This window comes from Bacillus timonensis (assembly GCF_000285535.1).
In the GTDB taxonomy this organism is placed as follows: Bacteria; Bacillota; Bacilli; order Bacillales; family Bacillaceae_L; genus Ferdinandcohnia; species Ferdinandcohnia timonensis.
Window position 1 is genome coordinate 266870 of record NZ_HE610989.1, and the last position, 46090, is coordinate 312959.

At 38.2% G+C, this 46090-nt stretch carries 39 protein-coding genes, 2 pseudogenes and 1 other annotated feature (1 of these 42 only partly in view); of the genes and pseudogenes, 9 read left to right on the plus strand and 32 right to left on the minus strand.

Annotation, left to right across the window (positions count from 1 at the left end; genetic code table 11):
- Together BTHG_RS21645 and BTHG_RS21650 are read right to left on the minus strand one after the other, a co-directional pair.
- Positions 1-89, minus strand: the start of a protein-coding gene (locus BTHG_RS21645; protein ID WP_010284458.1) for a YolD-like family protein. It extends 244 nt beyond the left edge of the window; the window shows 89 of its 333 coding nt (coding positions 1-89); the start codon lies at positions 87-89; its stop codon lies off the left edge, out of view.
- Between the two features lie 310 nt (positions 90-399).
- Complete coding sequence (locus BTHG_RS21650; protein ID WP_010284460.1) at positions 400-1662, minus strand: Y-family DNA polymerase; 1263 nt, start codon at positions 1660-1662, stop codon at positions 400-402.
- Between the two features lie 155 nt (positions 1663-1817).
- On the opposite strand from BTHG_RS21650, the gene BTHG_RS21655 reads away from it, so the two are divergent.
- Entirely contained in the window at positions 1818-2012 is a 195-nt protein-coding gene (locus tag BTHG_RS21655; protein WP_010284464.1) for a YqzH family protein, read from the plus strand.
- Positions 2013-2068: 56 nt separating this feature from the next.
- On the opposite strand, the gene BTHG_RS21660 is transcribed toward BTHG_RS21655, so the two are convergent.
- The 5 genes from BTHG_RS21660 to BTHG_RS21680 form a co-directional block, all read right to left on the minus strand.
- The gene (locus tag BTHG_RS21660) at positions 2069-2848 is read right to left on the minus strand and encodes a MerR family transcriptional regulator (protein WP_010284473.1); all 780 of its coding nucleotides are present in this window, start codon (positions 2846-2848) and stop codon (positions 2069-2071) included.
- Between the two features lie 161 nt (positions 2849-3009).
- Positions 3010-3510: a GNAT family N-acetyltransferase gene (locus BTHG_RS21665; protein ID WP_010284474.1), complete on the minus strand. Its 501-nt coding sequence runs from the start codon at positions 3508-3510 to the stop codon at positions 3010-3012.
- A gap of 13 nt (positions 3511-3523) precedes the next feature.
- Positions 3524-4564 carry a glutathione S-transferase family protein gene (locus BTHG_RS21670; RefSeq protein ID WP_010284475.1) on the minus strand — a complete coding sequence of 347 codons (1041 nt, stop codon included), beginning with the start codon at positions 4562-4564 and terminating at the stop codon, positions 3524-3526.
- Between the two features lie 368 nt (positions 4565-4932).
- Positions 4933-5727 carry an SDR family NAD(P)-dependent oxidoreductase gene (locus tag BTHG_RS21675; RefSeq protein WP_010284477.1) on the minus strand — a complete coding sequence of 265 codons (795 nt, stop codon included), beginning with the start codon at positions 5725-5727 and terminating at the stop codon, positions 4933-4935.
- 26 nt (positions 5728-5753) lie between these two features.
- Positions 5754-6719 carry an MBL fold metallo-hydrolase gene (locus BTHG_RS21680; protein ID WP_010284479.1) on the minus strand — a complete coding sequence of 322 codons (966 nt, stop codon included), beginning with the start codon at positions 6717-6719 and terminating at the stop codon, positions 5754-5756.
- Between the two features lie 181 nt (positions 6720-6900).
- Positions 6901-7128 (plus strand) — a binding site (T-box leader).
- Between the two features lie 46 nt (positions 7129-7174).
- Between BTHG_RS21680 and proI the strand changes: the two genes are divergently transcribed.
- The 5 genes from proI to namA all read left to right on the plus strand — a co-directional run bounded on the left by proI (position 7175) and on the right by namA (position 12564).
- A complete protein-coding gene (gene proI / locus BTHG_RS21685; RefSeq protein WP_010284480.1) occupies positions 7175-8020 on the plus strand; it encodes a pyrroline-5-carboxylate reductase ProI in 846 nt (281 codons plus the stop codon).
- A gap of 142 nt (positions 8021-8162) precedes the next feature.
- Positions 8163-9350 (plus strand): MFS transporter, encoded by a 1188-nt coding sequence (locus tag BTHG_RS21690; RefSeq protein ID WP_010284483.1) that lies wholly within the window; start codon positions 8163-8165, stop codon positions 9348-9350.
- A gap of 103 nt (positions 9351-9453) precedes the next feature.
- On the plus strand, positions 9454-10593 hold the full coding sequence (locus BTHG_RS21695) for a CAP domain-containing protein (protein WP_010284487.1): 1140 nt from the start codon (positions 9454-9456) through the stop codon (positions 10591-10593).
- 57 nt (positions 10594-10650) lie between these two features.
- Positions 10651-11463, plus strand: a complete 813-nt coding sequence (locus tag BTHG_RS21700) for a hypothetical protein (protein ID WP_010284490.1) — start codon at positions 10651-10653, stop codon at positions 11461-11463.
- An 81-nt stretch (positions 11464-11544) separates the two neighbouring features.
- On the plus strand, positions 11545-12564 hold the full coding sequence (gene namA / locus BTHG_RS21705) for an NADPH dehydrogenase NamA (protein WP_010284491.1): 1020 nt from the start codon (positions 11545-11547) through the stop codon (positions 12562-12564).
- A gap of 51 nt (positions 12565-12615) precedes the next feature.
- On the opposite strand, the pseudogene BTHG_RS25595 reads toward namA, so the two are convergent.
- From BTHG_RS25595 to rnz, 3 genes and pseudogenes are all read right to left on the minus strand, one after another.
- Positions 12616-15818: pseudogene (locus tag BTHG_RS25595) on the minus strand (SNF2 helicase associated domain-containing protein).
- A 28-nt stretch (positions 15819-15846) separates the two neighbouring features.
- Positions 15847-16596, minus strand: coding sequence for an oxygen-insensitive NADPH nitroreductase (nfsA, locus tag BTHG_RS21715; protein WP_010284494.1), 750 nt, complete (start codon positions 16594-16596; stop codon positions 15847-15849).
- A gap of 38 nt (positions 16597-16634) precedes the next feature.
- The gene (rnz, locus tag BTHG_RS21720; protein ID WP_010284502.1) at positions 16635-17558 is read right to left on the minus strand and encodes a ribonuclease Z; all 924 of its coding nucleotides are present in this window, start codon (positions 17556-17558) and stop codon (positions 16635-16637) included.
- 247 nt (positions 17559-17805) lie between these two features.
- Here rnz and zwf point away from each other — a divergent pair, with 247 nt between their 5' ends.
- On the plus strand, positions 17806-19293 hold the full coding sequence (zwf, locus tag BTHG_RS21725) for a glucose-6-phosphate dehydrogenase (RefSeq protein WP_010284509.1): 1488 nt from the start codon (positions 17806-17808) through the stop codon (positions 19291-19293).
- Between the two features lie 58 nt (positions 19294-19351).
- On the opposite strand, the gene BTHG_RS21730 is transcribed toward zwf, so the two are convergent.
- The 5 genes and pseudogenes from BTHG_RS21730 to mce all read right to left on the minus strand — a co-directional run bounded on the left by BTHG_RS21730 (position 19352) and on the right by mce (position 24418).
- Entirely contained in the window at positions 19352-20605 is a 1254-nt protein-coding gene (locus BTHG_RS21730) for a DNA polymerase IV (protein WP_010284512.1), read from the minus strand.
- Between the two features lie 61 nt (positions 20606-20666).
- Positions 20667-21128, minus strand: coding sequence for a chemotaxis protein CheW (locus BTHG_RS21735; RefSeq protein WP_010284515.1), 462 nt, complete (start codon positions 21126-21128; stop codon positions 20667-20669).
- 126 nt (positions 21129-21254) lie between these two features.
- On the minus strand, positions 21255-22373 hold the full coding sequence (locus BTHG_RS21740; RefSeq protein ID WP_010284517.1) for a tripeptidase T: 1119 nt from the start codon (positions 22371-22373) through the stop codon (positions 21255-21257).
- 76 nt (positions 22374-22449) lie between these two features.
- Positions 22450-23999: pseudogene (locus BTHG_RS25600) on the minus strand (acyl-CoA carboxylase subunit beta).
- Positions 23999-24418 (minus strand): methylmalonyl-CoA epimerase, encoded by a 420-nt coding sequence (mce, locus tag BTHG_RS21750; RefSeq protein WP_010284518.1) that lies wholly within the window; start codon positions 24416-24418, stop codon positions 23999-24001. Before mce ends, BTHG_RS25600 begins: the two are co-directional and overlap by 1 nt.
- A 299-nt stretch (positions 24419-24717) precedes the next feature.
- On the opposite strand from mce, the gene prli42 reads away from it, so the two are divergent.
- The gene (prli42, locus tag BTHG_RS27740) at positions 24718-24810 is read left to right on the plus strand and encodes a stressosome-associated protein Prli42 (protein WP_157256244.1); all 93 of its coding nucleotides are present in this window, start codon (positions 24718-24720) and stop codon (positions 24808-24810) included.
- An 80-nt stretch (positions 24811-24890) separates the two neighbouring features.
- Here prli42 and BTHG_RS21755 read toward each other — a convergent pair whose 3' ends face one another.
- The 15 genes from BTHG_RS21755 to BTHG_RS25605 form a co-directional block, all read right to left on the minus strand.
- Positions 24891-25625, minus strand: a complete 735-nt coding sequence (locus tag BTHG_RS21755) for an amino acid ABC transporter ATP-binding protein (protein ID WP_010284521.1) — start codon at positions 25623-25625, stop codon at positions 24891-24893.
- The gene (locus BTHG_RS21760; RefSeq protein ID WP_010284522.1) at positions 25618-26277 is read right to left on the minus strand and encodes an amino acid ABC transporter permease; all 660 of its coding nucleotides are present in this window, start codon (positions 26275-26277) and stop codon (positions 25618-25620) included. Before BTHG_RS21760 ends, BTHG_RS21755 begins: the two co-directional genes overlap by 8 nt.
- A 45-nt stretch (positions 26278-26322) precedes the next feature.
- Positions 26323-27108: a basic amino acid ABC transporter substrate-binding protein gene (locus tag BTHG_RS21765; RefSeq protein WP_010284523.1), complete on the minus strand. Its 786-nt coding sequence runs from the start codon at positions 27106-27108 to the stop codon at positions 26323-26325.
- Between the two features lie 361 nt (positions 27109-27469).
- The gene (locus BTHG_RS21770) at positions 27470-27907 is read right to left on the minus strand and encodes a BrxA/BrxB family bacilliredoxin (RefSeq protein WP_010284524.1); all 438 of its coding nucleotides are present in this window, start codon (positions 27905-27907) and stop codon (positions 27470-27472) included.
- Between the two features lie 195 nt (positions 27908-28102).
- Positions 28103-29203 carry a methylmalonyl Co-A mutase-associated GTPase MeaB gene (gene meaB, locus BTHG_RS21775; protein ID WP_010284525.1) on the minus strand — a complete coding sequence of 367 codons (1101 nt, stop codon included), beginning with the start codon at positions 29201-29203 and terminating at the stop codon, positions 28103-28105.
- Entirely contained in the window at positions 29196-31394 is a 2199-nt protein-coding gene (scpA, locus tag BTHG_RS21780) for a methylmalonyl-CoA mutase (protein WP_010284527.1), read from the minus strand. The genes meaB and scpA overlap by 8 nt, the downstream gene beginning before the upstream one ends.
- Positions 31387-33300: a methylmalonyl-CoA mutase family protein gene (locus tag BTHG_RS21785; RefSeq protein WP_010284528.1), complete on the minus strand. Its 1914-nt coding sequence runs from the start codon at positions 33298-33300 to the stop codon at positions 31387-31389. Before BTHG_RS21785 ends, scpA begins: the two co-directional genes overlap by 8 nt.
- Before the next feature lie 132 nt (positions 33301-33432).
- Positions 33433-34719, minus strand: a complete 1287-nt coding sequence (locus BTHG_RS21790) for a dihydrolipoamide acetyltransferase family protein (protein ID WP_010284530.1) — start codon at positions 34717-34719, stop codon at positions 33433-33435.
- A 50-nt stretch (positions 34720-34769) separates the two neighbouring features.
- Positions 34770-35753, minus strand: a complete 984-nt coding sequence (locus BTHG_RS21795) for an alpha-ketoacid dehydrogenase subunit beta (RefSeq protein ID WP_010284532.1) — start codon at positions 35751-35753, stop codon at positions 34770-34772.
- 12 nt (positions 35754-35765) lie between these two features.
- Entirely contained in the window at positions 35766-36761 is a 996-nt protein-coding gene (locus tag BTHG_RS21800) for a thiamine pyrophosphate-dependent dehydrogenase E1 component subunit alpha (RefSeq protein ID WP_010284533.1), read from the minus strand.
- Between the two features lie 84 nt (positions 36762-36845).
- On the minus strand, positions 36846-38267 hold the full coding sequence (gene lpdA / locus BTHG_RS21805) for a dihydrolipoyl dehydrogenase (protein WP_010284535.1): 1422 nt from the start codon (positions 38265-38267) through the stop codon (positions 36846-36848).
- 33 nt (positions 38268-38300) lie between these two features.
- On the minus strand, positions 38301-39410 hold the full coding sequence (gene buk, locus BTHG_RS21810) for a butyrate kinase (RefSeq protein ID WP_010284536.1): 1110 nt from the start codon (positions 39408-39410) through the stop codon (positions 38301-38303).
- Positions 39411-39654: 244 nt separating this feature from the next.
- Complete coding sequence (bcd, locus tag BTHG_RS21815; RefSeq protein WP_010284537.1) at positions 39655-40752, minus strand: branched-chain amino acid dehydrogenase; 1098 nt, start codon at positions 40750-40752, stop codon at positions 39655-39657.
- A gap of 33 nt (positions 40753-40785) precedes the next feature.
- Entirely contained in the window at positions 40786-41691 is a 906-nt protein-coding gene (gene yqiS, locus BTHG_RS21820) for a phosphate butyryltransferase (RefSeq protein ID WP_010284538.1), read from the minus strand.
- 162 nt (positions 41692-41853) lie between these two features.
- The gene (locus BTHG_RS25605; protein WP_010284539.1) at positions 41854-43575 is read right to left on the minus strand and encodes a sigma-54 interaction domain-containing protein; all 1722 of its coding nucleotides are present in this window, start codon (positions 43573-43575) and stop codon (positions 41854-41856) included.
- A 174-nt stretch (positions 43576-43749) separates the two neighbouring features.
- On the opposite strand from BTHG_RS25605, the gene BTHG_RS21835 reads away from it, so the two are divergent.
- Complete coding sequence (locus BTHG_RS21835; RefSeq protein WP_010284540.1) at positions 43750-44013, plus strand: DUF2627 domain-containing protein; 264 nt, start codon at positions 43750-43752, stop codon at positions 44011-44013.
- A 17-nt stretch (positions 44014-44030) separates the two neighbouring features.
- On the opposite strand, the gene BTHG_RS21840 is transcribed toward BTHG_RS21835, so the two are convergent.
- Positions 44031-44759 (minus strand): glycerophosphodiester phosphodiesterase, encoded by a 729-nt coding sequence (locus tag BTHG_RS21840; protein WP_010284541.1) that lies wholly within the window; start codon positions 44757-44759, stop codon positions 44031-44033.
- Positions 44760-44943: 184 nt separating this feature from the next.
- Complete coding sequence (gene spo0A / locus BTHG_RS21845) at positions 44944-45738, minus strand: sporulation transcription factor Spo0A (protein WP_010284542.1); 795 nt, start codon at positions 45736-45738, stop codon at positions 44944-44946.
- Between the last annotated feature and the right edge of the window lie 352 nt (positions 45739-46090).

A 46090-nucleotide genomic window follows, 5' to 3' on the forward strand; every position in this document is an offset into this window, starting at 1 on the left:
GTATCTTCTTCCGCCCAATCTCTTAGTAATTTCACATGCTCTGGTAGCATCATTGCTGTCCATTTTATTGCTCCGCGATCCCGTATCATTCCTTATCACCTTCTTTCTTACGTCTAGCTCCAGCACCTAGCCCCTCGTGGTCGCTCCTGCAGCAGCGACACTAAGGAATGCTACGAGAGCATAACCCTCGAAAAAATGAGTTTTGCTTATTTTTGAGCCTCCTCGTAGGGGTTCGAGCGCTTGTCGGACTTGCACAGGACAAGAAAGGCTTCGGGAGCATATACATCGCACGAAGAAAATGCAAAGCATTTTCGAGGAAGTGCTGACATCGACGTTCGCCACAGGACGTGGCAGTAGTTAGTCGATGTTCTTCTTTCAAGGTGCTTGCGCTTTTAATTTCTATTCCGCCTTATGTCCGCCGACAAGCTTGCTGCGATGTCTTGATGTTCCAGCATTTGTATAGGAAACGGCACGCAGGATTGCATCTGAACCATATTTTCCTCGGATACCGTCCATCACATAACCAAGCTTATGTTGCTTGACTCGGTTAAGATAAAACAAATCCAACTGCATTTGCGTATCATCCTCAATATTGGACAGCGCAATTGAGATTTTACGGACTGTCCTTTTCGCATAAAATTTCTCAAATAACTCAAGACATACACGATACATTTCCATTGTGATATTTGTTGGCGTTTCAATCGTTTTTGAACGGTAAAAACCTCCCCCAAACTCATCTTGGCTGTAATGAATTCCAAGGCTAATCGTTCTCCCTGCTTTTTTATGCCGCCGTGCACGCCTCGCTACCTCTTCACACATTTCAAGAATGACGTGCTTCACTTCTTCCGGGTCTGGGTAGTCACGCAAAAGAATTTGGCTTTTCCCAAAGCTAATCTGACCTTGCATAATTGGGGCACCAACTTCTGATAAATCAACACCCCAAGCATGATAATAAAGCTGATTTCCCATAACTCCGAATTTTTTCTCAAGTAGTTCAAGTGGAAAGTGGGCAAGCTGTCCAACAGTTGTAATTCCCATTCCATTTAACGTTCGCTCTACCCTTCTCCCGATTCCCCACATTTCCCGTAGTGGTGAAACAGACCATAGCTTTTCAGGGATATCGTCATAAGTCCATTCTGCAATTCCCCTTTTCTTTGCATCCAAATCTAAGCAAAGTTTGGCCATCAACATATTGGGGCCAATGCCAATAGCACAAGTTAAACCATATTCAGCTTCAATCTCCTGCTTGATTTTACGCGCAATTGTCGTTGCATCTCCCCATAATTTTTCAGTCCCATCAATCTTTATAAAGCTTTCATCCACGCTATATACATGTATTGCACTTTTTGGTACATAACGATTAAAAAGTCTCGTAATTTCCGTTGAAATTCGTAAATAGGTTGCCATTTTCGGATTCACAATTTGAATTCTCGGATCCTTGGGGATTTCAAAGAGTCTTGACCCTGTTTTTATCCCAAATTCCTGCTTTAGCTTTGGTGAAGCCGCGAGCACGACACTTCCTTGACGCTCCGTATCTCCAACAACCGCTAAATAACACTCAAGTGGATCAAGACCTAATAATACTGCAGCACAGCTTGCATAGAAGCTTTTTATATCCACGCACAAAATCTTTTGAACGGGTAACTGACTGTAATCCACCATCTAACATCATCTCCAAAAGAATGTATGTTCGTATTATATTCTTAATGATAAGAGAATATACGTTCGATTTCAATGGAAATTTAAAGGAGAATTTCAAATGGTCTTTCCTCATGAGGCGTACTATAATGAGGATAGTTAAAGAATGAGGTGTAATTATGGAGGATGCATTCATCCGTAAATTGATTCGAAATAATTTATATCAATACGGGCATGAAAGGGATTCTATTCCTTTGTCAGAAGAAGATTATAAGGTATTAGTTAAAAAAATAAAAAAGCAAAAAGAACTCGAACGTGACACAGATCTCCACGATATCATTAATGATATCGTTTATGAATACTTAACAACATAAAAATGTAAAAACTGCCTACGAAGATGGCCATAGGCAGTAAAAAAATCACTTAGAGGTCAAATGTCCTCCATATGTTGAGACATATAATATTCCATGGCCTCATTGAGCCATTTTTCCTCTTCAACAGTGTAGGGGGAAGGAGCCATTTTCTGAAGCTCAGCAAGAATCGTATCCTCATCAATTTCGGGAAGATTTGATTCTGCTAAAGCGCGCATTGTTTCCTCGCCAATAAACGAAAAGGAAGCCTTCATGTACTTGTCTACCATAGCCTGAACTTCTAAATCATGAGCGGGCTTTCCATATAAACGTTTTACCTCTTTGGATAATTGAACAAACTCTTTGTCTATGGCCAACTTTGCTTCATCCGATTTATCATAAAGATGCTCAACTATATCTGGTTTTGTATGTTGGTCTAGCCAAAGACGTTGTTCTTTTTCTGTTTGGATACTATTGATAAGGCTCATTAGAACAATACTATCCACCTCACCCTCTTCCTCGATCAGAGTAATTGTCCGATTAATCGCAGTTAGTGCAGATTCAATTTGTTCTTTTTTCTCTTCAAAGGCTTTTTTCTGAAGTTGCAAAGACTCATTAAAGCTAGGATTAAAGCTAGACTCCTCGATTATTTCTCCAATTTGCTCTAGATTATAGCCCAAAAATTTAAAGCTAACGATTTTTTGCAAAGTAAGTAAATCTTGGTTCGAGTATTGACGATAACCGGATGTGGGGTGCTTATCAGGTGTAAGTAGTCCAATTTCATCATAGTAGTGTAGGGTTCTGATTGAGATGCCTGTTCTTTCGGAGAATTCCCCAATAGAATAAAAATCATTTTTCATATCACGACTCTCCTTTTTTCTAAAATGTTTTTTCACAACCTAATTTTACATCCTCACGTAACGGTAGGTTCAAGCAGATTTCGTAAGTACTTTACAATACATCTACCCATTTCTATAAAAGAAAAACCAAAACGCTTTAAAAGCGAATTGGTTTTTTCTAATTATATTGATAAACGAAATGCCAAAACTTTTATCCCATCATTTGCGGGCTCAAAATCATATTGTGGTAAACGCTCAAAACCGTGTTTTGTATAAAGCTTAATAGCCTGTTCCATGAACTCACCAGTATGTAGTCCGATATACCGATGATTTTTTGCTTTGGAACGATTGATGCATTCAGTAATCAAAGCTGAAGCAACACCCTTTCCACGAACCCCAGGATCAACTGCTAGCATTCGGATTTCGGGATAGTCCAGTTCATCTAACTGGCCTTCATATGCGTCTGTTTTAGCTGGAAACAAGACGACACTTGCTACAATTTTTTCATCAAGTTCACACACAATGAGGTCAACACCGGTCTGGCAATCAGCCTCAGAAGAAATGGCCTTCTTAAGAGCTCGCCAATGATCAGTTGGAATTACCCTTGAATGCTCAAGGTAAGCATTCACTCGTTGATCACGAATAAATTCTAATTCATCCTTTTTCGCATCACGAATTATCATGTTCTGTTTGCACCTACCCTTGAATTAAGAACTTTTCTTTTTTATTGCTCAATTCTTCACGGTTATGGGTGGATAACCAAACAGACTCTTCTGGCCCTTTAGGAAGAATATTCACCTCTCCTTTTGCAGGGTCAATCGTGATGGATAGGTGATAATGTCGCTTAATTGCATCAAAATCGGTCGTTTCACCGAAACCTGGAGTTTGGTACAAGTCACGTGCATACCCCCATAGATTTTTAAACTCACGGATTAAATTTCGGTTTGTGCGAAAGGCAGAATAATAAGCAGCGTCAAAGCGGACCAACGTCGTATATAATCGAACGTCAGAATCCGTAATAAAATCACCAAATAAGAAACGATGCTCGGACAAACGCTCCTCTAACTCATCTAATCTAGCAAACAATCGATCATAAGCTTGTTCGTAAGCCTCCTGAGAACGAGCGAATCCACATTTATACACGCCATTGTTTACATCATGGAAAATAACATCATTCAAAGCGTCAATTTCCTCGCGCAAATCACTTGGGTATAAATCTGGAGCACTTTCCTTATGGAAAGGAGCCCAAATTGTTTCAAAATAGTTGGTTAGCTTAAAATAGTCATTGTTAACAGCATTTTTGGTTTCAAGATCAACCATGACCGGTACAGTTGGTCTACCTGTATAATCAGGGTCCGCATTCAAATAGACCTCACTCACATACTGAACATCTAAGACGGGGTCAACTCCTTTTTCATCTAAGGAAAATTCCCAATCCACACGCGGAATTCTAGGTCTTAGGGGACTAACTGTTCCTAAGCTTATCGCATTCTCTAACCCAAGTACTTTTCGAACGATAACAGATCGATGTGCCCATGGACAGGCAGCCGACCATAGTAAGCGGTAGCGCCCAGACTCAACGGGCAGTTCACCAGGCTGGTTTCCAAAAGGTGTCGTAAAGCGATTAGTTTGGCGATTAAACGAGCCATCTGCTTTTATTTCTACTGGTTTTTTTGATGAATCATCATTCGATTTAACGGGAATCTTACGGCTTAATGTTTGATCATTTTGTGTCATATAATCTTCTCCCTCGTGTTTTTTAATCAATGCATAGTAATTCAATGTGTTTAATGTTATTTACTCATTATCTACATCATGCGTCAAGAAATAAATTCCTATAAAGTAAAACAATTCAAACCGTGAAATTGTTATTACATGGTTTAATAAAAATATAAGCTTTCACCGAGAGAAATAGCATTTAATCTTTTTAGAAATGGATGATGAATGAACGGAAGGGACTCTTTTTATTTGAGTGGTGTCATTTATCGTTTTGCGGTGTGGTGATATATCGATTAGCTCGGTTGCAACATCTATATGACGTTACAAATAGCTTCAAATCCTTGTAAACAAAAAAATACCCCTTACAAAAAGGAGTATGGTTACTACTATTTTTTAAAAAACGCCTTGCCCCCTACTTTTTCAACAAGTCGAGGAAACAGCATATAAAACATACTGCCCGCATTCATCCAGCCCGGTAAGTTAATTTCGCGTTTTGGAGTTAACATGGCATTAACAATTTTGCTGGCAACAGCATCTGGATCGAGCATGAAACGATTTACATTTTTCGCATATGTACCAGATTCATCTGCAATATCGAAAAAGCGTGTTCGGATTGGTCCTGGATTTACAGCCGTTACATGGATATTTGAGCTCGAAAGCTCCATTCGCAAGCTATTGGTAAACCCGAGAACTGCATGTTTTGTAGCCGAATAAACACTTGATTTTGGTGTCGCGATTTTTCCAGCCTGTGACGCAATATTAATAATATGGCCTGAATTTTGCTTTATCATGGTAGGTAAAACCATTTTTGTACAAGATATGAGACCGAAAACATTCACCTCAAACATTGCCTTCATCTGCTCTATCTCGGCATCCACAACATTTGCGAACACACCAAATCCAGCATTATTAACAAGAACGTCAACGGTTTTTACATTTCGTAAAATGTCCTCGAACACTTCTTTTACATTGTCCGTATCGCGAACATCTAGCTTATAAAACAAGCAGTTTATATTGTATTTTTCTTGAATGTTCTGTGCTATTTCTTCCAACTTTTCATAGCTTCGGGCTAATAGAATGGGAGATGCCCCTTGTTCTGCAACTAGATAGGCAATTTTTTCACCAATTCCACTTGAAGCCCCCGTAATAACAATCGTTTTTCCTTTAAGTCTTGAACTCATATGACCTTTTTCACCTCAGGGAATTTTTAGTTTGCATGATAGATATGTTGCCCATTCACTACTTCTATCTTAATTTCCCCTATTTCCTCTAGGAAGTCAAGCTGTCCAACAGTTTCAGACACGGTAAAGAGAGGTTGCTTCAAGTACACTTTAGGGAACAATTTCGTACATACTTCAAAAGCAGTCATAGGATTTTCCTTGATCATTTGCAAAACATAATAGGCACGCTCTTTTTGCGATACAAATCTTTCTTTTATTAACTCATGTGGGTTGAGAATATCATCTCCATGCCCTGTTACAACCTTGGAAATATCTAATGTTAGAAGCCTTTTTAAAGAATTGTTATACTGAATTAAAGGCCTTGGTCTCGCTATTTCACCAAATTGTGGTGGTTCAAGCAATGGATTTGGTGATATTTTTGCTAAAAGGGTGTCCCCTGCAATTAGCATTCCATCTTCTTCCCGATAGAGCACAATATGACTTTGTGCATGTCCAGGTGTCTCTAATACCTTAAAGCCCGGCATTCCGTCGATGAAATCTCCATCCTGAACCATTGTTGTTAACGACCTACGGCAAGAATATTCAAGCTCTTCATCCATATCAATTAATGCTACAAATGCTGGATCAAGTCCTAGTTGGATAAAGAGCTCCTTATAAAATGGCTCATTATCTTCAAAAAATTGTTTATCCTGACTAATCCATGGCTGGTTTTTTGGGTGACCGATAATAGGGATTTCCTTACTAAAATAATCAAGAAGTCCAACATGGTCTGGGTGATGGTGGGTAATCAAAATTTGTTCGATATCAGATGGTTTATAACCTAACACAGCAAGTTGCTCATTAAAGGAATGCCATGCTTCCTCCGTTTTTGCACCAGCATCAATCAATGTTAAGGAATCCCCCTTAACGATATATACATTCACATCCCCAACAGCAAAAGGTGTTGGCAAGGTGATTTTAAAAACATCCTTCGTGGTCGTAAGTTTACTCATAAAAAATCTCCTTTGTCCTATTTCCATTAAGTTTATCCATTTTCAGTTTACCTTTTCACCCTCGTTTTGTCATTATATTCGAATAATTTATCTCTTATGGAAAAATAATTGGGCTTATTTTAATAAAACAATTCCTTGACATCCCGTTTAAATCAGTGCATAATGACTATCAATATAATTCGTAAAGGCAATGATTAGGACCAGTAAGTCATGCAATGGCGAAAAGAGAGTGAGATCCATCGGCTGAAAGATCTCATAGCCCACTTCTTGATTGAACCTACCTATGAGCTGTTAGGAAAACCTAACCGTCCACCCACGATACGGGTTCGAGTGGAACATCGAAAATTTGTTATTTTGAAGATGTTAAGTAAGGTGGTACCGCGGATAGTAGACCTATTCCGTCCTTTTTTAAGGATGGAATAGGTCTTTTGATTTTTATTAACGGAGGGATAGTTATGGAAATAAAACAAAATATCGTGTTTGTTGGAGCCGGCTCAATGGCGGAGGCAATGATTTCTGGAATGCTACAAAAGGAGCTTTTTTTGCCCAGACAAATTTCTGTAATGAATCACTCCAATCAGGAACGATTAAAAAATCTAAATAAATCCTATGGAGTAACTACTACTCAAAACAAACAGGAGGCAATTAAAAATGCCGGAATCATTATCCTTGCGATAAAACCAAAAGACGTTGCAGAAGCAGTTTTAGCAATTAAAAACGAAGTGAATGAAAACCAATTGATAATTTCAGTTTTAGCTGGAGTAGCGACAACAACCATTACCGACTTACTAAACAAAGAAGTTCCAATTGTGCGTGCTATGCCGAACACATCGGCAACTATTGGAAAATCAGCCACAGCGCTTGCCGTTGGAATGTACGCAAACGAAAACCATCTTATGATTGCACGTCAATTATTTGAAACAATTGGAATCGTCACAACCGTTGCTGAAAAAGACCTTCATGCAGTAACAGGTCTTTCAGGAAGTGGTCCTGCATATGTATATTATTTAGTTGAAGCGATGGAAAAGGCAGCAGATGATATTGGTCTAGAAAAAGAAATTGCCAAAGAATTAATCCTTCAAACGATTATTGGTGCAGCAGAAATGCTAAAAAGTTCACCGAAACAACCAGCTACATTACGAAAAGAAGTAACAAGTCCAGGTGGTACGACCGAGGCAGGAATAAAAGTGTTAGAGCAATTTAACTACCAACAAGCCATTGTATCCTGTATCAAACGTGCTACCATTCGCTCCGCCGAACTTGGGGAAGCAATGCTTCAAACCGTTTCGGAAGGAAAGTAACGTCGATTTTTATCAAAACATGTGGAATCTTACCGCATCCAAAAAAGTGGTGTACATAGGTATGATTCCACTTCTTTTTTTGGTAAAATCTAAGTGAGAATATTATTTAGATAACCGAAATATTTCATAATGGGGAGGTTCTATGAGCACACCGCTTATTAAAGAAACACCACCACAATTATGTACGACCAAGGAAAAAATTTGGACCCGCGATTTTACCCTAATTTGCATTTCAAACTTTTTCATTTTTCTCGGCTTTCAAATGACATTGCCCACGATTCCACTTTTTGTTGAACATCTTGGAGGAAATGATCAACTCATTGGATTAGTCGTAGGAATTTTCACTTTTTCCGCACTACTCATCAGACCATTCGCCGGCCATCAATTAGAAAAAAAAGGACGACGCTTCGTTTATTTACTCGGCCTTGCCATCTTCGTATTATCTGTTGGTTCCTATGGATTCATCTCAAGCATATTCTTTTTATTTATGTTTCGAATGATTCAAGGAATCGGCTGGGGCTTTTCAACTACGGCCTCGGGAACCATCGCAACAGACTTAATCCCTGCCAAGAGACGTGGTGAAGGAATGGGCTATTTTGGTCTATTTGGTAATATCGCCCTTGCTTTTGGACCCTCTTTAGGTCTTACACTTGCTGGTACAATATCGTTTACAAAGCTCTTTTCTATTTGTGCCATTCTCGGTTTAGTAGCACTCATTCTATCATCTAGAATCCATTACAAAAAGCAAGAACCAGTACAAGAAAACCCTAGAAAATGGGATTTTTATGAAAAGACAGCCCTCCCTCCTTCCATTCTATTATTCTTTATCACAGTTACATTTGGAGGAATTGCAGCTTTTTTACCTTTATATACTGTTCAAAAGGGTATCCAAGGAATTGAATGGTACTTTCTTTTATTTGCAGTCGCCTTAATGATTACCCGTACATTTGCCGGCCGAATTTATGATACAAAGGGCCATCGAGCAATATTCGCACCTGGAGCTTTTTCAATTGTTGTAGCTATGATTCTATTAGCATGGTTACCTAATAGTCTTGTGCTTTACATAGCAGCTTTTCTTTATGGACTTGGTTTCGGTGCCCTACAGCCTGCTTTACAGGCATGGGCTGTGCAAACGGCTCCCGCACATCGAAGAGGGATGGCAAATGCAACCTTCTTTTCTTCTTTTGATTTAGGCGTTGGGATAGGTGCGATAACTTTTGGTCAAATTGCTCACCTTTTAGGGTATCATTCAATCTACATTGCCTCAGCCTTCTCTGTACTCATTTCCATTTTGCTTTATTTTACATGGATTGGAAAAAACAAAACCTAGAAATAAGGGGGACCAGTCCCCCCTTTTCGTATTTCGACTTAAAATCCCTTATCGATTCGAAGAAATTTGGATAGAATGTATTACAAGGAAGGGGGTATATGTTATGAGGAGATTCCTTCTATTTATTTCATTTCTATTTTTCTTATACGCTGGTTGGACAGTTTTAGATAAACTTGCAGCCAAAACTGATAATCAATCAGTTTTAAATACTATCACATCTGAATTCGAAAAAGTTTCCGATTCTAAAGAACTTGCAACTATAAAAGATAAATTAAATGAAGGCATACAATATATCACGACTTTGCTACAAACGTTAGAGGATACAGCTCCGGAAAATTCGATAATTGACCAAAAAAGTAGTAAAAAACCAGAATTACATGTACCGAGTGAACAGGCCTTCTCCATTCACAATATTGAGCTTGGGGAAAGCAAACAAAAGGTTGAAACAAAGCTAGGCTCTCCAAAAAGGGCATCATTAAACGAATATGGAACGGACTGGTATACGTATCATGAAAACTATCACAACTTTGTAATGGTCGCTTATGACTCCGAAAATAAAGTTGTCGGCTTGTATACAAACCAGGATCTTATTTCCTCAACAGTAGGAGTCAAACGTGGGACACCAAAACAAGATGCACTTAATCTACTTGGTGAACCCATGACACGAATCCAAAAAGGTTTTGTTTACTATGAATTTCAACAGGATCGGGATTATGATGTTTTCCACATAGATAATACGTATGTCACCCTTTTTTATGATAAACATCAAAATAACACAGTAACTTCCATTCAAATTGTTTCAGAAGCACTTGAACAAAACAGGGCCGATTTTTACACGGATGCAAGTGACCAGTTGAAGGAAGGTTTTGAATATCAGTTATTTGATTTAACAAATGCTTCCAGAGTTAATCATGGATTAGGTGTTCTTAGTTGGGATAATCATGTAAAGGAAACAGCTCGAAAGCATAGTTTGGACATGGCGGAAAACGATTATTTTAGTCATACTAATTTACAAGGGTTGTCCCCATTTGACCGGATGCTTGAAGATGAAATTTTATTTACCATTGCTGGAGAAAATCTAGCATATGGACAATTTAGCAGTATTTTTGCTCACGAAGGCTTGATGAACTCAATGGGGCATCGGGAAAACATATTAAAAAAAGAATATAAATATTTAGGTGTTGGGGTTGCCTTCAATACGGAGTCTCACCCCTATTACACGGAAAACTTTTATACAAAATAATTCCATTTCACCTATATACCTCACAATTTTTGGTTAACCTACCAAAGAGGTGATTTTGTGAAACTGGTACGATTTTTATTATTGTTAGGCCTTCTCATCGGTTTTCACAGTGTAACGCTTGCCGGGCAAACCGATGTTGAGTATGGCCCCTTTACAATTGTACAAAAGGAGTATGTAGATTTAGACGGTGATGGAAAAAAGGACATCATTGAATTATATGCGCGAAAAAATCAATATAACCTCGCGAATGAATGGACTTTAAAAATAAACGGGGAACAAGTAGGAACCTATCATAATAAACAGGATCTATATCAACTTGCAGACATGCAGTTTGCAGATATCCTCCAAAACGGAAAACAGGATATTCTCCTTTATTTTCGCTCTGTCGGGAGTGGTGGCATTACTGGGTTAAATGTACTAAGCTATACCGGTAAAAAAGTTGAGGAAATCTTTACAGACCCAAATTCATCAGGTTGGTTTGATGAAGCAAAAAAGCGTTTTTCAATGAAATACATTGGCGATTATCAAGTTGAATTTATTGATAAACAAACAGCAATGGAAGCGATTATTCCATTATCAGAGGAACGTTACAGCGATTTTCCAGATAAAGAAGAATTGCAAAAACGACTCCAAGAAATCGAGACATGGATTGATCCAGCATCCGGATACCGTTTCGATAAATTAACAAAAATGAAACCCCAAGAAATCGTAGCAATTCAAGCTATTTCCGGAATTGCCCATTATGATGTGATAGCCTATTTCGAAACAAGATATGTTTTTGATAAACAAATGCAAAAATACGTACCGTCAAAAGTAGCTCTCATCAGTACAGAAACGGGTAAAAAGTTAGCTGAAAAACAAATTAATTAATACCAAGCGTCGACGAATGAGTCGATGCTTTTTGTATGATATAATATCTAGACAATCGAAATACATAGGAGGTACAATTTCATGGGATCAGCTTTATTTTCGCCATTTACAATTAAAAATGTTACCTTAAAAAATAGAATTGTCATGTCACCAATGTGTATGTATTCCAGTCATAATGAGGATGGCATGCTTCAGGATTGGCATTATACCCACTATGTTAGCCGCGCTGTTGGTCAAGTGGGGCTCATCATGGTAGAAGCAACCGCTGTAACTCCACAAGGGAGAATATCTCCACAGGATTTAGGAATTTGGAGTGATGAGCATGTGCCTGGTTTTAAAAAGCTTGTTGACATGATAAAAGCTCATGGAGCCAAAACATCTATCCAAATAGCCCATGCAGGTCGAAAAGCAGAAGTTGAAGGAGATATTGTGGCCCCTTCAGCGCTTGCATTTAACGAAAGATATAAAACACCAAAAGAACTAACTGTTAGTGAGATTAAAGAAATTATTGAGGCATTCAAGGCTGGAGCAAGACGTGCAAAAGTTGCTGGCTTTGATATTATTGAAATCCACGGTGCACACGGATACTTAATTAATGAGTTCTTATCTCCACTTTCCAATAAACGTGAGGATGAATATGGAGGAAGTGCAGAAAATCGTTACCGGTTCCTTTACGAAGTGATTGAAGCAGTAAAAGAAGAATGGGACGGCCCATTATTTGTTCGAGTTTCAGCCAATGATTATACGGAAGGCGGTTTAACCCCTGCTGATTATGTAGAATATGCAAAACGTATGAAAGAGCAAGGTGTAGACTTAATCGATGTTAGCTCTGGAGCAGTTGTACCGGCTAAAATTGATGCATACCCAGGCTATCAGGTTGGATTTGCGGACAAAATTCGCAATGAAGCAAATATCCCAACCGGCGCTGTTGGATTACTTACAAAAGCAGTTCAAGCTGAAGAAATTTTAAAAAACAACCGTGCTGATTTAATATTCATCGCCCGTGAACTATTACGCGATCCATATTGGCCAAGAACAGCAGCAAAAGAACTGGGCGTTTCCATAGAAAGCCCAAAACAATACGAACGCGGTTGGCTTTAATTTTCATATATTTAACATCAAAGGCACTTTCCACGTGGAAAGTGCCTTTGTTTATATCATGAGAAGATCACGGATATCCTCTTCGGTAAGCATTGTTTTTTCCTCAGAATCAATAATATCTTCTATGAGGTTCCGTTTCTTTTCTTGTAGTTCATTCATTTTTTCTTCAATAGTGCCGCGGGAGAAGAGTTTAATCACTTGAACAACCTTTTTCTGACCGATTCGATGCGCTCGGTCTGCAGCCTGTTCCTCAACCGCCGGATTCCACCAGAGATCATATAGAATAACGGTATCAGCACCTGTCAAATTTAGGCCTGTCCCTCCAGCTTTTAAGGAAATTAAAAACAGCTCCCTCTCTCCAGCATTATAACGTTGACATAATTCCACTCTCTCGCTTGCTGGTGTTTGACCGTCTAGGTAAAAAAAGGTATGCCCTCTATTAGAAAGTTCCCTTCCAATCAATTCAAGCATTTTCGTAAATTGCGAGAAAATCAAAACTCTCCTACCAGACAATCTGGATTCTTCTATGATGTGCAGAAGTTGCTCAAATTTCGCAGAACTTCCCTTATAACCATCTACAAACAAGGCAGGATGACAACAAATTTGCCTTAAACGTGTCAATCCGGCAAGAATTCGTATTCGATTTTTTCTGATGGTATCCTTATCAAGATGCTTTAATGTATCATGGCGGAGTTTTGCTAAATAAGCAGCATAAAGCTTCTTTTGTTCAGGTAGTAACTCTGATGACTCAAGTATCTCGATTTTCTCAGGTAGCTCCGCAAGAACGTCTTCTTTTACGCGACGAAGCAAAAATGGACGAACCCTTCTCGCGATGTCTTTCCTTGAAAGATGGCTATATTCCTTTAAGCCCTTAAAAAGTTGTGGAAAGACGACATGATAAATGGACCAGAGCTCCTCAATTGAATTTTCAACCGGGGTTCCTGTTAAACCAAAACGATGATCAGCTTTTATTTTTTTAACAGCTCTGGCTGTTTGGGTAACGGGATTTTTAAATGCTTGTGCCTCATCGAAGAAGACGGTATGAAATGTTTTTTCTTCATACCATTTAATATCACGTCTTACTAACGGATAGGAAGTAATAAGAACATCCATGTCTTTGCTCTCTTTTTGGAGCTCTTTCCGTTCAGATTTATTGCCATCAATCACAATTGCTTGAAGCTCAGGAGCAAATTTCAATATTTCATGTAACCAGTTATATGTTAACGAAGATGGGCAGACGATAAGAACAGGAAGCTTTTTTTCTCGAATATTGGAAAGCTCAGAAACAATAAAAGCAATGCTTTGGACGGTTTTTCCTAGCCCCATATCATCAGCAAGAACGCCACCAAATCCGTAGCTTGCAAGAGTCTTCATCCATTTAAAGCCATGTTTTTGATATTCTCGTAAAATTAATTCAAAATGCTCTGGAATTTCAGTACTCAAGTTACTAGGATTTCGAATTGAGTCAAGAAATTGGCGGAACGATGCCTCAGCTTTATATATCTGACTATCTTCAATTGAATCTAAAACGGGAAGCGCCTCAATCAACGGCATATTTAAAGTCGTTTCAAAATCATCATCTTGAATGGGAGCAGCTTTTAAAAACCGCTGAATTTCTTCCATTTCCCTCGTTTCGAGAGAAAGGAGGGAATCATTTTTCAAACGGTAATATTTTCGTCTTTCTTCAAGTGCAGATAAAATTTCGCGAATCTCTGTGTCCGCAATTCCCTTCATTTCAAATTTAAATTCTAACCAATTGGTACGTTCTTTTTTTATTTTAACTCTAATTTTCGGATAATCATTTTTCCGAGTGATGCGATTTCGAATAGCTGTTGTAGCATAAATCTGACAAAGTGGTTGTAGTTCCGGGACTTTATGATGCAAAAACTCATATTCGAGCTCCTCATTATGCATATAATATCCGCCCTCTGTCTTAGAAAAACCACTTTCATCCATGATTCGTAAAATTTCATCTTCTTTTTCGATATCTCTAACTACCATTGGTCCTGTTGGAGGATCGCGATTCTCTAATGGTTGAATGATGATATTTTCATAGTGAAATTCAATTCCTGCTAACAGCTTATGTCTCAGGCGATCCAAATAAAGTTTTGCAACAAGAGGTGTTTTCATAAACTCTCTTGATATCGTCTGAGACATATGAACAACGCCAATCTTTTTCAGGCTGGGCACAATTTTTTTTAGAAAAAAATGAGACTGCTCTTTTGGAATTGGAATATAATCTGCACCAGGACTAGCAAGCATTTGCTTTAGTTCTAATAATCGATTACAATCCTCTTCTTCCAATTGAAAAAGGCGTCCTCCACTTAACACAGTATGATAGGGTTTTAAAATGATCGTTTTCGTAAAGCCTTGAATCACTAAATGATAGTCACTCTCTTCTCCCTCTTCAAAAGAAAAATGCAGGGGCGGTGGTTCTCCAACAATCTCGAGTCCTTTATAAATATGACCGTTACTTTCTAGAAAAACGGTTTGGCATTTTGAAAATTGAGGAACAAGCCCTCCCCAGGAAGACGGTGGAATCAGCAGTAGCTCACGGGAATTTTTAAAATCCGAATATGTAGGAATCATATTCAGAAAAACCTTTTCATCTTGAATGACTTTATTCAATTGGTGGAGAAGGATATCCACTTCCTGTAAAAAACAGTGAAGTTTTGGGTCATAGGTAAATTGTGAAGAAACCTTACTTTGCTTCCCACGTTTTATATCCACAAGAAAGGCTCGAATATCCTGTAATTGATACTGTTCAATTTCTATTTCCACGCCAAATAACGTCTGCTCATTTGAAACCTTAACAGGCTTACAAGTAAACTGGACCTCAAGTACTTCCCTTTTTTCAAAATGCAGTTGATGACCACTTGAACGTATCGGACGTTCGGAAAAAAGCGTCAAGAAATCATTTGTTAATCTTCCACTATTGGAGTTTTTCGTTTCATAGAAATCAGCTGGTACCTGCTTTTGCTGTTCATGTATCGCAATTAAAACTGCCGCTATATGCTGGCAATCCTTATCGAAATTTGCAAGTGTCGGACAAGTACATGTAGCCTCGATCTTTCCGTTGGTTTTTTTTCAATACGAACGTAAAAATCTTCTCCACCCTTAACTGTAGCCACACATTTGTCAGGTCCAAAGTCTGTAAATGTCACCTTATTTGTCCGATAAAAAGCGTCCCCTCTTTTGAAGGAGACGGTACCACACATGTCTTTAATCATTTTATGATTAATTTTAATATCCATGGGTTTCGCTCCTTCGTCTCATAGGGTGTTATTCTTGATTAAATCCTTGTTTTTTCACAAATTCCTTCATATACATTCGTTTTGGATTTTCTAGCATATTTGCCATCTGACCCGTCCATGTATCTGTGCGTTTTCCTTTTGTACGTTGAGTGTAATATTCAGAAATGGTTTCATTGTAAGTTGCTAACCCTTGTTTAAATAAGCCCTCATCTTGTTGATATCCCTCTTCATGATAAATATGTTCAAATGGCAGACGTGGTTTTTTATCAGGCGTTTGTGACGGGTAGCCTACAGCAATTCCGAAAAGTGGAATTACAAATTTAGGAATATTTAAAATTTCACAAACCTCATCTAGGTTATTGCGCAAGCCACCAATATAGCAAGCACCTAATCCCAACGATTCTGCAGCAAGTACAGCATTTTGAGCAGCTAAGGCAGCGTCAATAGTTGCAACCATAAACTTCTCCGTACTCTTCAAAGAGGTTGATAGGTCTTTCTCTTCTAATTGGCTAATCACATTGTGACGATGTAAATCACCGCAAAAAATAAAGAAATGTCCATTTTCTGCGACATAGGTTTGATTGCCAGCAATCTCAGAAAGTTTTTGTTTTTTCACTGGATCCTTAATGCCAATAATGGAATAAGCCTGAATAAAGCTGGAAGTTGAAGCTGCTTGGGCACATTCCACAATTGTACGGATTTGTTCATCTGTTAATAATTTCTCTTCAAATTTACGAATCGAACGATGATTCATGATTGTTTCAATTACTGAATTCATTGCTATGTATCCTCCAATCTAGTTGACTTTTTACGGTATCACTTTGACTTTATTTCAAACCTAAAGAAATCATTTGCTATATATGTATGTTTAAACATCTGCTGAGCCTCTTCAAGGAGCTCCCGACTATCATCTCCTTGATACCTCGAACTAATATGTGTCAAAATTAAATTTTTCACACTAGCCAATTTTGCTACTTCAGCTGCTTGTGTCGTTGTCGAATGAAAATAATCATGAGCCAAATCTGCTTCTTTTGAACGAAAGGTTGCTTCATGAATTAACAAATCCGCATCTTTTGCAAGTTCAATACTTTCTTTTACATAACGAGTGTCACCTAAAATTGTAGCAATACGTCCTTTTTTAGGAGCACCAATATATTCTTTACCATTTAAGTGACGACCATCCTCAAGGACGACGGTCTGACCTTCTTTAATTTTTTGATAGATGGGGCCAGGCTTGATACCTTCTTTAGATAATTTATCAACCAATAAAGTTCCAGGCAGATCTTTTTCAACAATACGATACCCAAACGATTGAATCCCATGATCAAGTTCCTTTGCAATAACGCAAAATTGATCATCCTCAAAAATCACTCCCTCTTCGATTTCAACCACTTCAAGCGGATATCGAATATGAGTCGTACTTACCGTTAATGAAGTTTCAATAAATGCTTTGATACCCTTAGGACCATAGACAGTCAATAAGGATTTGCCCCCCTGAAATGAGCGACTTCCTAAAAAGCCCGGTAAACCAAAGATATGGTCCCCGTGTAAATGGGTAATAAAGACTTTTTCTATTTTTCCGGGCTTAATCGATGTATATAGAATTTGATGTTGTGTTGCCTCTCCGCAATCAAACAACCACGAGGCTCTACGTTCATCAAGCAATTGTAAGGCAATTGAAGTGACATTCCGTTCTTTTGCAGGCACCCCTGCACCGGTTCCTAAAAATACGACTTCCACTTGAGAAATCCTCCAATTTTTTCGATGAAATTTTTTAGATTTGTTCTTTACCTACTATATCATATTCACCCATTTGTTCACTAGACAAGCACACTCGTTACTTCAAATCGTTTTTCGAATATCTATCCCTGGGTTAAGGAATACTTTAAAAAGGTATTAAAAAATTCAAACGAATTAGTTGATTTACTAAACAAAAAAGTATAAATTTAATAGATATTACTAATGCGTGAAAAAGTGAGGTATTAAAATGACAAATACAGCACCAAAATCAATCGTAATTATTTTTGGAGCCACGGGCGATTTGGCAAATCGAAAGCTTTATCCTTCTATTTATAATCTTTATACAAAAGGTAAACTTTCAGAAGATTTTGCCGTTATTGGGGTTGCAAGACGTCCATTAAAAAACGAAGAATTCCAACAAAACGTTAGAAATTCTGTAGCAGGAAGATTTGAAGAACAACGAGAGGATATCGAGAAGTTCTCAAAACATTTTTACTACCATCCATTTAATGTGAACGACACAGCTTCTTATAGAGAATTAAAAGTTCTTGCAGAGGAATTAGATTCTACATACAACACTGGCGGAAATAGAATTTTTTATTTAGCTATGGCTCCGGAGTTTTTCGGAACAATTGCTGTTAATTTAAAATCAGAAGGATTAACCTCAACAGAGGGTTATACAAGACTGGTCATTGAAAAACCTTTTGGTCATAACCTCCCTTCTGCAAAACAACTAAATGAACAGCTTCGACATGCCTTTTCAGAGGATGAAATTTACCGAATTGATCATTATTTAGGTAAGGAAATGGTTCAAAATATTGAGGTTATCCGTTTTGCAAATGCCATATTCGAACCACTTTGGAATAACCGTTACATATCAAATATCCAGGTAACATCAAGTGAGGTACTAGGGGTAGAAGATCGTGGTGGTTATTATGAAAAATCAGGTGCTCTCCGCGATATGGTTCAAAACCATATGCTTCAAATGGTTGCCCTATTAGCCATGGAACCACCAATCAAATTAAATACCGACGAGATTCGTAGTGAAAAAATAAGGGTATTACGTTCCCTTCGTCCATTGAACGAAGAAGGTGTGAAAAAGAACTTTGTTAGGGGACAATATGATGCAGGTTCAATAAACGGAAAACAGGTCCCTGGATACCGTGAAGAAGAAAATGTTGATCCTCAGTCAAATACTGCCACATTTGTTGCTGGTAGACTTTTAATTGACAATTTCAGATGGGCGGGTGTTCCATTCTACATCCGTACAGGAAAGAGAATGAAGGAAAAATCGACTAAAATTGTTGTTCAATTCAAAGACATTCCAATGGATTTGTATTATAAAGAGGAAAATGAGAGTCAAAATCCTAACTTGCTTGTTATTAATATCCAACCAGATGAAGGTATCACACTCTATTTAAATGCAAAGAGACCTGGCCAAAATACGATGACATTACCTGTGAAGCTAGATTATTGTAATAACTGTATTGATGGTATTAACACTCCTGAAGCCTATGAAAAGCTTATTTTTGACTGTATGATGGGCGATACAACGAACTTTGCACACTGGGATGAGGTTGCTCTATCATGGCGTTATGTTGACTCTATTTCAAAAGTTTGGGAAAGCCAAATTGCTACTGAGTTTCCAAACTATCCATCCGGCTCTAACGGTCCAAAGGCATCTGATGAATTACTGGCAGCTGACGGTTTCCATTGGTGGCCAGTTGAAGACTAAGTAATACTAAGACCCCTTTTCAAAAGAATTGGGGTCTTTGTTATGGTTGAATGAGGGTTTAATCGCTTAAAAAATCCTTTTCGAAACTAGTTCCATGTTCATTATTCCTCGGCTTTTTATCCTTAGGAAGCTTTATTCCATTTGATACAATTTCATTTCCGTACTTCCCTTTTAATTCATCAATAACCTTTAATAAAGGTTCCTTTTTCGCTTCCTTTTCATAGGAAAAGAGATCAAGTTGTTTAAATGCCTCATGTTTCTCAACTAATTCTTGTGCCGTCACACCTAATAATCGGATTGGTTCGCCATTCCAATGTTTTTTCCACAAGTGCTTTGCAGCCTGAAAAATCTCTACATCCTGGTCAATCGGATTCTCAAGTTTCCGACTTCTTGTGACCGTTTTTCGATCAGCAAACCGAATCATTAACTGAATATTATTTGACAGCATTTCTTTCCTTCTTATTCGTCCCCCAACAGAGTTTGACAGTCTTTTTATGACACCAAGAAGCTCTTCCTCATCCGTAGAATCATATGGTAAAGTTGTTGAATTCCCAATGCTTTTGAACTCAGATATAGCATCAGGGTCAACTGGTCGATTGTCAATTCCATTAGCTCTCTGTTTAATCCTCTCACCATTAATTCCTAATAAACTCTTTAATTGAACATCATTGCCTTTGGCAAGATCACCGATTGTATGAATATTTATCGTGGCTAATTTCTCAGCAGTTCTTGATCCAACGCCATGCATTTCTCCAACAGGCATCGGCCAAAGAATGGTTGGTACATCCCGCTTTCGCAACACAGTAATTCCTAATGGTTTTTTCATATCTGATCCCATTTTGGCTAGAAACTTATTTGGGGCAATTCCGATACTACAAGGAAGGAGAAGTTTTTTGCTTACTGTTTCTTGAATGGATCTTGCAATTTCAATCGGCGATCCCTTTTCATAACAGTCTGTTATATCAAGATAGCCTTCATCAATCGAAACAGGTTCGACCAAGTCTGTATACGAACGCAGGATATCAAACATTGCTAGTGATGCACTACGGTACCGTTCAAAATTCGGTTTACGGACGATAAGGTTTGGGCATTTGCGTTTTGCCTCCCATAAAGGCATCGTCGTTTTCACTCCAAAGGCACGAGCCTCATAGCTACAAGTGACAATAATACCTTTACGCTCCTCAACATTACCTGCAATTGCTAAAGGCTTTCCTTGTAGAGCAGGATCATAGGCCATTTCTACGGATGCATAGAAGCTATTCATATCCACATGTAAAATAACTCTTCCATTTTTCGGATACATTTCTTTCATGATTTGCACTTCCCGCTAACGAATGATTATCACTAGTTTATCATAGAAAAAACCACCTATTCTATTGGTGGCTTTGAATATGTTCCTCAATATCATCGAATCCTTCTAAACCATCAAACAGTTTTGACGGGTCTAATAAAGTAATCATTCTGTTCTCAAGTGTAACAACCCCAGTTATGTATGGAGAAAGCTGATAAGTTAAACTTAATTGTTTTAATTGATTAGTAGGGATATCAATTATTTCTTTGGCATCGTCAACAAGTAATCCGACTGATACAGTATCCGTTTTTGTGACGATTATCTTAGTTTTATCAGTATGATTTGTTGTTTTATTAAATAAAATCAACCCAGCATCTACAATTGGAATAAGTTCTTCACGGATAGTTAAAACGCCTAACATATAGGAAGGCATTAACGGAACCGCATTCAATTGCTGAGCTCTTTCTATAGAAATAACATTTAATACGGGTATTCCAAATTCTTCATTACTTGTTGAAAAAACAACGACTTTTTGGTCTTCCATTATACTTTCACCTCTATCTAGTAAAAACAATCTATGTTCTATCTCTATCATACTTTACCTGTTTTAGAAAGGAAACAATAAAAAATGAAACTCCGGGCTAACCGGAATTTCACTTTTGAATGGAACTTATTCTGCAACCTCTTCAATAATCGCAACAACTAGTTCAGCAGTTTTGACTAATTCTTCGATTGGCATTTTTTCGTTTGTTGTATGGATCTCTTCATAACCAACAGCAAGGTTTACTGTAGGGATGCCATGTCCTGCGATGACATTTGCATCACTGCCTCCACCACTTTGTTGGAGTTCACTTTGTCGTCCAATTCTAGCTGCTGCTCGTTTTGCAACCTCAACAACATGATCTCCGTCAGCAAATTTAAAACCAGGGTACATCACTGTAATTTCAACCTCTGCTCTTCCTCCCATAGCTGTAGCTACGGATTCAAAGGCGTCTTTCATTTTTTGAACTTGTTGTTCCATCTTTTCTGTTACTAATGAACGTGCTTCCGCTAAAATTTCTACATGGTCGCAGACAATATTTGTTTGTGTACCACCTTCGAATCGTCCAATATTGGCAGTTGTTTCTTCATCAATACGTCCTAATGGCATCTTAGAAATAGCTTTAGCAGCCATTGTGATTGCAGAAACACCTTTTTCAGGAGCAACACCTGCATGAGCAGTTTTCCCGATAATAGTCGCTTTTACCTTTGCTTGTGTAGGTGCGGCAACAATGATATTTCCAACCTTGCCATCACTATCAAGTGCATAGCCATATTTCGCAGTAATTAAGGAGCGGTCTAAAGCTTTTGCACCAAGTAACCCAGACTCCTCACCTACTGTAATAATAAATTCGATTTTACCGTGTGGAATTTCTTTTTCCTTTAATACGCGAATTGCTTCAAACATAGCAGCAAGTCCTGCTTTATCGTCTGCGCCTAAAATAGTTGTACCATCCGATACGATATAACCATCCTTAATGGAAGGCTTAATACCCTTTCCTGGAACAACTGTATCCATATGAGAGGTAAAATAAATCGTATCTACATCATTTTTTGTGCCTTCAAGGGTACATATTAAATTCCCTGCACCATGTCCAGTTTGACTTGTTGTGTCATCCTCGACAACATGTACGCCTAGCGCTGTGAATTTTTCTTTTAAGACCTTTGAAATTTCTGTTTCGAATTTTGTTTCTGAGTCTACTTGTACCAATTCTAAAAATTCATTGACAAGTCTTTCCTGATTAATCATATTATGTACCTCCAAAAGATGAATAGGTTAATGAAATTAGCCTATCATATTATCATGAAAAATCAAATTCTACGAACTATAATGGAATATTTCCATGCTTTTTATAAGGTCGAGATTCTTTTTTATTTCGAAGCATTTCTAGGGCCTGGATGATTTTGATTCTTGTTTCACGAGGATCGATGACATCGTCTACCATTCCTTGGCTTGCTGCTACATAAGGATTTGCAAATTTTTCACGATACTCTTCAATTTTTTGAGCACGTGTTCTTTCAGGGTCATCACTTTCATTGATTTCTCGTGCAAAAATAATGTTAGCTGCACCCTGAGGTCCCATTACCGCAATTTCTGCATTTGGCCATGCAAATACTAAATCAGCTCCAATTGATTTACTGTTTAGCGCAACATATGCTCCTCCATATGCCTTTCTAAGAATGACAGTTAGTTTAGGCACCGTAGCTTCTGAGTATGCATATAAAATCTTCGCACCATGTCGAATAATTCCTCCATGTTCCTGTTTTACACCAGGGAAGAAACCTGTGACATCCTCAAATGTTATGAGCGGAATATTAAATGAATCACAAAAGCGAATAAATCTAGATGCTTTATCTGATGAATCAATATCAAGCCCACCGGCCATATATTTAGGCTGATTACACACTAACCCAACAACCTCACCTTTTACTCTCGCAAATCCGACAACAATATTTTTCGCAAACTCCTTATGAACTTCCATGAAGGAATTTTGATCAACCACTTGCTCAATGACTTTTCGAACATCATATGGCCTTACCGCATCAAATGGGATGATATCTGTTAAATCTGGTCGATAATCATCGTTTTCCTCAACCTTAAGGATTGGTGGCTTTTCTTCATTGTTTTGCGGAAGATAACTTATTAGAGTTCGGACCTGCTGTAGTACCTCTTCTTCAGTTTCACCTGAAAAATGTGCGTTCCCACTAATCGAATTATGTACGTTTGCTCCACCTAGATTTTCTGAACTTATTTTTTCTCCTGTCACTGTTTCTATCACTTTTGGACCGGTTATAAACATCTGAGAGGTCTTTTCCACCATAAAGACAAAATCTGTAATTGCTGGAGAATAAACTGCCCCCCAGCACATGGTCCCATAATCACAGAGATTTGCGGAATAACCCCTGAATAGATTGCATTTCGATAGAAAATGTGACCATATCCATCAAGTGATACGACTCCCTCTTGAATTCTTGCCCCACCTGAATCATTTAAACCAATGAAAGGTGCGCCATTCTTAGCAGCTAAGTCCATCACATTCGCAATTTTTTTAGCATGCATTTCCCCTAGTGCTCCACCAAAAACGGTGAAATCCTGAGAAAATAAATAGACTGGTCTCCCATTGATCTTTCCGTAGCCTGTTACAACCCCATCACCCGGTCCTTTTTTATCTGCTAAACCAAAATCAATACTGCGATGTTCTATAAACGGATTTAACTCCACAAATGTACCTTCATCGAGCAATAAATGAATTCGTTCTCTTGCAGTTAATTTTCCTTTTTCATGCTGTTTATCAATCTTTTCGTCTCCGCCTCCTAATTCTACTTCACGTCGACGATCATATAGTTCATTTATTTTTTCATAGATATCAACCATTATTTCGCATCCCCCTTGCTTTGCTTCTCACAGAGTTCATATAGAACACTACCAGTTGACTTTGGGTGCATGAAAGCAATCTTCGCACCACCAGCACCAAACTTTGGTTCATCAGCAAGCATTCGAATCCCGTTTTCTTTGATTTCACGTATTCTTTCTTCGATAGATGAGGTACCTAAGGCAATGTGATGTATACCCTCACCACGTTTTTCTATAAACTTTGCAATCGGACTATCTGATGAAAGTGGCTCAAGTAACTCTAGTTTCGATTCACCTATTTTAATAAAGGCAACTCTTACCTTTTCAGAATCTACTTCTTCAATCCCTTCCAACTGTAAATTGAGAATAGTAGTGTAGAATGGAAGGGATTTTTCAATCGAAGAAACAGCAATTCCAATATGATCAATTTTGTTTATCATGTTTTCACTCCTCAAGCGAGCGCTCGCTCAAAAAAATTGTAAACGGTTACCAATAGTCGATTGGACAATTAAATATTGGTAAGCCTCCGGGAGATGCCACAGATTTTACCAGCAATCTCGAAAAATTCTTGAAGCAGATACGCCAAGGCGTATTTGATTTTTGTATATGACTATTGTAGCATGAACTCATCAAAAATTGTGTATTTTCAGTTTGCTTAAAATAATTACTTATTAGTTGTCCAACTACCGTTTTCAAGGTAAAATATGAAATAAATACGTAAGCAGAAGGGAGTAGTGACATGTCCCGTAAAACCCAAAAAGTCGTGGTATATTTAATGATTGCTACAATGCTAATTACTACCCTATTAGCAGGTATAAGTATGTGGTTCTAAAATTGAACACAACAAAAAGTGACCATCGTGGTCACTTTTTTTATACAAAAAAAGAATGACCGTACTGGTCATTCTTTTGCTTAGAGAACTTTCTCGAGAAAGTCTTGTGCACGTTTGCTATTTGGATTTGTGAAAAATTCATTTGGCGTCGTTTCTTCTACGATTACCCCATCGTCCATAAAGAGTACCTTGTCCGCTACTTCACGAGCAAAGCCCATTTCGTGCGTTACAATGAGCATTGTCATGCCTGTATGAGCTAACCCCTTCATAACATTTAGAACTTCTTTTACCATTTCAGGGTCAAGCGCTGAAGTAGGTTCATCAAATAGCATAATCTCTGGTTCCATTGCCAATGCTCTTGCAATCGCAACCCTTTGTTTTTGACCACCAGATAGGCGATTTGGATATTCATTTGCCTTCTCTGATAAGCCAACCTGTTTTAACAATTCCATAGCCTTGCTTTCAGCATCTTTCTTTGCAATCCCTTTTACCTTCATAGGTGCATATGTGAGATTTTGAAGAACCGTCTTATGTGGAAACAGATAAAAATGTTGAAACACCATTCCAATATGCTGACGGACGTTCGTTATATTCGTCTTAGGATTTGTAGTTTCATCTTCCCTAACCCAAATCTGCCCTTTTGTAGGTTTTTCAAGTAAATTTAAACATCTTAGAAATGTAGATTTTCCGGAGCCAGAAGGACCAATGATGGCTACAACTTCACCCTGTTTAAAGGTAGTCGTAATTCCTTTTAACACATCAAGTTTGCCAAAAGACTTATAAAGGCCTTCTACTTTAATATGATTGTTACTCACTACGACGCAGCCTCCTCTCTAGTCTTCCTCCAAGGAAAGTGAGGATCGTTACAATAATCCAGTATACTAGACCAGCAATTAGTAATGGTTCAAAATAGCGAAATGTATTCGCTCCTACAACTTGCGCACGTCTCATAATATCCAATAAGCCAATTGTACTTACAAGTGCAGATTCCTTAGTTAAAGTAACAAATTCATTTAAAAGTGCTGGTAAAATATTTTTAACCGCCTGAGGTAGGATAATATCAAACATCATTGGACGGTACGAGATTCCAAGTGCTTCTGCTGCTTCTTGTTGCCCTTTATCTACAGCTTGAATACCCGCTCTAATAATTTCAGAAATATACGCACCTGAGTTTAGTCCGAATGCCAATACCCCAGCTACAAACTTATCAATATCATATTGAAAAAGCTGTGGAACTGCAAAATAAATTAAGACCAGTTGTAGGATAAGTGGTGTTCCTCTAAAAATCGATGTATAAATATCCGCAAACCACTTTAAAAATGAAACCTTGCTAATTTTAAATACCGCTAATATTGTCCCAAGAATTAAACCTAAAATTGCCGATACTAATGCAAAGGATACCGTAATGCCGATACCTTCTAGTATAAACGGAATTGAAGGCACGATTCCGGAGAAATCAATATCCAAACCCATGCCTTACACCTCATTTCTACCAAAGATTATTTTATGCTTCTATTCTTCTATCCATTGTTTCTCTAGTTTTTCTAATTCGCCATTTTCTTTCATTTCTTCTAAAACTTTATTAAATTCCTCTGCTAACGCATCACCTTTTGCAAAAGCAATTGCCATACCTGGTGAAGCCTCAGTTGGGTCGTCGAATCCAGCTAGGTCTAGCTCTTCAATGAAGCCAACTGCAACAGTTTTATCTAAATATACAGCATCAATTCTTCCTGCTTTTAACTCTTGAATTAGTTCTGGAGCCTTATTTAACGCTGAGACTTCAATATTTTTTAGTGTTTCTTCTTTAATTTTTTTAGCTCCTTCTTCTTGAATGGAACCTAATTGAACTCCGATTGTTTTTCCGTCTAGATCTTCAAATGCTTTAATATCAGAGTCTTTCAATGTAACAAACATTTCACCTGATTTATGGTATTCCATTGAAAAATCAACACTTTTCTTTCTTTCTTCCGTGGCAGACATACCTGAAATGATAAAATCAAGACGTTCTGATTGTAATGCACTTATTAAACCACCGAAGTCCATATTTTCAACTTTCAGTTCATAACCGAGCTTGTCAGCAATTGCATTCGCTAAATCAATATCAAATCCAACATATTCACCTGTTGCTGCATCAATTGTTTCAAATGGTGGGAAGTCAGCAGATGTTCCCATTGTTAATACTTTTTTTGTTTCTGTTCCTTCCTCAGAGCCTTTTGCCTTGTCATCGCTTGTCCCACAAGCAGCTAAAAAGGCTATTGATAAAATAGTAAACAATGTTACTAGTAAAAACTTTTTCATTTTGTTTTCCCCCTATGTCGATTCTTATAATTATTCGATAGAATGTATTTTAACACATCTGCATAAATATACAATATGTTTTTTAAAAATAATAATTGATTAATAATTCTATTATTTTCTTAAAGAGAGCCATTTATTCTGTTCCCAAGGTATTTGAGGGTAAAAGTCATATATCATTTTAAAACAATAACTCACATTAATACTTTACTAATATAAACAATTAAAGTATAAAAGTGATTAAAAAATGATTAGCTTTGCATAACCACGTTAATTTTTTACGTCGGTCGGTCGGTCGGTCGCTCGCTTTCCGCGTGCATGGCTTTAAGAATAAGGTCAAAAAAAAAGAAGCCGAGTAGGCCTCTTATACTTCTTCACAATATTCTTCAAAGGAATCTTGTAGTTTGTTGATTACATCCATCGGCTCGTGTCCTTCTATATCATGGCGCTCAATCATTCTAACAATTTTCCCATCTTTCAATAATGCAAACGATGGTGAAGATGGTGGGTAACCTTCAAAATAGGATCTTGCTTTTTCTGTAGCAGCTTTATCTTGACCTGCAAAGACAGTGACTAGATGATCTGGTCGTTTATCGTAATGGATGGAATGCGCTGCAGCAGGTCTTGCAATTCCGCCTGCACAACCACAAACTGAGTTAACCATAACTAAAGTTGTTCCTTTACGGCTTAGTGCTTCTTCTACCTCTTCAGGTGTTTTTAATTCTTGATAACCAGCCTCTGAAATTTCTTTTCGAGCTGTTTGAACTATATCATTCATGAATAGATTGAAATCTATTTCCATTTTGTACACTCCTCTTCGAGAAAATAAATATCTTGCTTCTTTTATAATATCAATTTAGACCACATTTTTTCAAATGTAAGGTATTTGAATTAACGTTTAAAAATGAAATAATCGGGTATTCTATTAATACATCTAGATCATACCCCTAAACTCCCTAGATGGAAGGAAAGTATTCTCGTTTACTTTCCTTCTTTTTTATGCTTCAAAAAGCCGAATTAACTCCTTCACAGCCGTTGTTACAGTTAGATCTCCCTTGACAACCTTATTTTCCAATATAGGTAGTTGTGATTTTATCGCCGGATGGTTATAGAAGCTCGTTTCAAGATAATCATTAATCATCGCATTAATCCAAGCCTTTGTTTGGGAGTTTCTTCTTTCTGAAAAAACACCCGATGCTTTCGTTATCTCGATGAAACGCAAGACAATTTTCCACATCTCTTCCATTCCTTCGTGATAAAGTGCCGAAGCAGTATAGGCTTTGGTTGACCATCCCTTTGTTGCAGGTTGGAGATAATGAAGAATTCGATTATACTCGCCCCTTGCAACCATTGCTCTTTGTTTATTTTCACCGTCTGCCTTATTTATCAATAATGCATCAGCAAGCTCCATTATTCCTTTTTTCAACCCCTGTAATTCATCCCCCGCTCCTGTTAAAACAAGCAAAAGGAAGAAATCGACCATACTTCTAACAACTACTTCACTTTGACCGACTCCGATTGTCTCTACTAAAATCACATCAAAACCCGCAGCCTCACAAAGTAATATCGTCTCTCTTGTTTTTCGGTTAACACCACCAAGGGTACCACCAGATGGTGACGGACGAATAAATGCATTCCTATTCCGTGCGAGTGTTTCCATTCGTGTTTTATCACCAAGTATACTTCCACCAGTAATACTGCTACTAGGATCAACGGCTAACACAGCTACGCGATGCCCCACCTCACATAAATAAGAACCGAAGCTCTCTATGAATGTACTTTTCCCTGCCCCTGGCACTCCTGTGATCCCAATTCTAATGGAGTTTCCTGCGTGCGGAAGGATTTCATTAATAACGGCTTGTGCTTGTTCTTCATGTCGTTTTGCATTACTTTCGACAAGCGTTATCGCTTGTGCAAGGATGGCACGATCACCTTTCCTTATTCCTTGTACATACTCCTCAGTTGAACGTTCTTTCTTTTTCACAAATTTCCGGCTTCGAGCAGGGCTATTTTGTTCTTTTCCCTTCACGATTTCCGTTGTGAACCCATCTGTTGCATTTTCAGGCACCCATTCAGGACGATGTTTCTTGTCATTCATTGCTCTCTTCCTCATATCCTAAACGACGATAGATTTCTTCAATAACTGTTTGGGCAGCGACAGGTATAACGGTACCAGGTCCGAAAATGGCGGCTGCTCCTTGCTCTTTTAAGTACTCATAATCCTGTGCAGGAATGACACCACCAACTATTACAATAATATCTTCTCGTCCTAGTTTCCTAAGCTCTTCAATAAGCTGTGGTAGTAATGTTTTATGGCCTGCTGCGAGTGAACTCATTCCAACCACATGAACATCATTTTCAACGGCTTGAAGAGCTGTTTCTTCAGGTGTCTGGAATAATGGTCCAATGTCGACATCAAAGCCAAGGTCTGCAAAGGCAGTGGCAATTACCTTTGCTCCGCGATCATGTCCATCCTGTCCCATTTTCGCAATCAGGATTCTCGGGCGTCTTCCCTCATTCTCTAAAAACTCATCTGTCATATTCTTAACGTTCATAATCTCTTCCTCATTTGAATACTCAGAACTATAAATTCCACTAATTGAACGAATAACAGCTTTATGTCTTTGCGATGCTTTTTCGATTGCACTCGAAATTTCTCCTAGTGTTGCCCGTACTCTTGCTGCATTCACCGCTAGTTCCAACAGATTTCCTTCGCCAGATTCAACTGCTTTTGTGATGGTAGCTAAAGCCTCTTGTACTTTCTGATCATCACGTGATGCTTTTAATTCATTGAGTCTCTCAATTTGTTTCAACCGTACAGCTGTATTATCAATATCTAAAATATCAATTGGGTCCTCTTTTTGTAAACGATATTTATTTACACCAATTATTGTTTCTTTACCAGAATCAATTCTTGCCTGCCTTCTTGCAGCAGCCTCCTCAATCCTCATTTTTGGAAGCCCTGTTTCAATAGCTTTTGTCATACCACCTAGCGCTTCAATTTCCTCGATATGCTTCCAGGCTCTTTCCATGAGTTCCTTTGTAAGTTTCTCTACATAATAGGAGCCACCCCATGGGTCAATTACATTACAAATTCCTGTTTCATCCTGTAAATATAACTGCGTATTTCTAGCAATACGGGCAGAGAAATCGGTGGGGAGCGCAATTGCTTCATCTAATGCATTTGTATGCAAGGATTGGGTATGCCCAGAAACAGCCGCCAATGCTTCAATACATGTTCTAATCACATTATTATATGGATCTTGTTCAGTTAAACTCCAGCCTGAAGTCTGGGAGTGTGTCCTTAATGCGAGTGACTTCGGATTTTTAGGATGAAAGGCTTTCATCATTTGTGCCCAAATAAGTCGCGCCGCCCTCATTTTCGCAACCTCCATAAAGTAGTTCATTCCAATCGCCCAGAAAAAGGACAAACGAGGAGCGAATGAATCAATATCAATCCCCTTCTTAATTCCGGTCCGAACATATTCCAAACCGTCTGCTAACGTATAAGCTAATTCAAGATCAGCTGGTGCACCCGCTTCCTGCATATGGTACCCAGAAATACTAATACTATTGAATTTTGGCATTTTTCGCGATGTATACTCAAAAATATCAGAAATAATCCGCATTGATGTTTCCGGAGGATAAATATAGGTGTTTCGTACCATATATTCTTTTAAAATATCATTTTGAATCGTTCCCGCTAATTTCTCAGGAGGAACACCTTGCTCCTCGGCTGTGACTATATAAAACGCCATAACCGGAAGAACGGCTCCATTCATTGTCATTGAGACACTCATTTTATCTAGTGGAATTCCGTTAAATAGAATCTTCATATCTAGGATTGAATCAACTGCAACTCCCGCTTTACCAACATCACCAACAACACGCGGATGGTCCGAATCATACCCACGATGGGTGGCTAAATCAAAAGCGACTGATAATCCTTTTTGTCCCATTGCTAGATTACGACGATAAAACGCATTGCTTTCCTCTGCAGTTGAAAAACCTGCATACTGACGGACTGTCCAAGGGCGAGTGACATACATCGTCGGATACGGTCCACGTAAGAATGGAGGAATTCCAGGCATATAATCCAGGTGGGTCATCCCCTCCAAATCTTCATTTGTATATAATGGTTTTACTGCAATTTGTTCATTGGTTTCAAAAAGCAATTCATCAATAGATTGATTAATTTCCTCTTCGACCTTTTTACTCCATTGTTCAGGAGTGGTTGGAATGTTGGATTTTTTTAGTTTAATTTTAGATAGATCAACTCTTTTAGCCATGTTGCTTCACCCCCATTTCATGCTGTAATTGTTGTAAGAACGTAAAACAATCTGTGCCTATATGAATAAAATCATTTATTCCAGCATTTCTTAATTGCAATTCAAGTTCATTTTCTTGTTTTCCAGCTACATAAAACCGAATGTCCTGTTTAGATACTTTAAGCTCTCTACAAATTACTGGTACCATTTTTTTGTATGAATCGTCTTTCCCACAAAATATGAAAGTTGTAAGATTCATAGTTTTTGCACCCGTAATAGCGTCTTCAACTGTCAAATATCCATCGTTTTTCAATACTTCAAAGCCACCTGCTTCAAAGAAGCTCGAGATAAAGTCTGCTCTAGGTTTATGATCTGGTATTGGTCCTAAGTTTAATAACCCTACCCTTGGTCGCTTACCTGTAGTTCGAAGAAAATAATTAGATGCTTTTCTCAGTTTCTCAAAGTTTTCTGAGATTCTTACTGATGGAATCCGCTTGATTGAGAAGACTGGATTTGCTTGTTCTTTTTCACTTGCAGGTTCAATGTAGTCAACTGCTTTCTCATGAATGTTTGCATACGTATTAGTACCTACAATTTTTTCCTTTCGATGGTTCACGTTTTCTTGTCTTTCTGTTAAAACAGTTGCAATACTTTCTTGAATACTTCCGGTTTTTAACGCTTCTAGCATACCACCTTGGGACTCGACTTCATTTAAAAGCTCCCATGCTTTTTCTGCCAGTTCGCTCGTTAATGCTTCGACATACCATGAGCCACCTCCAGGATCTATCACTTTATTTAAGAAAGATTCCTCACGAAGAATCGATTGCGTGTTTCTTGCAATTCTTCTTGAAAAAGAGTCTGGCTTCTTAATTGGTTCGTCAAAAGTAGAAACATGAAGGCTATCAATTCCACCAACAATTGCAGAAAAAGCTTCGATTGTAGAGCGCAGCATATTAACATACGGATCATGAACTGTTTTTGTAAATGCAGATGTTCTTGCATGGATATGCATTGTCGAGGAATCTGCACTCCCTCCGTACGCATCAATAACAGTTGACCAAATAATTCTCGCAGCTCTTAGTTTCGAAATTTCCATAAATACATTTGAACCGATTGAAAAGGAAAATGTCATCTGTGAAGCAATCTCATTAACAGACAGTCCTCTTTCAAGTAGTTCACTAAGATATTCAATACCTGTACCCACTGCATAAGCAACTTCTTGGACAGCATTTGCTCCACCATTATGATAGGGGTCACCTTTTACAAGAATTGTCTTTAATTTAGGCTGATTTTTCATTGCCCATTTTATAGACTCCGCTAATTGGTCATAGGCAATTTCTGGTTTTGTGGGTAGCTGGCCCTTTTCTACCAATAATGAGAGTGGATCCATTCCAATCGTTCCGCTTAGGTGCTCTTTTTTCACATAAGAGTCAATGAGTGCTAAAAATGGTAATAAATCGGTCTGAGCATCAATTAAAACAGGGGTTGTCGTTAGGGAGACACCGTCAAACGCAATACTTATGTCCTCTTCTGTATGTAATGCAAGGCCCTCTCCAGGGTTATCTTTTTGTTCTAATGTGAAGTGAATCATCGTCTGTCCGTTTTGAAGAGCTTCCTTTATTGCAAGGTTAAACTCTTTTGGTGTTTGTATATCTACTGCTTGACTAACATGCCATGGGGACTTTAAATAACCCGTAAGTTTTGAACCACGAACATTGGTACCTTCTCCTGGCATTTCTTTTGGAAATGGAATATGTTGGACATCTTCTTTTGTATATATCGGTTTCAGGATAATACTTTCATACGTTTTTTTGTGTAATTTTTCAATGGGTTTTCCTTTTAATGATTTTTCAGCTTCCTGTTTCCATATCTCGTAGTCTATGGAAGGGAAGGTAATATTCTGATATTCTTTCGACTGCTTCGTCACAAGGCTTCCCCCTTATTATCGTAATCGCTTCCAACTATAGATTAATTTTAGTATATAAAAACAGATGTCGCAATGAAATCAAATTTCTATTACAGTCCTTAAACTAAAAAAAGACACTGCATAAGCAATGTCTTAGTAAATGGATGTATTTTCTTTCGTAGTATTCTCAATGATTTCTTTCACTCTGGCAAGGAAACGTCCACAAACAAGTCCGTCTAATACGCGATGGTCTAGAGACATGCAGAGATTTACCATGTCGCGAACTGCAATCATGCCATTAATGATAACCGGTCGTTGTACGATAGATTCAACCTGTAAAATAGCTGCCTGCGGATAATTAATAATTCCCATTGATTGAACAGATCCAAATGAGCCCGTATTATTCACTGTAAAGGTACCACCTTGCATATCGTCCGCTGAAAGTTTTCCAGCTCGAACTTTCGCCGCCAAATCAGAGATTTCTCGTGCAATCCCCTTGATTGATTTTTCATCCGCATTCTTAATCACAGGAACAAACAATGCATCTTCTGTAGCAACCGCAATTGATATATTAATATCCTTTTTCTGAATAATTTTATCACCGGCCCACATCGAATTAATTTGTGGAAATTCCTTAAGAGCTTGGGCTACTGCTTTTACAAAAAATGCAAAGAATGTAAGGTTAAAGCCTTCCTTTTGCTTAAATTCATTTTTTATTGAATTTCTGAATGCTACCATATTGGTAGCATCCACTTCAACCATTGTCCAAGCATGTGGCGCTTCATGTTTACTCCGCAGCATGTTCGCAGCGATAGCTTTTCGAACTCCTGTAACTGGTATTTCAACATCACCTGCGGAAACAGGTACATTCGGTGCCGGAGCTGGCTTGCTAACTTGAGTGCTAGCAGTCTGCTGACTCGCTAGTGGTGGACTAGCCACTCTGTCTGCATGTTGATCAGGGGTCGGAATTTGACCTGATTCAATCAGCTTTTGCAGATCCTTACGTGTTATTCTTCCGCCAGCACCTGTTCCTTTTACTTGCGACAAGTCGATATTATGTTCCTGTGAAAGCTTTAAGACAGCAGGTGAATAACGTGATTTTTTCGAGGTATCACTTTGCTCTTCCACTACCTCTGTTGTCGTTTCTACAGTTTTTTGATTTCCATTGCTTGGAGATGCTTCCCCTTCGGACTTGCCACCAGCAGTTTCAATTACACAAATCACTTCACCAACTGCAAGTGTTTCTCCTTCTTCCGCAATTAGCTCTTTAATTGTGCCCGCGAAAGAAGAAGGTACCTCAGCATTCACTTTATCTGTCATGACTTCAGCTAATGGGTCATATTTGTTTACTGTGTCCCCCACTGATACAAGCCAATTACTAATGGTACCTTCTGTAACACTCTCGCCGAGTTGGGGCATCGTTATTTTTTCAGTTGCCAATCATGAAACCTCCTCTGTTAAAGCAGAATAGAACTTCTGCACACATAAAATTAATATTCGGCCAGTTCTCTCATTGCTTTTTCGACTTTGTCCGGATTTACCATGAAGTATTTTTCCATTGTTGGTGCGTATGGCATAGCAGGCACATCTGGACCTGCAAGTCGCTTAATCGGTGCATCCAAATCAAATAAGCAATTTTCAGCAATGATTGCAGAAACTTCACTCATAATACTTCCTTCTTTATTGTCTTCAGTTAACAGCAAGACTTTGCCTGTTTTTGATGCAGCTTCAATAATTGCTTCTTTATCAAGTGGATATACTGTACGTAAGTCAAGGATATGTGCTTGAATTCCATCTTTTGCAAGTCGCTCTGCAGCCTGCAAGGCAAAATGAACACATAAACCATAGGTAATAACCGTAATATCGTCACCCTCACGCTTTATATCAGCCTTCCCAATCGGCAACACATAGTCATCCTCAGGTACTTCGCCTTTAATTAAACGATAGGCACGTTTATGTTCAAAAAATAACACAGGATCCTCATCACGAATAGCAGCTTTTAGCAACCCTTTTACATCATAAGGGGTAGAAGGCATCACAATTTTCAAACCAGGTTGATTTGCAAAAATTGCTTCAACAGATTGTGAATGGTATAGTGCGCCATGCACTCCACCACCATATGGAGCACGGATTGTAATAGGACAACTCCAATCATTGTTTGATCGATATCGTACCTTAGCAGCTTCCGAGATAATTTGATTGATAGCTGGCATAATAAAATCAGCAAATTGCATTTCTGCAATTGGTCTCATTCCATACATTGCTGCACCGATTCCAACACCTGCAATAGCTGATTCTGCTAATGGAGTATCGATTACGCGCTGTTCACCAAATTTTTCATAGAGTCCATTTGTTGCTTTAAAGACTCCACCTTTTTTTCCAACGTCCTCGCCCATTATAAAAACTTTAGGATCTCGTTCCATTTCTTCACGAATTGCCATAGTTACGGCATCAATATATGAGATTACTGGCATTCTTTTTCCCCCTTACTGTTCAGCATATACATATTTAAGAGCATGTTCTGGCTCAGCATACGGAGCATTTTCAGCATAATCTGTCGCTTCATTCACAAGCTTTGCAATACGATCAGCGATATCCTTTTCTTTTGCCTCATCAAGAACCCCTACTTCCTTCAAATACACCGAAAATGAGAGGACTGGGTCATTTTTCTTTGCTTCAGCAACTTCTTCCTGCTCACGATATGCACGATCATCATCATCAGATGAATGTGCAGTTAAACGGTACGAAATTGTCTCAACTAAGGTCGGCCCTTCCCCTCGGCGACCTCTGTCTGCTGCTTCTTTAACTGCTTTATATACTTCAAGTGGATCATTTCCATCAACCGTCACTCCAGGCATTCCATACCCAATGGCGCGGTCGGAAATCTTTTCACAGGCTACTTGTTTGTCATATGGTACAGAAATAGCGTATTTATTATTTTCGCACATAAAGATGACCGGTAGTTTATGAACCGCTGCGAAATTCGCACCTTCATGGAAATCGCCCTGGTTAGAAGAACCTTCTCCAAAAGTAACAAAAGTAACTAAATCCTTTCCTTCCATTCTTCCCCCAAGTGCCACACCAACTGCATGTGGAACCTGTGTTGTTACTGGTGAAGAACCCGTTACAATGCGATTCTTCTTTTGACCAAAGTGACCTGGCATTTGACGACCACCTGAGTTGGGATCTTCAGCCTTTGCAAATCCAGACAACATTAATTCCTTTGCCGTCATTCCAAATGTAAGAACAACCCCCATATCACGGTAATAAGGCAAGACATAATCTTTTTCACGGTCGAGGGCAAATGCCGCTCCTACTTGCGCTGCTTCTTGCCCTTGGCAGGAAATCACAAATGGAATTTTTCCCGCACGGTTTAATAACCACATTCTCTCATCAATTTTTCTAGCTAACAGCATCGTTTCATACATTTCCAGAACCATTTCATCACTTAATCCTAATTCTTGATGACGATTTTCGGACATTATAAATACCTCCTTATAAAATCATAATGGATGCAGATTCGGACAATCTTTTACATCCTAACAAATGCGATACAATCAAAAGGTTCATGCGTGGATTGCCTTTCCATCAACAGCTAAAGCCGCCTCCCCGATTGCTTCTGATAACGTCGGATGTGGATGGATGGTGTGTGCAACCTCCCAAGGGGTCGCATCTAGCACTCTTGCTAAACCAGCCTCTGAAATCATATCTGTTACATGCGGTCCAATCATATGAACTCCTAGTAAATCATCTGTTACTTCATCGACAACAAGTTTTACAAATCCATCTGACTCACCAAAAACAAGTGCTTTTCCAATTGCCCTGAATGAAAACTTACCTACTTTAACTGTGAAGCCTTTTTCTTTCGCTTCCACTTCGGTAAAGCCAACACTCGCTACCTCTGGACTACTATAAACACATTTTGAGACGAGTGAATAATCAATTTGAATAGGATTTTCACCTGCAATATGCTCAACTGCAACAATCCCCTCATGGGAGGCGACGTGTGCAAGTTGAAGTCCACCAATTACGTCTCCAATTGCATAAATATGAGATTCTTTTGTTTGGAAAAATTCATTTGTCTTGATATAACCTTTTTCTAAAACGATTTCCGTATTTTCAAGTCCAATATTCTCAACATTTGCTTGTCGGCCAACTGATACAAGAACCTTTTCAGCAGTAAAAGATTTGGTTTCACCTTTATGCTCTGCTTGAATTGTAATTCCTTCTCCCTTTTCTAGGGTTTCAGGTAACACCTTCGCACCTGTCACAAGTTTTACACCTTTTTTCTTTAATAAACGTTGCATTTCTTTTGAAATTTCATGATCCTCTGTTGGAAGGATTCGATCAGCATATTCAAGGACAGTAACTTCAACACCGAAATCGTGTAGCATCGATGCCCATTCAATTCCAATTACACCTCCGCCAACAATTACGATTGACTTTGGAAGACTTTCCATTTGTAAAGCTTCATCCGAAGTTAGTACATATTCCCCATCAATTACAAGGCCTGGTAAAGATTTTGGTCGTGATCCAGTCGCAATGATTATGTTTTTAGGTATCAACATTTCATTTTCCTCACCATTGTTCATTTCGACTGAAATCGTTCCAGGAATCGGTGAAAATATCGAAGGTCCTAAAATACGTCCATATCCTTCAATTACATCAATTTTTCCTTGTTTCATTAAATGCTGCACACCTTTATAAAGCTGTTCGGTGATTTTGTTTTTCCGTTCCTGTACCTTTAAAAAGTCTAATGTAACATCTTTTGTAATTACACCAAATTCCTCACTTCTTTTCGTTGTTGCAAACACTTCTGCACTTCTAAGTAGAGCTTTACTCGGGATACAACCAGCATGTAAACAAGTCCCTCCAAGTTTACCCTTTTCAACAACTGCCACTTTGAGTCCTAGTTGTGAGGCACGAATTGCAGCGACATATCCGCCAGTACCCCCTCCTAAAATCACTAAATCATATTCCTTTGACATAACTACTCACCTTCTTAGCTTCATATTAAGCTCCTATTTTAAAACTGGGGTTTGAAGCGGCTTTCCAGGATATTCTTTCTCCTGCTCTTCCCCTCGTAGCACACGCAAAGCACCTTCTGCCAATGCTCGTAATTCATTTTCACCTGGCTGGATAATGACATCCGCAATCCAATTTACATGGTTAGAAATTTCGGATATAAATTCATTTCCATACGCTAATCCACCGGTTAAAATGATGGCATCTACACGTCCAGACAGGACTGCGCTGGCGGCTCCTATTTCTTTGGCAATTTGATATGCCATCGCCTTGTAGACTAATTTTGCTTTTTCGTCCCCTTTTTCAATCATTTTTTCGACTTCTACAGCGTTATTCGTCCCAAGGTAACCGACTAAACCACCTTGGCCGACAAGTTTTTTCATGATTTCTTCTCGAAAATATTGACCAGAAAAACAAAGATCAATTAAGTCCCCTGCAGGAACTGTCCCAGCACGCTCTGGGCTAAATGGTCCGTCACCATGCAACCCATTATTTACATCCACAACCTTCCCATGTTTATGGACACCGACAGTTATTCCACCGCCCATATGGGTGACAATTAAATTTAATTCTTCATAGGTTTTCCCTAGATTCTTCGCAACTCTTCTCGCAACTGCCTTTTGATTAAGTGCATGAAAAACGCTCTTTCTCTCAATCAGTTGAAATCCTGAAATTCTTGCGATAGGTTCAAGTTCATCAACAACGACGGGATCAACTATATATGGCGGAATATTTAACCCAGATGCAATTTCATATGCTAAAATACCTCCGAGGTTTGAAGCATGCTGTCCAGCATATCCAATCCGTAAATCATGAAGCATCTCATCATTTACCTTGTAGGTTCCACCTTGGATCGGTTTTAATAACCCTCCCCTACCACAAACGGCACTTAGTTTTGAAATATTAATACCTTCATTATCTAAGTTTTGCAGAATCGTTGTTTTTCGGAAATCATATTGATCAATGATATTTTCAAAAGCTTCTAGTTCTCTTCGTTCATGTCTAATCGTCTTCTCAAAAACAGAACGTTCATTATCATAAACACCAATTTTCGTTGAGGTTGATCCTGGATTGATAACGAGAATTCGATATTCTTTGTCCTGCAATATTGAAACCTCCAGTGCTTGTAGGCAGTGTTTCTTTTGCTGAATGATTGTTGCATCAAATTAAAAGGTAAAAAGGAGGAAAAGCTTTGCCCATGCCTTCCCTCGAATTGACCTAGTTTTTATGGCTAGCTCAAGGCAACATCGAATATTTGGTCCAAGCTAATCGCTTCGGAAGGTAAAATGCATCTTCTGTCAGCGCTACTCTTATGCTTGTCGCCAATAAACCTGGTGCCTTACGCTATTGCTATTTTCTGCGACTTAAAATGTGATGCCCATTTTGTAAAAATTGGCTACGAGAACTTCTCATTTTTTCAATTCGTTCTTCTGCCAAGCGATCTGCAGCCTGATAAGTTGGAATTCCATCTCTTTTCGCGATTTCAATTACCTTTTCAATTGTGTCATAAAGCGACTCAACTTTCTTAAGTGCGCGCTCTTGATTGTAGCCGTATAGTTCATCAGCAACGTTGATAACTCCGCCAGCATTAATAACATAGTCAGGAGCATAGACAATTCCTAATTCATGAATGATATCACCATGACGCGGCTCTTTTAATTGATTATTTGCTGAACCTGCAATGACCTTTGCTTTTAATTGTGGGATTGTTTCATCATTTACTGTTGCACCAAGTGCACAAGGTGCATAAATATCACATTCCACACCATAAATATCATTAGGGTCTACAGCCTTTGCACCAAAATCGTTAACGGCACGATTAACAGCGTCCTTGTTGATATCTGTTACGATTAAATTCGCTCCTTCTTCATGAAGGTATTTACAAAGTGTATACGCCACATTTCCAACACCTTGAACAGCCACAGTCTTTCCTTCAAGCGAGTCGGAACCAAATGCTTCTTTTGCTGCAGCCTTCATACCACGGTATACTCCAAAAGCTGTTACTGGTGATGGGTTACCTGATGAACCAAATGTTGGAGAGATACCAGTAACAAAATCGGTTTCTTCATGAATAATGTCCATATCCGCTACTGTTGTCCCTACATCTTCAGCTGTTATATAACGTCCGTTTAGGCCTTGAATATAACGTCCAAATGCACGAAACATTTCTTCATTTTTATCTTTACGAGGGTCACCGATAATAACGGTTTTACCTCCTCCAAGATTTAAGCCTGCTGCCGCATTTTTGTATGTCATTCCTCTAGCTAGTCTGAGTGCATCCTCAATTGCGGCTTCTTCAGAAGCGTATGTCCACATACGTGTACCACCAAGTGCTGGTCCTAAGGTTGTATCATGTATCGCGATAATCGCCTTTAATCCAGATTGTTTATCCTGACAAAATACCAATTGCTCATAATCATATTTTTCCATATAACTAAAGATTTCCATGTGTATGTTCCTCCTAAGATTGACTAAACTTGATTATCTATTGACAGAGCATACTGCCAAAGCTATTGAATATAATTTACTTTTTGCTGAATCGGCCCTGGAAGTTAAGACAATCGGTGCACGAGCTCCCCCAATCACAGCCCCTACTTCCGCCTTTGCAAAATAAACTAAAGATTTATATAATGCATTTCCAACTTCAATCGTTGGAACAAGCAAGATATCAGCCTGTCCAGCCACTGCACTTGTGATTCCTTTGTGTTCTGCTGCAAGGATTGAAATTGCATTATCAAGCGCTAATGGCCCATCGACAATACAATTTTGAATTTGCCCACGATGATTCATTTGGGTTAAAACAGCTGCATCTAATGTTGCTTGCATTGCTGGATTCACCATTTCAACAGCTGCAATGGGTGCTACTTTTGGTAAGGGTATACCAATTGATGTTGCAACCGTTACAGCATTATTTAAGATTTGCACCTTCTCCTGAAGCCCTGGAGCTATGTTCATTGCTGCATCTGTAACAATTACGTAGCGGTCATAATCAGGTACTTCAAAAACAGCAACGTGTGATAAAACATTTCCTGTTCGTAGTCCATATTCTTTATTCAATACCGCTTTAAGAATAGTTGATGTCGGAATGTTCCCTTTCATTAAAACATCAGCTTTACCATCATGAACTGCTTTTACAGCATCCACTGCTGCTTTTTCAACCGAAGATGTATTTACGACAACTAGTGATTCATATTCTGTTGTATTGCCCCCATTTCTTGAAAGGATTTTTTCAATTTTTTCTTGATTCCCAAACAACAAAAAACGGGCAAGCTTGTGATCAACAGCTTCAACAACTGCTTCAAGTACTTCTTCATCCTCTGCTGCTGCAACTGCAACGGTAACTGGTGATTTTCTCGTAGCATTTTTGATAAGATTTGTTAGTTTCATTAGGCTACCTTCTTTTCAATCAAAATTCCCCTTTGTTTTTTGCACTTTATTAATATGCAAAAATCATGCCAACAAAAAATATTTTGTAAGCGCTTCACTTTATTAACTTTACCCAAAATTTCCTCTGCAGCTTTTTGCACAGTTTGCAAGAAATTGCGTGCCTTAATTTGCAAGGTTATATTTTTCCAGCTTATAATACAGGCTTCTTAGTGATATCCCCAATGATTTGGCAGCTGCCGTTTTATTTCCACCATTTAAAAGTAATACTTCAGCGATTACCTTCGCCTCGAATTTTTCCACTAAATCTGATAAAGGGACGTCCTTAATTTCAGATTCGGATAATGTTTGTTTCACAGGGGCTTTTTCACCCGTACTATGTAATGGTTGAATATGTTTAACATCAATTAGTCTTTCCTGATAATTCATAAAGATTACAGCTCTGCCTAGGACATTTTCAAGCTCCCTTACGTTACCAGGCCAATTATATTCATACAAATAATCGATAGCTTCTTCTGTTAGTCCCTCGACATTCCGTCCGTAATCCTGATTAATTTTATGAAGCAGATGCCCTGCTAATGGTTTAATATCTTGTTTCCTCATCCGGAGAGATGGAATGTAAATGGGGATTTTATTTAATCGATAATAAAGATCCTCTCTAAAAGTTCCATTTCCAATTCCTTTTTCTAAATTAACATTTGTTGCAGCTATGATTCTTACATCAATCGGAATTGTCTTAGTTCCACCCACCCGAACAATTTCTCGTTCTTGCAGAACCCTTAGTAATTTGGCTTGGGTATTTAATGACATCTCCCCAATTTCATCTAAGAATATACTTCCATTATTCGCTTCCTCAAAGATGCCGCGTTTGCCACCACGCTTTGCTCCCGAAAAGGCGCCCTCTTCATATCCAAATAGTTCACTTTCTAAAAGTGATTCTGAAATAGCCGCGCAATTCACACGAACAAACTTATTAAATTTCCGTTTACTTTCATTATGTATCGCATGGGCAAACAATTCTTTACCGGTCCCCGATTCACCTCTAAGTAAAACCGTTGCAGGTGTTTTTGCACCAAGTTTTGCTTGTTCGATTGCAAATTCCATTTCTTCTGAAGAACCAATAATATCATCGAACGTATATTTCGCTTCAAGTGACCGGATGATATGTCTTGCTCTATTTAATTCGGACGTAAGTTGACTAATTTCAGATACATCATGGATGACACCAACACTACCTTTTAGCTTTCCATCCACAATTACTGGAGCAACATTAACAATCACATCTTTTTCATGAGGGCCGACTTTCATCCGTGCACCTCTAACAGGTCTTCTAGTTTTCAATACCTGCATATGCATGCTTTCACCTTCTGAAATATCCGCATTTGCAGGTTTTCCGATAACTTGTTCCTTTTCAAGTCCGGTAATTCGAGTGTACGCACGATTTATTAAAATACCTTTTCCATCCTCATCAACTACAGAGATCGCTTCATCAGAAGATTGAATGATTGCTTCAAGCATTGTTTGTATCTCTTTTAAATTTGTGATTTCTGCAGCTAAATCTACAACTTCAGTAATATCTTTAAATACAGCAAATGCACCTAATAGCATTCCCGATTCATTAATCATCGGAATTCGGGTTGTAATGATTTTTCGTCCGTTTTTCAGAACAAATTCCTGGTTTACTTCAACAGCCCTTGTCCTTAAAATTTCAGGTAATCTACTTTCAGGAATACATTCATATATATGCTTTCCAACTGCATCTTCCTTCGCGACTCCAATCATCCTAGACGCACTGTTGTTTAGTAAGATGACTTGGCTATTAATATCAATGACAATCATTCCATCATGGGTTGAATCTAAAATCAAATCTACCATAACCTTCTGCATAACCAATGTCACCTCCCTATTGATAACGTAGGATTTTGCAATATTTTACACACCTCTAAAGTTTCTTTTGCAAAAAAATGCACACCTTTATAATAACCCGAAACCTCCTTCTTGACAAATTTTATTAATGGCTTAAATTAATAATAGGTAGTCTTATTTGAAAGGAATTCAATTATGCAGCGTATACTTGCTCTAATCGTGCTTTTAATACCTGGAATTATTGCAGGGGTTGGAATTAAATTTATGAGGGATATGTTTTTTGGTGTGTTGCACAGTCCAATTCCTTCCTTAATGTTACAATTTATCATTGGTCTCATTTTCTTTATTGCTGGTCTTTCCTTTATCGGAGGATTTATTCTCCACCGTGACCGTAAAAGAAACAAAGTTCAAGAAAAATTTCAAAATGATAGCTCTCCAACGGGAGAGCAAAATAAATAATCCTGCTTTTAGCAGGATTATTTTCTTATAGCTACGGCCTTTTTTGGATAATCTGTGATAATAGCAGTACAACCAAAATCGATAAGTTGTTTCATTTTTTTCTCATCATTTATTGTAAATGGGCGAACCACGATATCGTTTCGTTTCGACTCCTCCACAATTTCTTTATTTATAGTCTGATGATAAGGATGAATGCCATTTACCTCAAGACGTTTTGCATAATCCCACGGTTTGTAAAGGCCTTCCATATATAATATAGCCAACTCAATTGTACTCGATAGCTGCCTGCATTTGAGTAGACTGTAGTGATTAAAACTTGATATAACGATTCGATCTTCAAGTCCATAGTCGGTTATCATTTTAATCGTTTTTTCCTCAATCCCCTTATAGGAAACCAATCCTGTTTTAAATTCAACATTTATTAGCATCTGGTTCGACTTCGCCCAGTCAAACACTTCCTCAAGGGTCGGAATTTCGCAGTTTCCATATTTCTCTTTAAACTTGTAGCTAACATCCATTTTTTTGATTTGTTTTAATGTATAATCCTTAACCCAACCTTTCTCTTTTCCATTTGTTGTTCGTTTAACGGTTTCATCATGGATGACTACAATAGCCCCATCTTTTGTCATTTGAATATCTAACTCAATACCTTCAGCACCAACCCTTGCAGCCTCTTTAAAGGATATCATTGTATTTTCTGGGTGTGTTCCGGCTGAGCCCCTATGCCCAAAAATTTTTGTTTTCATGCTTGATATTCTCCTTTTTTTGGTATATTTCCATTATAGAGTAATTTTATTATAGGGAAAAAGAAATATGAGAGCAGTTGAAAATTTCAGTAACAAATCATAAAAAAACACCCTTTTCACTTTGAAAACGGTGTTTTTCTATTATAAGATGAGATATTTTCGATTGTAACTATTCCTTACCCTCTCAAGAAGCTTTGTGCTCAAGACGAAGCTTATCAGCTACCATGGCGATGAATTCGGAATTTGTAGGTTTTGCTTTAGACATACTTACCGTATAACCAAACAGACTAGAAATAGAATCAATATTACCACGGCTCCAAGCAACTTCGATTGCATGACGAATTGCACGCTCTACCCGGCTTGCAGTTGTATTGAACTTCTTTGCAATATCAGGATAAAGAACCTTTGTAATGGATCCTAATAATTCAATATCATTGTATACCATTGAAATGGCTTCACGTAAATATAGATATCCTTTAATATGTGCAGGAACTCCAATTTCGTGAATAATACTTGTAATGCTCGCATCTAAATTTTTAGGTCCATTTTCTGTTTGTGATCGAACAACAGAGTTTGCTGAGTTCCGTTTAATAATAGGAGTAGCTTTCCCACTTACTTGACGAATTCGACTCGCAAGGTTTTCCATATCAAATGGCTTGAGAATAAAATATGCCGCACCTAAATCGACGGCCTTTTTCGTCACATCTTCTTGCCCAAATGCTGTTAACATGATTACATTAGGCTGTTTTTCAAGATTAGATTCACGGAGTTTTTCTAGCACAGCTAATCCATCCAAATGAGGCATAATTATATCGAGAACGAGAACATCCGGCTGCTTTTCTTGAAGCATTGTAAGGCAATCCTGGCCATTGTATGCAACACCTAAGACTTCAATATCGTCTTGGCTAGATAAATATTCATCAAGTAAATTAACGAGTTCTCTGTTATCATCAACCACGCAAACTTTAATTTTTTTCACTCTATTTCCTCCTCAAGCTTAAATCCAGAAAATTTGTATATATTCTTTATTCTAAAGAAAGAATTCGACAATGCAATATAAATTCCTTTATTTTTTTAAAAAATAGGAAAAATTTATTGAAAAATAAATTATTCTCCATTATACTTAAGATTTCGACTTAAAACGTCAATATTTCTTGATGAAATTTAGGTTTTGTCGAAAAATCTTTATACGGTTTCATTATATATTCTCATTCATCATTTGGCGATATGTTTATTCAAACAAATAGAAAAAAGCGAGCATTTAGCTCGCCTCAGACTGTTGACAAACGCTCGCATACCGCGTTGCTTGCCTCCCTCGTACGCTCATGAAG

Excerpts from the sequence above, each read along its gene's own strand:
- BTHG_RS21730 (WP_010284512.1), bottom strand. The coding sequence starts at position 20,605 with ATGAAAGAAATGTATCCGAAAAATGGAAGAGTTATTTTACATGTGGAT.
- BTHG_RS25605 (WP_010284539.1), bottom strand. The coding sequence starts at position 43,575 with ATGCAGAAGGTTATGGTAGATTTGATTTTAGATTCAACCCATGATGGA.
- prli42 (WP_157256244.1), top strand. The coding sequence starts at position 24,718 with ATGTCCCGTAAAACCCAAAAAGTCGTGGTATATTTAATGATTGCTACA.
- BTHG_RS21675 (WP_010284477.1), bottom strand. The coding sequence starts at position 5,727 with ATGAGTTCAAGACTTAAAGGAAAAACGATTGTTATTACGGGGGCTTCA.
- BTHG_RS21670 (WP_010284475.1), bottom strand. The coding sequence starts at position 4,564 with ATGACACAAAATGATCAAACATTAAGCCGTAAGATTCCCGTTAAATCG.
- bcd (WP_010284537.1), bottom strand. The coding sequence starts at position 40,752 with ATGGAAATCTTTAGTTATATGGAAAAATATGATTATGAGCAATTGGTA.
- proI (WP_010284480.1), top strand. The coding sequence starts at position 7,175 with ATGGAAATAAAACAAAATATCGTGTTTGTTGGAGCCGGCTCAATGGCG.
- BTHG_RS21840 (WP_010284541.1), bottom strand. The coding sequence starts at position 44,759 with ATGAAAACAAAAATTTTTGGGCATAGGGGCTCAGCCGGAACACACCCA.
- BTHG_RS21770 (WP_010284524.1), bottom strand. The coding sequence starts at position 27,907 with ATGGAAATAGATTTCAATCTATTCATGAATGATATAGTTCAAACAGCT.
- scpA (WP_010284527.1), bottom strand. The coding sequence starts at position 31,394 with ATGGCTAAAAGAGTTGATCTATCTAAAATTAAACTAAAAAAATCCAAC.
- namA (WP_010284491.1), top strand. The coding sequence starts at position 11,545 with ATGGGATCAGCTTTATTTTCGCCATTTACAATTAAAAATGTTACCTTA.
- BTHG_RS21655 (WP_010284464.1), top strand. The coding sequence starts at position 1,818 with ATGGAGGATGCATTCATCCGTAAATTGATTCGAAATAATTTATATCAA.
- zwf (WP_010284509.1), top strand. The coding sequence starts at position 17,806 with ATGACAAATACAGCACCAAAATCAATCGTAATTATTTTTGGAGCCACG.
- BTHG_RS21835 (WP_010284540.1), top strand. The coding sequence starts at position 43,750 with ATGCAGCGTATACTTGCTCTAATCGTGCTTTTAATACCTGGAATTATT.
- BTHG_RS21695 (WP_010284487.1), top strand. The coding sequence starts at position 9,454 with ATGAGGAGATTCCTTCTATTTATTTCATTTCTATTTTTCTTATACGCT.
- BTHG_RS21680 (WP_010284479.1), bottom strand. The coding sequence starts at position 6,719 with ATGAGTAAACTTACGACCACGAAGGATGTTTTTAAAATCACCTTGCCA.
- nfsA (WP_010284494.1), bottom strand. The coding sequence starts at position 16,596 with ATGAATTCAGTAATTGAAACAATCATGAATCATCGTTCGATTCGTAAA.
- BTHG_RS21665 (WP_010284474.1), bottom strand. The coding sequence starts at position 3,510 with ATGATAATTCGTGATGCGAAAAAGGATGAATTAGAATTTATTCGTGAT.
- BTHG_RS21740 (WP_010284517.1), bottom strand. The coding sequence starts at position 22,373 with ATGATTAATCAGGAAAGACTTGTCAATGAATTTTTAGAATTGGTACAA.
- BTHG_RS21735 (WP_010284515.1), bottom strand. The coding sequence starts at position 21,128 with ATGGAAGACCAAAAAGTCGTTGTTTTTTCAACAAGTAATGAAGAATTT.
- lpdA (WP_010284535.1), bottom strand. The coding sequence starts at position 38,267 with ATGTCAAAGGAATATGATTTAGTGATTTTAGGAGGGGGTACTGGCGGA.
- yqiS (WP_010284538.1), bottom strand. The coding sequence starts at position 41,691 with ATGAAACTAACAAATCTTATCAAAAATGCTACGAGAAAATCACCAGTT.
- BTHG_RS21660 (WP_010284473.1), bottom strand. The coding sequence starts at position 2,848 with ATGAAAAATGATTTTTATTCTATTGGGGAATTCTCCGAAAGAACAGGC.
- mce (WP_010284518.1), bottom strand. The coding sequence starts at position 24,418 with ATGATAAACAAAATTGATCATATTGGAATTGCTGTTTCTTCGATTGAA.
- meaB (WP_010284525.1), bottom strand. The coding sequence starts at position 29,203 with ATGAATGACAAGAAACATCGTCCTGAATGGGTGCCTGAAAATGCAACA.
- BTHG_RS21800 (WP_010284533.1), bottom strand. The coding sequence starts at position 36,761 with ATGTCCGAAAATCGTCATCAAGAATTAGGATTAAGTGATGAAATGGTT.
- BTHG_RS21795 (WP_010284532.1), bottom strand. The coding sequence starts at position 35,753 with ATGCCAGTAATCTCATATATTGATGCCGTAACTATGGCAATTCGTGAA.
- BTHG_RS21690 (WP_010284483.1), top strand. The coding sequence starts at position 8,163 with ATGAGCACACCGCTTATTAAAGAAACACCACCACAATTATGTACGACC.
- BTHG_RS21650 (WP_010284460.1), bottom strand. The coding sequence starts at position 1,662 with ATGGTGGATTACAGTCAGTTACCCGTTCAAAAGATTTTGTGCGTGGAT.
- BTHG_RS21765 (WP_010284523.1), bottom strand. The coding sequence starts at position 27,108 with ATGAAAAAGTTTTTACTAGTAACATTGTTTACTATTTTATCAATAGCC.